This window comes from Butyrivibrio proteoclasticus, assembly GCF_900115735.1.
In the GTDB taxonomy this organism is placed as follows: Bacteria; Bacillota; Clostridia; order Lachnospirales; family Lachnospiraceae; genus Butyrivibrio; species Butyrivibrio proteoclasticus_B.
Genome location: NZ_FOXO01000018.1, coordinates 1 through 57,671, shown reverse-complemented (window position 1 = coordinate 57,671; position 57,671 = coordinate 1). Strand labels below are relative to the sequence as shown.

Here is a 57,671-nt window from a genome sequence, read left to right as displayed (position 1 = left end):
CTTTTTGCAAAAGCCCTCTCATGAATTGCCAGCATACAAAACAGGACATCTGCTGCAAGAAGCGATGCCTCAAGTCCAATCTGCTCTGGTGTATTTTTTTTGTTGGAAACACCACCAAGCATCCTTACGGCATTATCATATTCCGTCGAAGCTGCATGCAGGGTTTCTGAACGGCATGCAAAAATGCTGCCTATATAGAAAGCATTCAAATAAGAGTCCGGAGACCAATCGGGCTTGAAATATGGGTGAATATATTTGCCTCTGGTTCCAATTTCATCTTCGTCTCCGTAAACTACATTGTGCTCCGGATGAGCAATAAAGTACTGCTTAATGACCTCTGCAGCTCTTTTGGTAAGTTTGCCCCTGTTGCTTGCAAAGATGTAGATAGTATTCGCATCACCATTAATACCGGATACGTCCCACACCTTGGAATAGGTAATTATCTTTACCTTTGGATCAGGCTTTTTGTAAGGCACAACCTCTCCTGTTTCCAGAGTCTCCATAATGACAGGCGCATCTGCCTTAACAACAGGCTGTTTTTCAATGGCTTTCTGCCATTTATCATAAGCTGAAGACTTAGCATTAACAGTTCTGTTGTATTTAATTACATTCAATTTTATCAGAGCACTTTTTGCCAGGTCTTTAAGCATTCCCCTTTATTTACTCCTCGTCGTCTTTATAGTATAACTCATCACGCTTACTGATTATCTTTTTCCCGATTTTTTTAATGATGTTCTCTTTTGGCTCAAATCCTGTCATCTGAGGAATCGAGTTTGCGATAGCATCTGCAGCATTCCTTGGAATCAAAGTCGTCAAAAGAGTCACCTTAAGATGATTTCTCTCCTGAATACTGAGTCTGTTGCTTGTAAGTCTGAACTCAATATTAGGGTCGTCACTGTTAAATACAAAAGAATCATCAGAAATCCACTGTCCATTGACAGGATATATATCTATATCAGCTCCGCCCTCTGAAATGGTAGTACCATTCCATGAAGCATCAACAATAGTCACCACACATGATGTAAACGCGGGATCAATTCGTATTACCTTACAATCAGAATTAACTCTGATATCAAGATTCACAGTATTTTTCTCATCATACTGCTCTTCCGGAAAAATTGATTCATCCTCAGAGTATCCATAGCCTTCATCAATGTAGATCTGGATAACATCCGCAGGTCTTGCCGCATTCTGTGCCTCCAAAGTCACTTCCTTAGGCACAATTACCTTTCGGCCTATTTCTTTCCAAATTTCAACCATAGACTTTCTGTTTCCGGTCACATATTTTTGGAAAGCATTCTCCTCATCAAGAAGAACCTGTATCTCTTTTTCAGTGATTCCAATCCTGTTAAATATAGGCTTTGGATCAAATCTCTCTCTTTTCCTGTCCTCTAACCTATAGCAATAAAGCGCTCTCCACATCTGCTCTTTTGCAGGGATACATTTACCATAAGTCCATTCATAATCTATTATAGTCCAAATAGGACCATTAACCATAATATTTGAGAAAATAAGGTCATAATCTGAGACCGGATAATTCTCTTTATACCTTATCCTGCGGTAGTACTCATTAATAAGAGCATAGAATCCTTCAATGTCATCCTTATCTATGTACTCATCAAGAAGGGAAGAAAGCGGAACGCCGTTAACAAAAGAGAAAATGGCGCAGCCCTCTTTTTCATCAAGCTGACAGTCATTAATCTCAAGGTCTCCGCCCCTGAATTTTTCAACAAGCCCAAGATAAGCATCTCTGATGCCAAAGACATGCTCTTTTGCCGCTTCAGTCAGTGGATACTTTTTGATAATCTTTCTTCCGGCCCTGTCAATTGCAATATCAGTACGGATCTTGAATTCATCCACTCTGTCATTGCTGTACTTACTGTATATGGTATCAACTCCCGGTCCTAAAATAACCAGGAAAGAATTTGCAAAATCCTGATACATGCCATCTTTAATCAGATCCTCGTAGGCATGTTTTTCATTAAAGAGAACCATTCGGTCTCTGTCAAAGTTTCTTACATTATCCTGAAGCTCTCCGAATTTCGGAAGATATGAATCTGAGTGTAAAAGAGTCATAAGCTTATAATCAGGATAAGGATAGTAGAAATGGTAATCATTCATTCCACATTTTTTGAAAATGTTAATGAGACCATTTCTGGTAAAAGTCTTGGCTACGCTGTCAGGTGAATACCCTTCAATTCCGGTAAAATAAGTGCCAAGATGATCCTCAGCACATCCCGCAAAATACTTTAGTCCCAGCCTGTTCTCAATGGCAATGACAATTCTACCGCCTCTTTTAAGATGTCTTGAAAGCATTCTCAAAAACTTCTCATAAGGATTATCTGTACCTATATAGCCCTGACCATATTCAAATACGCCAATCAAAAAGATGTAATCAAAATCTACAGGAAGATCAGGCTCAATGTCTCTAAAGTTGCCCACATGAATTGTCACATTAGAGCAATCCTGATTCCTGATTGCATTTATCTCAGAACGCCTTCTTGAAAGGTCACAGGCCACAACCTGGCCCGCCTTTGAAGAAAGCATCCCTGTTATAGCGCCACACCCCGATCCAACTTCCAATACTTTGGCATTAGGATCCATAGGAATCCACTCAACAATATTGGCTCTCTGGTCAGACAAATGATAGAGAATAGGCCAGTTTGCCCTTTCCTCTATGATCTTCTGATACTCTTCTTTTCTATAATTTTTAACAATATCAAGGAGGTCGTTCTCAATAGCTCCGTCACTATAAAGATCAACCCCTGAATAATGCTTAAAGTTAAGGGTAACTTCCCCGATTCTTATTTCTTCCTGCATTTTGCTCGTTCCTCTAATACTTGGGCTATTACTTCTTGGCATCGCTGACTTTGCATACGCTGTTCATATCATAGTATCCAACTGTATTCTTGTCGGAAACTACTGAAACGCTAAGAGCATCGTAAAGTCTGTGATAAACCGTAAAATCATTCTGCTCAAAACCTGTAACTCCAAAGCTAAGAAGATAATCTCCTCCTTGAAGTGACATATTCTGAGTAAAAGTAATATCCTTAACATCTCCCGCTTTTACAGGCTCTAAAAAAGCTTTTTCAACCATTGAATTGGTGCCTGTAATCTCAATACCCATAACATTTTTAAAGGTCATGGCAAAAATAGGAGCCGAAACATTTCTGTTAAACTTAACTCTCATGTGGACAGTAAAATCTGTTCCCTTAATGATAGAGTTTGTGCGAACATCCTTGTTGTCAGTGATGTAATACTCAGTGATAACCGCTGCCCCATCACCATACTCAAGAGCTTCAACATCCGAAAGCTCTTCCTGAGCATTTGTTTTTTCAGAAGCTTCTTTTGACTTATCAGTTTCTTTTTTAATCTTGGCTTCTGCTCTTTTATCAGCCGAAGCTGCCGCTTCCCTGATTGACTCATCATCTAAAAGATTCTCCACATCACTGCTTGGCAGCGGATACTGTCCAACAAGAACCTGTTTATAGATGTCGATCATCTTCTTGGGAGTTCCCTCGCCAAGTAGTACTCCCTGATTTAAAAGAACTGCTCTGTCACAGTATTTACTGATGCTTGACAGATCATGAGACACAAAAAGAATAGTCTTCCCCTTCTTTTTGAACTCCTCAAACTTGTGATAACACTTAGCCTGGAAAAATACATCTCCTACTGACAAAGCCTCATCAACAATAAGAATTTCCGGATCTATGTTTATGGCAACTGCAAAAGCAAGACGTACAAACATACCACTGGAATAGGTTTTAACAGGCTGATAAACATAATCACCAATATCAGCAAATTCAAGGATTGCATCCATCCTCTTTTCAATTTCTTCTTCAGAAAAGCCAATCATCATACCATTAAGGTAAATGTTGTCAATTCCGTTGTACTCCATGTTAAAACCTGCTCCCAGTTCCAGAAGAGCTGAAATATGACCGTCTACATTGACTTCTCCCTCTGTCGGAGAAAGAACTCCTGTAATTATCTTAAGGATAGTAGACTTTCCGGAACCATTTGTTCCTATGATTCCAACAGTTTCGCCTTTTTTTACTGAAAGGCTAACATTGTTAAGTGCTCTGTGCTCCTTAAACTTACCCTTACCGGCAAGTCCAAGAGAATCCTTAAGCCTGTCAATCGGTTTATCGTAAAGCTTATATATTTTAGTCAGATTTTTGACTTCTATAGCGATATCTTTATCCATACAAATCTCCGTTGTAATTAGTTATGATACTACGGATTGCTCCACTTAATTTCCGCAATCCTACAAACATACGATTTCATAGTATCATAACACGTCTGCGAAATGAGGCTTTGAGCGTTTAAATATGAGGGATCCAATGCAGAATACTGCAACTACAAAGATCCAGAAATATGTAGATGAATAGAAATGCTCAAAGAACCAGGTATCACCATAAATTGCATTTCTGTAGCCTTCCACAATATAAGTCATAGGATTGAGCTTGAATATCCACTTGTACTTATCCGGTACAATATCCAGATTCCAAAGAATAGGTGTAGCCCACTGGAAAAGCTGAAGTCCTATGTTGATTATCTGTAAAAGATCTCTAAAGAACACCACAATTGCGCAGGTTGCATAGCTTATGGACAAAACAAGAATAAACTCGCATCCCACATAGTATATAAGCTGAAGCCAATAAACACTTGGATAATAGCCATATACACATGCTATAAACAAAAGCACACATATGAAAAATACGTGGATAAACATTGCTGCAATTATCTTGATTATTGGAAGGATGCTTATTTTAAACAGCACCTTTTTAACCAAATAATTATATTCAAGAAGTGATGTCGTTCCGTTGGTAAGTGCCTCTGAGAAAAAGAACCACGGCACAAGGCCGGCAGTCAGGAACAAAACATACGGAACTTCAACACCATCAGATACAGCCTGTGCTCTTGACTGGAAAACCCTGTCAAAAACAATGTAATACATAACAACTGTAACTACAGGCTGGGCCAGCGCCCACACAATTCCCATGTAAGAACCGGCGTATCTTTTCTTAAAATCATTGATTGACAGTCTCTTTATGAGCTTTCTCGAATTGTAAAGCTCAACTGGTAAAACAAGAAGCCTATCATACCAAAAGAAGACCAGAACACAGCTAACACCTATCAAGATACAACCACATATCTTTTTAAGCATCTCTGTGTGCGGGTCTGCAAGAGTGTTCGTATGAAGAATAACTAAAAACGCCAGTGAAAGCGCCAGTACGTAGAAAATCCCCAAGCCTGTACGCTTGGGAAGTTTCTTAAGTCCCCTGATCAATACTCTTTAATTCCTTTCCACTTTGTATCTTTGTCTGAAAGGTCAATTTCTACTCCCTCAAGAAGTGGCCATTCTACTCCGATATCAGGATCGTTCCAAATAAGTCCGCCTTCGTCATTTGGATGATAGAAATCAGAACACTTATAAGCAAATTCTGCATAATCTGATAAAACGTAGAAGCCATGAGCAAATCCCTTAGGAATAAAGAACTGCTTCTTATTTTCTGCTGATAATCTTACACCAAACCACTTTCCAAATGTCTTGGAATCTCTTCTGAGGTCAACTGCTACATCGAATACCTCTCCATTTATACATCTTACAAGCTTATCCTGTGGGAATTCCTTCTGGAAATGAAGCCCTCTTAACACTCCCTTATGGCTTGCTGACTGGTTGTCCTGAACGAACTCTACATCAATACCTGCTTCAACGAAATCATTTTTATTGTAAGTCTCAACAAAATAGCCTCTTGAATCTCCAAAAACTGTAGGTGTTATAACCTTAAGTCCTTCGATTTCACATGTTTCTACTGTTATCTTACCCATTTTTAACTATCTCCATTTTATCAAAAAATAATTATAAAAAATCAATTTAAATCAGCATCAACAATAAATCTTTATCAGTTTCACGGTGCAGTACCAACCGGTGTCCCCGGTGCCTGTCCTGCAGGAGGCGGAGTCTGTGGCATCTCACCATTATAATCAAAAAGACTACTGTCTAAAGTTGCCGGATCAACACCCTGACCGTTTGGATTAATGAGTTCTCCAACAACCGCCATTCCGGTTCCGTTCTCCTCATCCGTACTTGAATAGCTTGCTTCATCCGAGCTTTCTTCAGTCGATTCAATTTTCTTAATGACAACTGTAGAAGAAGTCTTCTCAGTCTCATCAAAAAAATCCGGATCTGCTAAAAAGCCATCAAGATCATTGCCAATCTGTAGACCGTATTCGGATAAATCCCCGCTGTAATAGGAGGCAGCCACTTCGGAAGTACTTTCCTCAACTGTGGCCTGTCCCCATCCCAAAAGTTCATTTATCTTTTCAGTATTGGCAACATAAACTATGACCAGTACCAGTAAAATAGCGCTGATGATAGTTAGAATTGCCATTCTAAATACTCTTTTGTCCATACTTCACCTCGGCAACTGATTAATGGAAGTTCTGCTCTCGCCTTGCTCGCCAGAACACGTTCGCACTAGCCTCGAAAGAACCTCGGCAAGTACATTAAGGAAGTTCTGCTCTCGCTTTGCTCGCCAGAACACGTTCGCACTAGCCTCGAAAGGACCTCGGCAAGTGCTCACAGCCCCTCAGCAACTTCCTTCAGGTATTTACCATAGTCGGTTTTCATTAAAGGCTCAGCAAGCTTAAGAAGCTGCTCCTTGTCGATAAAGCCTCTCTTATATGCAATTTCCTCAATGCAGGAAATGTAAAGTCCCTGTCTCTTCTGGAACGCGCATACGAAATCTGATGCATCAAGAAGAGAATCATGATTACCTGTATCAAGCCATGCAAAACCACGTCCCATTGTCTCAACGTGAAGCTCGCCCCTGCTTAAGTACTCATTATTGATACTTGTGATTTCAATCTCGCCTCTAGCTGAAGGCTTAACATTAGCTGCTATATCAACGACCTGATTGTCATAGAAATACAGACCAGGTACTGCATAGTTACTCTTTGGATTCTCAGGCTTTTCTTCGATACTTATGGCCTTACCGTTTTCATCAAACTCAACAACGCCATAAGCTCTAGGATCTCTTACATAATAACCAAAGATTGTTGCTCCCTTATCTCTTGCAGCAACTTCTCTGAGAAGCTTTGAAAAGCTCTGACCGTAAAAGATATTGTCGCCAAGAACAAGTGCTACTGAATCGCTTCCGATAAATTTTGCACCGATAATAAATGCATCAGCAAGTCCTCTTGGCTGATCCTGAACTGCATACTCAAAATGCATTCCAAGCTGTGATCCATCACCAAAAAGTTCCTCGAACATAGGAAGGTCTCTTGGAGTTGAAATAATGAGAACGTCTCTGATTCCCGCAAGCATAAGTGTTGAAAGCGGGTAATAAATCATAGGTTTGTCATAAACAGGCATCATCTGTTTAGACATTGCACGTGTAAGTGGATAAAGCCTTGTTCCTGATCCACCGGCTAAAATTATACCTTTCATTAAAACCTCCTAAAAAGGGACGGCAAAAGCTCAATGGCTTTTGCCTGTTCATTTATATTCTTGATTATTTGTTTTTATACATCTTCTCGTAGTACTTCTCGTAGTCTCCAGAAGTAACATTAGCCATCCAGTCCATGTGGTCGAAGTACCACTTAATTGTCTTGCGGATACCTTCTTTGAACATTGTCTCAGGCTCCCAGCCGATCTCTGACTTGATCTTGTCTGGAGCGATAGCGTAACGTCTGTCGTGGCCCTTACGATCTTCTACATATTTGATAAGATCATATGAAAGGTTAGCTTTTCTTGGATCTGAATCATCAAGTTCATCCTTAAGAACATCAATAATTGTCTTAACAATCTCGATATTCTGCTTCTCGTTGTGACCACCAACGTTGTATGTCTCAAAGAGACGGCCCTTTTCCTGAACCATGTCGATTGCTTTAGCGTGATCCTCAACATAGAGCCAGTCACGAACATTCTTGCCATCACCGTATACAGGAAGTGTCTTGCCTGCAAGAGCGTTGTTGATGATAAGTGGAATAAGCTTCTCAGGGAACTGGTAAGGTCCGTAGTTATTTGAACAGTTTGTGATGTTTGCAGGGAACTTATATGTATCCATATAAGCCTTTACAAGCATATCTGAACTTGCCTTACTAGCTGAGTATGGGCTATGTGGTGAATATGGTGTTGTCTCATAGAAGAAAGCTGTTGGGTCATCATCAAGTGATCCGTAAACTTCATCTGTTGAAACATGAAGGAATTTCTTGCCCTCTTTGAATGTTCCATCAGGAAGCTCCCATGCCTTTTTAGCAGCATTAAGCATTGTAGCTGTTCCTAAAACGTTAGTCTGAACAAAGATTTCAGGATTAACGATTGATCTGTCAACATGGCTCTCAGCAGCGAAATGAACAACTCTATCGATATCATTCTCTTCAAAAATCTTGTTGATAGCATCTCTGTCACAGATATTAGCCTTTACAAATGTATAGTTATCTCTGTCCTCGATATCCTTAAGGTTCTCAAGGTTACCTGCATATGTAAGTGCATCAACGTTGATAATTCTGATCTCATTATCATATTTTTTGAACATGTAATGAATGTAGTTAGAACCGATGAATCCGGCTCCACCAGTTACTAAATAAGTTCTCATTTATTTTTCCTCATTTCTTTTTTATCTTCTTTATGTATTACTGCTGTGATAATACGGTCTCAAGAATACATATATATCCCGAGACTCTCTTATCATAGCAGTATATCACAACTTATCAATAAGTAGAAGAGTCCCATGGAATAGCACATGTATCTGGGCTGCGGAAATATCATAGATCCCGTAACCATGCTGTTTATAAACACTCCTGTAATAACAATAAACGCCATCAAAAGAATATCTTCTTTTTTTCTGAGTACTCCTATCCTGAACATCAAAGTCAGATACAAAATGTAAATTATCAGGGAAGCTGTTATAAGTATTTTAGGTGAAATATTTGCCACCGATATAACAAATGCCTTTAACACATTTGCCTTAAATACATAAAAAAACGCTTTTGACTCTCCCTTAAATATTCCCAAAACATCCTTTTTTATAAGCTCTTTCAAAAGAACTTTCTCAACCGCATCCTCTTTTAACTGTGCAGAAACTTCATCCAGATTCGGGAAGTACTCAGCAACATATTCCTCACATATTGGAAGAACAACATCAAATCCTATTACATCATAGCAATCCGCATAGTGAGAAGCCATCGCAACCCAGTCAGAATTGGAAACAGTTGATTCTTCTCCAAGCTCATACCCGGACTTTGCAAAGTCAATTGTAAGCTCCTGTTTGATCAAAACATCATAAATCCTTGTATACAGCTCACTAAGATTCGGATAATCCTCTGAGTCATCATACTTTTCATACAAAGATGCATCTTCAGCCTTTGCTGTATAAAGAACTGTATCAAGCGCCCCTTTACTGTTTCCTGTGTGCTCAACAAAGTGCCCGCGGAGAACATAATTATAGCTTCTGTCTGCAACGCTGATGCAAATAACTGCAAGGATAACAAGTATGAAGGTTTCCACAAATTTCCTGAAATCTCTGGTTCTTTTCCACAAAAGATGCATGACAAATGACAAAAATCCCCAAATGAGAAGAGTTATGAGCATCTGCTTTCTGATGCTGGATATCAGAACACACAGTAGAAAAAGAACTGTCAGATTCCGTTTGCTATAATCCTTTAGCGCCATAAACAGCCTGATGTTAAAAAGTACAAACAACGGCATTGCCAGGCTCTCTGTCATGATGCACTCAGAATACATTGAACCTCTGGCAGCAATAAAACGGTTTAACACACACACTGCTATTTGGAAAAAAACTGCCAAAAAGCCTACAAGTCTTGCTCTTTCTTCGTAGGTGTTATCTCTTGCTACTTTATACGCAAAAAAGCCAAGTCTTGCCGTAGTATACACCCATAATAAACTCTGGATGATAACAGCGCAGAATAAATATGACGGCTGCCCGTACATCTGTCCTGCAAAATCAAAAAATTCAAAAACCTTCCTGATTCCTAAGAGAAACAATGGATAAACAGGTTCTCTGGTGAAATCCATACTCACATAACTCTGTGAATCCACGCACCACACCGTTCCGTCAAGCACTGCAAGGCCCATGAAAAATACCAATGGGAGAATCAGGTATAAAAATATCAATTTTTTATCATTTAATCTTTTTTTCATATATCTGCTTTCAAAATACAAAGTCAGTGGATATTCCTGTTTTGGTACATATCCACACCCGTTTATCAGTAGTAGATATTCATATCTACATTTCCGGAAATACCGGATACTTTTCCTTTTGAAGTGTATTGCCACATATTTACTTTGGAAGCAGAGTATTCCATATCTGACTTGTACTGAGCAAGCCAGATGTTGTAGCTTCCAAGCTGCGAAATATTCATTTTTTCTGTAAACCAGGTCTTGTTGGAGTAGACACCAACTGAATATCCTGCATTTGCAACTGTTCCACAGAATGCCTTGATATTGGCGGTTCTCTGGTCACTACTGATGCCATCACCTCTTCCGTTACTCTTTTCAACATCCAGATAAACAGGGTATGACAGGCTATATCCTTTGATAAGACTGATAACCATGGATGCTTCCTCAACAGCCTCAACTTCATTAACCGCCTGTGAAAAGAAATACACACCAACCTTAAGGCCTGCATCCTGAGCACCTTTTATGTTTGACTTAAACTTGGAGTCCTCAATAAGTGCTCCCTCTGACGAGCCTCTGTATCCACATCTGATAATAACAAAATTCACCCCGGAGTTCTTAACAGCAGCCCAGTCGATATTGCCATTCCACTTGCTGACGTCAATACCCATGATATTGGATGATCCTGCAATTGCTCCATCGCTTTCAAAGGTGTACTTTGCTCCCTGAATGACCTGCTCACCGGTTACAGCATTTCCGTTTTTGTCAAAATAATATGTTTTTCCATCAATAGTCTGCCATCCGGTATATTTATAAGAAGTTGCACCACTTCTCAGATAAAAAGCAGACTCGATATAATAGTCGCCATAATCAGCTTCTATATAATTACCTTCGCTGTCTTTAATGTAAACCTGCTTGCCGTCCTTGGTCTGTAGCTTTTCGGAATTGCTCTTTACAGTAACTGTCACTTTAGCTTCAGCATATCCATCTGCAGTTACAGTAACTGTTGTCTCACCGGTATCCTCACCTTTTATGGTTGTACCATCTACAGAAACCTTTCCGGTATCAGCCGAACTAACATTAAGCGCAATATCAGTACTCTTTGGCTCAATCTTAAAAGTTCTGCCCTTTACAAGAGTTACCCTGGTAATATTTATCGGTGTTGTCTTATTGTCGGACGATGCACTGCCTGCCCCATCGGAGCTTGAACTACTTGAGCTGGCGCTGCTTGAACCTGAACTACTTGAGCTGGCGCTTGAACTGCTTGAACTGCTTGAGCTTGAACTACTTGAGTTTGAACTACTTGAGTTTGAACTACTTGAGTTTGAACTACTTGAGTTTGAACTACCCGCGCTTGAACTGCTGGATGCGCTCTCTTCTTTTTTCACAATAACTTTAACAACTTCCTTCTGATATCCTTCGGCTGTAATAGTTATGTATTCTACGCCCTCGCCAACTGCTGAAATCGTTCCGTCTTCTGAAACCTTTACAAGGTCTGAATCTGATGAAGAATACTTTAGTTCCGAAGGTCCATCAATAATCTCTATCTTGGATGTCTCTCCGATTTTTAAGGTAACATCATACGCTTTTACCTTAAACTCCTTATCTTCCTCTTCAGCATTATCTGAATTTTCTTCAGGTGCTGCTGCAAAAGCCAGGAACATGAACCGGCCAACGCCATTCATGGCACTGCTGGAAGGATCCACAATGCTGCTCTTGTCCACTACCTCATAAATGTAACCACCTTCTCCGCTATCAGTTCCTTCGCTAACTTCACTCTTGGTACTTTCAACCCACTCAACAGTATCTGTAAGGGCTGACTCAACCTTGTCTGCAACAGCTGTATCCTCTTTTGCTACATTTACTTCAGATTCCTTTTTGACTTCACCTGTCACATCAACAGCCTTCATCTCAACTGTGTTTTTAACAGTAACTGATTTGGAGGCTGTATCAATCTTATATTTTTCATATTCACCCGAAAGGACATTGGGAGTGACTGTGTACTTTCCTGCTGTCAGGTCTTTTTTATAGATGATTCCGTCCTGATCATGATCATCATAGGTAACGCTGCCTCCATCCGGATTTACAACCGTTACTGTAAAAGGAGTGCTGGCAACAAGCTTTCCGGTCTTGGAATTCGTAAACTTTATCTTAATGTCACTTTTGATAGTGGTAACAGACATAGAAACGTTTACTGAAGCATTCTCATCCTCTTCCTCGCTGTTTTCTTCCTCTTCGTTTTCCTCATCTTCGGAAATAAGCTGCGCCGCTTCAAGCTTTGCTCTCTGGGCATCCGCCACAGCAATAAGTCCGCTCTCACCTACAATCTCGGTCTCTCCGTAATTTGCACCCACGCTGGCAAAAGAGCTGATTTCGTGATTTTTATCCATGGCTTTCTTGTAGAACACACCTGTAGCCACAGCTCCGGCAATAAGAACGACAAAGATAAGGGCTGCAATTCTCTCAACCGCAGAAGATTCAGTAATTATGCTAAAAAATCCTGATCCGGAATCATCACTTAGCCCTTCTCTTCTATCATGCCAGTCATCATAATCTTCATCATCCTCGTCATATTCATCATGTTCATAGTTTCTGCCGGCATCAATATCCTCTACATTTCTGTAGTCTTCATCACCCTCGTAGAGCTCATCATCCTCATCCTCGTAAGGGTCATCGATCTCAAAAGAATCATCTTCATCCTCATAAGAATTCTCGTTCTCATAGGAATCATCTTCTTCATAATAGTCGCGGTCGTCATCATAGTCTGTGTCATATTCGTCATCATCTATGCCGTCTGTCTCGCGCTCGTATTCCTGATCATCCTCGTAATAATAATCATCCTCTGCATCACCAAAGTCGTCATCATAATCATCCTCAGGATAATCATCATAGTCATCATACTGCTCTTTATAATCTATATCCTCGTCATGACGCTTTGTACGCGAACTTTTCCTGGCAAGCCCCAAACCTCTTTTTAAACTTTTTCTCATACTCTGATCCCTTTAATCGCCATCAGTAACATCCTTTGGCTTAAATCCTTCTTTAATAGTACTTCCGATCAATTCGGTCCTGTTCATCATATCGTGATAACAGGTATTTGGATAGTAGTTGTAGCTGTTTACCTGCTCATCTGTAGAATTATACACTGTAACACCATCCATCTCACAGATGTCAGTTTCTGCATCTTCAAATGGAACAGGCCAGAATATATATCCGTCCTTTGTGTAATTTTGTACAAACTCAATGTCATCCCCGATATAATTGATAATCCATGCTCCAAACAATACTGCCACAGCAATTATTATAGTCAAAAGTCTTATCTGCCATCTGTGGAACATCTCCCCAAAGTAATCCCCCAGAGCGCACATCGGCAACAACAGCAGATATGCCAGGCCGTATCTTATAAATGGTGCCGTCAAAAACCAGAGCGCAACACCGCCCAAAAGAGCTATGTAAAAAACTATCATATCATTTCTAAGTTTGTGATTTCTGTCAACTCTTCTAAGGAAGATTAACGTAACAAGACACATACCGATAGCCTGTGAAAATATAAGAAGCTTACCATAGACCTGCTGCCCTCCCCACCAGATTGGAAGCCACTCTGCAAACGGAAGATCAAGTTTATTTATATCATAAAGAGCCCTTCCCCAGGCAGTAATCTGCTGCGAGTCCGTTTTCACGTACTCAACAGGAATTTTCCAGACCACGTCAAATAAATCTATAGCTGTAACAGGATATATCAGATATCCCGATAAGATCACATTCCTTATCAAAAACGGCAGGAAGGATAAAAATCCCATCAGCACATATATTCCAATCAGATTAAATTTCTTTTGTCTGATCAAAAGAACAAGTGGAACAACAGCAAGTATCACTATTGCCGCTGCAGAAAGCTTCATGCTGACTGTAAAGATTGAAAGCACTGACAAAAAGCCATATACCGCCAGATCCTCCGATTTGTCTGTTTTCTCCTCTGCATGAACAATCCAGGCTGTTAAAATATACATCACCATGTAAAGAGTTCCATAATCCGTGGCCGGGGACTGTAGTCCGCTTAATACAGTCACAGAGTACATGATAATGGCGATTCTTGCCATATCAGAGCCTTTCCAGCCATGGCCTTTGGACCTTATAAGGCCGCTTACCGCGAAACCTGTAAAAATAATCATGAAAAATCCAGTCATGGTATGCAGAGCATACGGCAAAATAAAGCTCATTGTAAACAAAGCACATAAAGCCAGATATGAGCTGTTATAAGCAAAATGAAGCTGGAAATTACCAAGTCCCCTGACACAACCATACTCCTCTAAAAGACGTATAGCCTGAGCATGGTAAATTCCGGTATCGGTATGGAACTGACCTCGGGAAGAATAAAAAGATGCAGTAACAAAAATAATAGAAAATAAGACAAATTTTAATCTGTTGTCATGAACAAGCTGATTCTTAAATATAGGCACTATCTCTTTTCTATATATAAAAAAGCTTGCCAAAGAAGCTATAAACATTATTCCATGACATAGCCCCCCAACCTTATAAAAAATACTGAAATACTCAGCATATACAGTCATACTCATCAGTCCGGTCACTACAATACCGGTAATCCCAAGCGTCTTAAGAGACGGTATAGGAATCACCCTGGATAGCAATTTTAACACTGCGTATCCAAGACTAAAACTTAAACAGAAGATGTAGCACCAACTGATTATTGATATTATCATTATTATTGCTCCTTTTTTCACATACCTCCACACATAAACAAGTAATCCCCTCAAAAAATAATTCTAGCATTTATAAATTGCATCAGCAACCTGACCCAAATTTACCTCTCCCACAAGGTATAGTCATGATCCAAGACATATATAATAAACTTGCCTACTTCAGCAGTACCTAGGATTTCCGGTTCATAATTCTCAAGGAACACATTGAAATCTTCGCTCATAGCTTCAGATACGATATAACAGGTTGCACCCTCCTGCGACTTAACAGGTGGATACCAGGTAGTATCCGAAAGCCACTTGCAGCCGGCCATGTCAGCCATGTTATTAACAGCCCTTACCTTGACAGTATTATTTCCCATAACAGTAATATAATTGGCGTAATCAAATGTTGTATAGCCATATGAATAGCCATTCTCTGCCATCCAGTTATAAGCCTTATATGCATCAGTGTCAAATGAACTGTCATCTCTTATCAATTCACTGTAAAAAACGAAGGCTGAAAATACTCCATAAAAAGAAACAACTAAAAGTAAAGCGGTAAGAATGATTCCTCGTACCAAAGCAAAATCCCGGATCTTTTCTTTTAACTGATGGCTTAAAAGAGCAAAGCCTGTTCCTACCGTAAACAAAAGCATGAGAAAATACCTTCCTGCCACATCTGCAGTAGTGAAAGTCTCAAGAAGTGTGCAGAGAATAAATCCAAACGGAAATACCAGCAAACTCCAGAACCTATATGTATGGTCAGACGAATCAAGCTTATCATCTGAAAGGGCAGCTTTGTAATTTCTAAAGATATCCTCATCAAACGTATTGCCTGCATTCTTTATCAATTTATAAACGCAGATCACATACCCTGCTATTGAAGCTGTAACAATCAGAATCGCCAAAACCGGTAGTCTATTGAAACTAAGAGCATTTGCAATAGTAGGACAAACCTCGCCTATAAACTTTTCAAAAGCATGTCTTATATTTCTGCCGGCGCCGAAATTGTTTGAGCCAAAAAACTTTGTACTGCCATAAGAAGCTGCAAACAAAACAAATACCCAGATCATAATGAATATATTGTTCTGCTCCTCTTCTTTTGCCCAAAATACTATTCTCCTGATAACTTCAGTTACAATAAGCGGAATATAGCAGAACAGGCAGGCATGCATTCCCTGCATACCATTGGTCATGGCAATAACAAGTGATAGAATAACAGTCCACCATGACAATTTGTTTTCTTTTAACCATTTATTATAAAAAATAAGTATAAGAAAAAGAGTTATGGCATGACTTACATAATAAGATGCGTATAAAAACAGCATTCTCTGAAATTCATCTGCCGAATTGGTCAAAGACATAACGATTACCAAAACCGATAGTATCTGAACAGGAGCAAAACCTATCTGCCAAAAATATAAGACCATAACGGCAAGCAGCAAAATCATCATTATCACGCATGAAATACCTGCAGCAAGATTGGCATTATGTGCCACAAGAGGATAAATAAACGCCGCAACATTCGGAACAGATATAACTCTGACTGCAGTTGATGCGTACCAGGTTGATGGCTGAATAAATCCATTGTCGTATATCACCGCTCCCAAAAGAGTTTCCGAAGCAATGTCCGCTTCCATCCTGGCTGTATAATGAAAAATATTGGCATCGATAAACACAAACAAAAGCGCAAGAAATACCACTGCCAGGATGGCGGTGATAATCCTTGCGATTACTGTGTTTATCTCCATCTTACGTTTTGTTTTCAAAATCCCCTCCGATAAACTTTTATCCAAGTGCATAAAAAACTGCTATTCCGGCAATAATAAAAACCATACCTGTAAGCTTTCTGGCTGTCACTTTTTCTTTAAAGAAAAATCTGGACATGAACATAACTATAATATATCCCACAGGTTCCATTACGACCACGCCCATGTAGCCAAGTCCGTCATAGCAAAAAATCGAAATTATCATGGACAGCACTAAAAGTCCATATCCCCCAATAACAAGACCATTTAAGTACTCTCTGATAAATGATGAATACTTTCTTCCTGCGCTTTGTTTTAATAACATCTGAGATGTTGAAGCTATAAACTCAGCTATGATCATAAGGAAAAAGTAAATGTTAATCATCTTCGCCTTCTCCTTTCACAGCGCCTGAATTCATAATCATAACTCCAATCACTACTAATAATACTCCCACAACCTTAAATGGAGTTATACCCTGACTGAAGATTATGAAATTCCAAAGCATTGACCACATAAGTGTCAGAGCCTTGTTGGCATAAGCTACAGAGAGCTGAAATCTCTTTATCATCTGCTGCCAGATAAGAGCATAGGCAGCCAGGATTACAAACTCAAGTCCAAAAAACAAAATATATCCGGTTGATAAAAACTCATATTTTGAAGCCAGATTAGCTGCAACAGTAGATAATGAATAAACTACCACTGCGCTCTGCAAAAGCAGAATATCTGCTATACTAATTCTTTTTTTCATAATTCCTCTCAATTACCGTAGTCTGGATAGATGACTCTCACAAAGTGATCTGCCATATATGCATTACAGTCTGCATTCACATGAACGTTGTCCAGAAGCCATGTAGAACTGTTATCCTCATCAATCGTGCCATAATAGTTATCCACAAAAGAAACTCCTGTTGCTCCGGAAACATCAATCATAAACTGCAGGTAAGTCGTAAGCTTACCATTTCCAAAATCATATCTGTCTCCGCTCACAAGCTGACCTGATGAATCATAGGCATAACACATAGGGAAAGACATGCAAACAATCCTAATAAATGGATACTTTTCCTGAATAAGCTTAATACCTGCATTAAGAGCACCGCTAAAAGTAACCGTATCGCTGTCGTTGTCAGGATTCATACCAATTCTGAGATTAAGATAATCCTGTGCGTTGTAGAAAATAACCAGTGTATCAACAGTATTAAAATCAAGTCCATCTAAAACTTCAGCACTCTTATCATATCTTGAATCTTCAAAAAGAGTTGCCTTCTCAATAAGCTGATCAAAGTCACCATCATATATGCACTTTGCAACATTGTAAAAGCTAAAGGCATCAAGAGCATAATCATCTGCATATTCAGCATTTTTTAGCGCAACTGTCGAAGCCGGAAATCCTGCATTTATGCAGTTCGAACCAGCAAGCTTTGACTGAACCTGACTTGTTACTCCTGTTTCAGATGTATCATAGGTAAGCGAATCATTGCCAAGAAAAAGAATTGTCTCTGTCTCATCCGCTTCATGACCGGCCTTTTTATCCTCTGATAAAAGGAATATCTGATCAAGTACTTCTATCTCGTAGCTCTCGCCTGTTACACCTTCAGTCCTTGCTGTTCCCTGATTCCATCTCCAAAGCTTGAACCCTGAAAAGGCTAAAACACCCACAATTATTGCAATTAGCAGAATATGTACCCACATAGGTATCTTAATTGCTTTCTTATTTGTATCTGACATATTAAACCTCTATTATTCCGAACATTTTAATTTGTTAATGATATCAATGCTAAGAGCAAAGTATGCAGCCAAATATACGACCGACATAACTACAAATGGTACTCCATCAATTATATCAAAGTCAAACAGATAATAATTATACACAAGCATAGAGCACAAATTAATAGCTATAACCGCAGGTATCATTTTCCTGTTAAACATTATGGTTACCGCTGTCATAATAATCACTCCGGCATAATCATACCTTTCATGCATTGCAGGTAAGAACAGATAGCAGGTCAAAATCGACCATCCCGCCAGCATAAGAGCTTTTTTATTTGTGACATTATCTCTGTGCTCAAATACATACAAAAGCGCAAATGCAAAAATAGAAATTGCCAGAATAATTGCCGGAATCCCAAAAACATCATAGCTTGTAAAGCCTAATCTATAAAGTGAGTTTGAGAGCCAGGTCATTTCATTGTATCCGCTGTTTTGCCTTAAATAAACAGAATAAGTTTCCCTTATCCCTCTCTGTGCCATAACACAAGGTATACCGGCAACAACGTACATAACAGGTATCCACACAAACTGCACAACACTATAGTTCTTTTTCACAAAATACATAATGATGTAGAAAGGAATAATGAAGATAATCTGCAGTTTAAAAGTAAAACCTATAGCCAAAAGAATCAACGCACGCCTTGTTCTATCTGAAAAATAGTAATAAAGCCCCGCTAAAATAAACGCTGTGTAAATTGCGTCACACTGTTTCCACAATGCTCCATTCATGATTGCTACTGGTAAAAAGAGCATGCTTACTGAAACTATAACAGCCTGTTTTTGAGTCTTGCTATCATTACTTCCTGCCGCAAGCATAAGTAACTTATATAAATAATAAGCACCTATATACTCCGCTGCACATGAAGTAATGGCAATCCAGAGCCATGGCTCACCCGGAATTCTTGCAACTATGTCAAGAAATATATTGTAGGGAACATAATAATTACCAATGGTTCGCTCTAAACCGCCCCAAAAGCTGAGACTTTTGTACTCATTGATCCATGACAGAAGCGTCACATTATAGTCACCTGAAATAGTTTGCGGAGCAAGATAAATTCTCATCAGCACAGAAAACAGCAATAGCGCGCCAATACATATCTGAAACATATTTTTCTGAAAAAAATCCGTTATAAATTCGTCTATCTTATAGCGTTTCATTTCACTTCCCCAATCAGTCCTCTCTGATATTTGTTATAGAATTAAGACCATATGCCCAAGCAACAGCCTGATTGATCCTTCCATCTGTCTCCTCTAACAAAAAGAATGAATAGTAGTTCTCAATTCCATCAGGATTCAAGGCTACATCTACAACAACATCCTCTCCCTGATGATTGACAAAATCCTCTATCATTGCTCTTGTTTCATCGTAATGATCCTGAAATTCATGTCTATGTAATTGAGCTGCCTGCTGATATAACTTATAACTTCTTACATTAAATCCTGAAAGGACATTAGCAAGAACACATACCAAAACCAGTAACACTAAAACAGCTTTTTGGTTTTCTTTATTCACTGCCTTATTTATCGCTGTTCCAAGCATAATGCCAAGATTGGCCGATGAATAAATAAATGCAAACAGACCAACATAAACGCACCTTGGAGGCATCCATGGAACATTATATCCTGTAACAACAGGGAAAATCACAGCAAATGGTGAAAATATCGCAAATACGCCTGAAATGATCCATGCTTTTACATTAACCGTCAGCCTGTCAGCCATTAAAAATCCACATATTACAAACAATAAAAAAACAGCTAAATAGTTCGTTCTTTCGTCATGTCCAAAGAGCCATTTCACATTGGACCACCATACATTAAAGGTATCTCCAATTGATCTTAAAAGATTAAGTTCTCCTTCGCTTGACTGTCTGACAAAATTTCCCGGAGCAACTGCATTTATAAGCGCTCCGGCAAAAGAAACACCAAACATTATCATATTGCTTTTGGATACTTTCCCGTTCTTAACCGAATAATAGATCAAAAGGCAAAGCAGCAGATAGCACGCAGTACCTGTTATTGCAAGAGATGCTCCGACTGCACAGAATCCGAAAATGCAGGATAATATCACCCATTTATTCCCTTTAGCATTTTCTCTGTTTGCCAGCATGAAAGCTGTAGCTGATATAAGCATAAGTGAAAAAGGGAAAGTATAAACTGATGCACCGACCCACCACTCATAAATCTCTGCAAATGACTCATACTGAGTCATTGCAAACACGACTCCCGCCATTACTAAAGCTTTAATATAAAGCGGTATCTTTCCAATTCCATCCAGGAATGTATTAACAAACCACAACAGCGTTATGAATACAAGTGATGAGTTCAAAACCATCCAAAAGCGAAGCATTGGAAATCCGCCATGTGTCACCGGTGTAAAAAATACACCAAAAAACTCTGAAAAATATGTTCCCTGATGCGTCATATAAACCCATGCTGCATATTTACAGGATAAAATAAAGTTTTGAAGAAGTGATACGCCTTTTACTCCGGCATCCTGCGCATACCAATAATCATCAGAGACAAAAACCGAAAACCACGAAACTGCAATAACAGCTCCCGCCATAAGTACTATTCCTAAAATTGCCGCTATGGCAATCAACCTTTTAGCTGCTTTTTTCATAACACCTTAAATCCTTTTACCATTCTTTATTAATTAATTCATCAAAATCAAATGCTGCTATCATGTCCCTCATTTTGCCAAGTTCACTCTTCATTTCTTCTGATGAATGTATCTCATAACTCCCATCCTTAAAGCATTCTACCATAAATCTGTTAATGTCGGGCTTATAATGTGAATAGTCCGCATAGTTGTTAAGATCCAGTATTTCAGGCATGGTCTGGAAATAGAACAAATGCACATTGTCATACTCAAGGAGTCTGTCAGCAACATAACTGTACTGATTAAATGTAGCCTCAAATGTATTTTCCTGCATTACATTGTGCCAGTATAAAATGCTGTATGGCGGGAAAAAGAAATAAAACTGTGTATCAGGATTATTTTCCACAAAAGGAAGAATATTTACCTCAAGGTTTTCTTTCGTTTGAGGCAAAAAAGCATCTGCTGCCGTCTCTTTTTCCACATACTCCGGTTCATCATAGTTATGCATTACCCACTGAATATTATAATAATCAGGTGTCCACCAGCTTGCATATATTTCTGACAGATCAGATCCCTGCCCCTGAATCATTGGTCGCATAATGTACTGCAAAAGTACATCCTTATTTAGCAGATATTTCACATCGTTCAGGTAGTTCTTATCATACAGATATTCCGGAAGCGGATACTTTGTAGTCTTAATATCAGCAGTCATAGTTGGAATATCCATAGCAAAAAACACAGCTTTTACATCACCATTCTTTCTGGCATATGTATCCTTATCAAAAACAATCGATAAAATGTTGTAGTCATCCTTAGGATACGCTCCACTATAGCTGAGCTTAATTGTATTCACATTAAGTAACTCTTTAAAATCATCTGTATCAAAATTAACTGTCATAGATGAACCGATGATGCATCCCTCATATTCCATGTTTTTGGCCATACCGGGATTCTGACTAAGCTGATTGTCCACCACATACGGAAAGCCCTTAAGCGGCGCATGATAGTGAAAAAAAGGATCCACATAGATCACTACCGCACTGCAAATGGAGAACGCCGCTAATACCAATACTATTAACACTATAAATTGTTTTCTAAACCTGTTTTTTTTATCCATCAAATTAACTATCCCCAAACCAGATAATCTCAAAAATTTAAAATAACACTATAATTTCCACTCTCATCAGAAATTCATATAAAGAAACGTGCTTACTCCTCCGAAGCTAAGCACACACCATACCAGCAAAAGAGCTGTCAAAAGAGTGGTAAAAATACCTATTCTGCACTCTTTCGCATAATTTATGGCACTCTTTCCAAAGAACACAATAACAACAGATGCAGCAAGGAACAGCCACATGCACATATCCCACGCAAAATTAAAATTCACTATTGGAGTAAGCTTAAAAACATACCAAATCTCATCAAGTCTGAAATAGTTGGCAAAATCACTGTAGTATGGTCTGATTCCGCCACTAAACATACGCTTAAACAGAAGTAATGCGTCAGAAATTGTGTTCGCCCTAAAAAATACCCAGGCGGCTGTGACATAGATGAATGTGAAGAGACGTTTTCCACATTTTTTTAGAAAGACAAGTGTTTTGTCCACAGCGCTCTGCATTTCATTGTGGTTTTCTTTGTGGTTTTCTCTTTGATTTTCATCCAGTTTTGTGGATAATCCATCTGCTTTTTTTCCGACAGTCAGATTAGTAGTCGCTCTTGTTATTGCATTTAGAGCACCATGCATAGCTCCCCAGACTATAAATGTCCAGCCGCTTCCATGCCAGAGCCCACTTACAAGGAAAACTATCATGATATTTGCATAGGTCCTGACAAGGCCTTTCCTGCTGCCTCCAAGCGGAATGTAGATATATCCGGTAAAAAACTTTGTGAGAGTAATATGCCACCTGTTCCAAAAATCAATTATATTTACTGCTTTGTATGGAGAATCAAAGTTAAGACTAAGTTCAAACCCTAAAATCATGCAGATTCCACCGGCCACATCGCAATATCCGCTAAAATCAAAATAAAGCTGAAATGAATAAAATACTGCAACAAGAACTGCTTCCCACCAGCCCAGAGTTGCAAGACTGTTATAACCATAATCCACAGCCTGTCCGATAGTATCAGCAAGGATAACCTTTTTAAACAGTCCCAGAGAAATAAGAAGAAGTCCCCTCATTACCATTTCCCAATCGAGACTCTTTTTCGCTGACTCTTTTAACTGACAGGCAAAATCATCATACCTCATTAAAGGGCCCTGAAGAAGTTTTGGGAAAAACAGAATGTAAGAAAGATACTCTAATAGATCAAACTTTTCTATGTCTCCACGATAGAAATCCACAAGATAGGATATCTGATTAAAAGTATAAAAACTAATGGCAATCGGAAAGAATACGCCACTGAACTTAAAGAAAAGAAGACTAAGTATATTTAAGCAGATTCCAATTGCCAATATCTTTTTATTAAAACCACCGCCCTTGTCTTTTCCAATTGTTCCAAGCTTAAAACCACGGAAAAAACAAGCGTTAATCACAATGCTTGCTGCAAGGACCATGAGATTCTTTACTCCAAAAAGCGCATAAAAAACTAATGAGCCTGCAATTATCCACAAATTGCACAGTCTCATTAGTTTCTCATCATCTCTATAGAAATGTCTTATCAGAAAGTACCCAATAATAAACACCGGCATAAAAGCCAGCAAAAACTCATAAGAATTAAATAACATAACTCCCCTTACTTAAGCCACTCACTTCTCTTACTCATAAGAAGTGCCTTAAAAATATCGATGTCATCTACTGTTGTGAGCTTGATATTCTTTTCAGAACCTTGTGAAAAATACACCTTTTTTCCCATCTCGATCATAAGAGTACAGGAAGCAACTGAAGCAGTGATTCCCTTTTCAAGAGCCTTTCTGTGAAGATCACAGATTTCCCCTATTTTAAAGCCCTGCGGAGTCTGAGTTCTCTTTAATTTATCCCTTGAGTAAGACTGTTCAGATACTACTCCGTCGTCTGTTGTAAGCATAGCCTCTGCACAAGGAATAGCAGTTATAGCATTACCATACTGTTTTGTTTTCATGATACAGTCTGATATGATCTCTGCTGAAACCATAGGTCTGATGGCATCATGTATAAGAACAATGTCATCTTTATCAAAAAACTTCTCCAACTCATAAACTCCATTTCGAATTGAGCCCTGTCCGTTTTCTCCGCCTTTGACCACATGCTCAAGCTTTGTTATATTAAACTGCCTGGCATAAGCCAAAAGCATCTGCTCCCATCCATCTACACAGACAACTGCAATTGAATCTATCTCCGGATGGTTCTGAAATGCCTCCAAAGTATATACAATAACCGGCTTTTCATTTACCGTCAGAAACTGTTTTGGAATATCCTGATGCATTCTGGCTCCTGTGCCACCTGCAATGATCAGTGCTACAGTTTTCATAATCTAACCTCTTTTCGTAACCAAGAATTAAAATATCTAAAAAACAAGATCAGTCTTTAATTATATTAACATGCATAGGCACTTGCTTTTCCTTTGGAGGAAGCGCCATATAATTTCCATATGTCTTTTTTAGCCACTTATCATGGAGCTTGGGAATAGGGAATTCTTTTCCCCTGATAAGAGCTGTATCAGGGCCATACACTAAGTGCTCCACGTCAAAGTCAAGTCCCCAGTACCTTGGATCCGGCTGTTCATTAGATATAAACAGTACTTTTTTACCATCATAGAACTTATCGTCACTGCCTTTTGAAAGTCTGGCAATTCCGCCCTGAATCTGGAGCCCAACATACTTCCCTGCAATCTTTTTAAACGGAATCATTTTTCCAATACTTGCAAGCAAAAATGCCACCACCTTCATAACTCCATTGAACTTACTGTAGTCAACATAGGGCCTGTGTCCCATAGCAAGGGCATATAAAAGTTTCATCTTTGTAAGCTGCCACTTGTGATTGTCTGCCTCTATATCAAAAACAAACAAATCAAGAGTTGGATGAGAATACCTGTTATTATAAAAATCCTCAGCTCCGAATGTGGTACCTTCATATGTCAGATCCATATCTGCAATCTTGCTGATAAAATCGAAGAACTGTGGATATCTCTCAAATCTGAGCAGCTTAAATCTGGGATTAGCTTCTTTCTCAAATGCATCAAGAAATCTCTCATAATCCTCTCTCAAAAATAAAATATCCACATCATCATCCCATGGAATAAAATCCTGGTGCCTCACTGCTCCAAGGAATGTTCCTCCATGCAGAAAATACTGTATATCATACTTTTTACAAATCCTGTCAACTTCAGAGAGCATGGCAAAATCTGATTCATGCACTCTGTCTAAATAATCCTGTACTTCTTTTTCCATAAAACTTAAAACACTGCTTCCTTTATTTCCTTAATTGGTAATCCCCAAATCCTCATACATGTAGTTTATTATATACCCTGCTCTTTCCCTGAAAAAGGTATCTATAAGTCCGATATCCTGCCCATAGTCATCATCATCATAAGGAGCTTCATACTCCTCATTAAGCGGATATTCCTCCAGCCACACATCTCCCCTGAATCTGTTGTTGGACTTAACCGTGGCATTCCAGTAAACCGATGCCATTTTCCAGAGCTTTTCTGAAACAATGTCATAATTAAAATTCGTTTCCGCAATCTCGATAAAAGAACTAATAAACCTTTCCTTGAATTCATCATTTTTTATAAGCGATGAAAAAAGTTCATCTCCGTCAAGAGGATTAACGTCATAATAATTTCCCGTCATAAAAGAATCTATATCCGGCGTGTTGCAACCAATATTCATATTGCAGGTATCATCAAGGTCAAATAACAGCCATCTCCACTTGCAATCTTCATACTCGCCATCTCCATAATTACGGCTTCTCCATACTGCGTAATTATTTTCGATAGTGTCACCGTTTCCCAAATAAATCTCTATAGAATAGTAGTCTATAAGACTCTGAATGTCTATCATTTGCTCTACTTTCCTATAGTTTTCCTCTATAGACATGTCATTTCTTGAAACAAAAGAAACCATTTCATCATAAAGAGCTACATCTTCAAGATTATCCGTTCTTGTCTCACCATTTTTAATAATTATTGTATTATCAGTCTTTACTCCATAATACTCTTCTATATAGCTCGTACCTATGGTTTCCTGCAGATTATAAAGTCCCCAGTATTCACAATTTAGAAAAACTGCGCAGGGAATTGCTCTTTGAGTTCCCACATCTCTGTTTTCAACCAGGGACTGACAAAAAACATCCCGTATCTTTGTAACAAATGTGTCTGTAGAACCACCGGCCCTTAACATGAGCTTGTCATATTCATTTCCGTTTCCAAAAAAGTCATAGTCAAAAGAAGCAGCGCCATCGTACTCTTCTCTTGCATAAATCTGAAAATTCTTTTGATTCTGCTGCCTTGTCCATCCACCATGAATACGTATCCCCGCGGTCTTTTCATAAACCTTTTCATGGTCAGATGAAAAGAATTCCAAATTAACTTCTCTTTCCCAACCACGACCTTTTTTAGAATAATTGTAAAAGGCTGTAGAATCACCACTGTATGTACTTAAATCATACTTTTTTTCAAATAATTCTCTTACCCTTCCGAATACATATATACCATTATCGTAACCAAAAAAATCTTCAGGTGAAACCGAGAGGGATATCAAGGAAATGCCTTCATAATCCTCCTCGTCAAGCCCTACAAAATATGTCTCAGATGTAATCCTGCTTGATCCAGTTTCTGATATAGCAACTGCTTTTACAACAGTACATTTATCAACAGGATAATCAGGATGCCATTCGTTTTCCGAAGAAATCCCATCAATTGCAGAATAAATATTGGGTTCTTCAGACCGGTTGTTTATTTCGATGGCACCACAATACTTTGTTGAATTCTCATCGGGATCACTACCATCCAAAGTATAATATATTTCCCCTTCGTCCGAGAAAAGTTCAAGTTCAAAACCTTCAGTATACCATCCCCCAGAGACGGAAAATAACGGCTCGGAAATCGTTGCAATTTCAGCATTGTTCACTTCATCTTCTACATAATATGGCGATGGATCCGAAACCTTGTATTCCAGCATATTATTCTTGCTAATTGCCAAAGACATATTCTTAGCTAAATCTTCAGAAACAGCCACACTGCTCACAACTGCTCCCGACATATCAGTTAATATGCACATTTCCCCATTAGAAAGTTTAAACTCACTGCAGTGCAAATCTACAGGAACATAATCCTCTCTGTATGCCAAAGAATCATCACCATTTGCACTGCACCATACAATGATACACTGCCCGGCAGGAATCAATATATCAGGAAAAACAAATTTTGACAGCTTTTTAGAATTGTCCGATAGACCATACCCTGCAAGATTGATATCCACATCTGAACAATTGTACAGTTCGATATAATCCGCGCCATAATCACCGTTATCGTCATAAGCAGCAGTTGAATTACCGGCACATATTTCACTTATGATAATCTTAGGGTGATTTTCGTCTCTGTCTTTAGAAACAAATATAATCAACACAACTGCCAAAAGTATTCCTATTATAAAAATCAGCTGACTTTTCTTTTTACTCATAAACTATTTCTTCCAAGGACTTTCGATATACTCAGATTACAGCCTTCAATGTATCAATTACCACCAAGTTCCTCATACATGTACTTAAGAATATAGTCTGCTCTGTCTCTGAAAAATGCATCAATTATCCCAATATCATTGCCATAGTCATCATCATCGTAAGGTGGTTCATATCCCTGCAACGGATACTCGTCCAGCAAATAATTCCCCCTGAATCTTTCGTGGGATTTAATGGTCTGATTCCTGTAAACAGCAGCAAGAGACCACAGTTTCCCAGATACCTCATTATAACTAAAATTTGTCTCTGCCATTTCAGTAAAGGTTTGTATAAACCTTTCTTTAAACTCTGAATTCTGAATAAGATGTGAAAAAAGATTATCCTCTGAAAGCGGAGGCGTCTCATACCAGTTACCCTCAACAAAGGAGTTCACATCTGCAGTATTCTCCTCCATTATGAGATTATCTGTTATATCAAGGTCATAAGCCAGCCATCTTAATCTGCAATCCTCATACTCAGAATCTCCCTTCTCCCGCGAGAACCAGACTGCCCAATTATTTCCGTAAGCATCACTATTAGCTGTATATATTTCCATACAATAATAATCAATACAACTTTGAACATCTATCATATCACTGACTTTTTCATAATTCTCATGATCAGCCATGTCGTTGTTCATTATGAAACAAATTATATTATTATAAGCTTCTAAATCCACATTCTTTGTTGCCACATAGCCATTCTGTTTTGTTCTTATGAGGGCAACGTTGGATTCGTCAACACCATATTTTTGACTTATATAGCTCTCAGATACTTTTTCCTGAAGATTATATAACCCCCAATATTCACCGTTTAAAAAAACAGCACAGGGTATTGCTTTCTGGGTTCCAATATTCCTGTCAGACACAAGCGATTGATTAAATATATCTCTTATCTTGCTGATATACATATCCTCATTGCCGCCGCCATTTCTAAGAACAAGCTTGTCATATGAGCTTCCATCCTGATAAAAATCATAGTTAAAAACAGGGCTTTTGTCATATTCTTCTCTGGCATAGAGACTAAAACTTTTCTGATTAAATCTAACAGAGCCATAGCCATGAATTCTTAATCCTATATTTTGCTCAAGAACCTTGGTATGATCAGGCGTAAAATATTCTATCTGCGCCTCTCTCTCCCAGCCTTTTCCTTCCTTTGCAAAGTTCGCATAGTACTGATCATAATCTTGAATCAGAGCCTCTTCTTTAACTTTACTTAAATAATTGTCGTAAACGGCTCCTGCCACATATATCCCATGCTCATAGCCAAATAAATCTTCGGGTGAAGCCGTTATCGACATTATAGATACTCCCTCATATTCATTTTTATCAAGCCCCACAAAATAAGTTTGGGATGTGATATCACTTTTTTTACCATTAATGATGGCTACTGCTCTTAGGACAGTTCCTTTATCGACGTTAAAATCCGGAATATAAGCATTTTGTGTGGCAATACCTTCTATTCCAGAATAAATATTAGCTTCATCTGTCCTGTTTGTAATAGTTATAGGCCCGATATACTTAATGGAAGTCTCGTCCGGATCTGAACCATCAAGCGTATAATATATATCCCCCTCTTTTGCTGTAATTTCTACCAAAATATCACTTTCAAACCAACCTCCATCAACTGAAAATAAAGGTTTTTCAACATTTTCTATACTTTTTGAAACAGGCTGTATTTTTTCCGAAACATAATAAGGCGTTGACTCTGTAACTGTATATTCTGAATAATTATCCAATGTGCAAGCCAAAACCTCGTTATCCGGGACATTATCCGATATAACAACTCCATCCACATAACTACCTTCAGCATCGGTCAGTATGACTCGTTCACCACCGGAAAGTTTAAAGTTCACCCCATGTACATCTCTGGGAACATACTCGTCTCGATAATCTTTAGCTGGAACCGTATCTTCATTGCACCAAACAATTATGCATTGCCTGGGTTCAATAGCAATATCGGGGAAAAGAAACTTCCTCTTATTCTTGTTGCTGTCAGAAAGTCCCCAGTTCAATAAACTAACAGTTCTATCTGATTTATTGTACAATTCAACATAATCCGCACCGTAATTTCCATTCTCATCATAAGAGGCTGTTTCATTGTGAATGCACACTTCAGTAATGACTACAGGAGAGTTATTTTCTTCTTTTTCAATATTGTTATAAACAACGCAGATTCCTAAAAGAACCACGAAGACAAAACATATATAAAAAATCTGCCTGGTCTTTCTCATAATTATCCTTAAACACTGTCACCTGTTAATATTACCCGCTTACTTCTTCATCCTCATAAACCGTATAACCATCAATATTTGCTATGACGTTAAGCCCCAACTCTTCAAGGCTTTGGTCTATCTGCCTGCTGTCAGATAACACTATGTATCTGCATTTTGTCTGCCTGGTCGCCTCCAAAAGTGCTGTGGCATCTATTGTCTCCGGCTTTTCCATAACTTCATACACAGCATTGTAATAATCCCACTGTGTTACAACCATCTCGCGGCCATAGGGCATGAGTATATCTGTATTGTATTGTCTTACGAAATGCACAAGCTCTGAAGGGAATGCTGCTCTGACTCTGGGCTCACCATCCTCAGGCGCTATGACATCACAGATATCAATAACGTTTTGAGGAATGTGGTAGAGATTCTCAGCCTTTGACATATACTGATTGGCATAGACAAAAGAGCCTGTCACAGCAATTATCAATAATATAAGAGCCAACATCCCTCTTCTTACAGCGTCCTTTTTGAAGTTCATGACAGCCTTACAGGCACCATATCCTATAACCACGTACATAGGAATAAGCCACAGTATCCTGTAATATGTATCGCTACCATCATCAAACAGCGCCACATAAACAATCTTGGTAACAGGGAAAAGAAATCCTGCAAGGATCACAAGCGGCAATATGCCTAAAACGATTTTCTTTTTTATATCTTTTTCACTGGCTACAATGTAGATAGCAGCTGCCAAAAACATTAAAAGCAGCACTCCATTTCCGCCATACAATTTCAGTGCAACCCAGCACTCCATGAATATTCCGTACATATTTAGTACCTCACATGCCACTTGTCCAGATTGAGAAGTAAAGAACCAGATAGATAAGGTTTGGTATCATGCAAAAGAAAGCTCCTAATATAACCTTCCAGTTCCTGCTAAATATCAAAAGAAGAAGTGATAAAAGAGCTATTATTCCGCTCCCAAAGATGACTCCCATAGCACTGCACATGCCTGATAGCATATTTACAAGAGCAAGCATTATCCACAAGTAAGCTGAACTTGTGCCTGCCTTATCCACAGATATTTCTTTATTACTAGCATTCACATTCTCATACATTTCCAGGAAAATCCAGAAAATCATTGGAAATACCAAATTTCCAACCATAGCTTTCCCCTGCCATGTCCTCATCAGAAAAAATGTGGCAGGTGTATATTGAGATACATTTCCAAACATCATAAGAAAGCTCACGATTATCAGAAATACAGGAACCATCTCTTTTTTATCTTTAAAAAGAACTTTACCTGTCTCAGCATAGACCAGATAAACCAGCGGAATAAATAAAAGCGGAATAACAGAGTGGGACACGATTGTCGCATGAACACCGCTTACTTTTGCAATAAATCCGATCCACATGGTTATCACAGCAAGGGCGTGCCTTATATCAAGAGATGTCGAATTACCTGTATATGGCAAAATAGTATTCATGACATCAGCCTGCTGCGCAAGAAGTGACTCAACAACATAATACGCATCATCACCATCAAAGCTTGCCATAACTACTGCCATAACAAGCTGAAATGCTAAAAGCCCAATGAAAATAAGCCAGTAAACCTTATTTATACCACCAGCCTTGTCTTGAATAACCTCTTTGTTATCATTCATAGCTGCATGATTAAAAATAAGGCTTCTATCCTTCTTGATATAAAAAGCGTAGAAAACTTTGCCAATTCCAAGCGCTATCAGTATCCATGATGCTATCAGAAAGTACTTCACACAATATGCAAAAGCACTATACATGATCGTAGTCATGCAGTATATACCAATAACCTCAAACACAGCCAGGTAAAACAAAAAACCAAGCAGAAAAGTCACCCCAACGCTTCTCTTTGCCCTCGGCAATATAAAGTTAAACAGCATTCCGATAATCAGCGGCGCACAAAACAACCAGAATATAAGCTTCAAAACCTCACCAACAATCTGTAGCAAACCATAGTCCTCCCAATATATTATCCCCACCAGCCATATCATCCCTGCATCATGAGCTTTAAATGTTCCTGAAGAATACTGATACCTGTTAAGTTCTCTCCACCACGAGGGATGATGATATCAGCGTACTTTTTGCTTGGCTCAACAAACTGCTCGTGCATAGGCTTAACAGTCTCAGTGTACTGCTTAAGGATAGAGTCAATACTTCTTGCTCTCTCCACCATGTCACGGCGAATTCTTCTCATAAGCCTCTCATCTGCATCAGTCTCTACGAAAACCTTGATATCCATAAGATCTCTGAGCTCTTTATTCTCAAGAATAAGAATACCCTCAACAATAATGACCTTCTTGGGAATTACATGAACCGTCTCATCGGCCCTGTTATGAATTGTATAGTCATAAACAGGCACATCAATAGCAATGTTATTCTTAAGCTTTTTAACATCTTCAATGAGAAGATCTGTATCAAAAGACTCAGGATGATCATAGTTAAGTCTGGTCCTGTCCTCGTAAGACAAGTCATTGTGCGCCTTGTAATATGAATCATGATTAATTACTACAATATCATCCCCAAACTTTTCCTTTATCATACGGACAATAGTTGTTTTACCCGATGCTGTTCCTCCTGCAATTCCTACGATACAAACCTTATCATTCATAAAAACCTCCATTTTATTCCTAATACTACTAAATTAAATTTATCTTTCAGCGTACATAATTGCCGCCGTTTGACTTATAGTAATCATGTTCAAGGACATCACCATCTTCATCATATATGATAAGCTGAATGTCATTAAGATAATGCGCCTCATCATACAGATAATTGGTATCCGGATCCTCATCTGAGTATAACAGCCTGAAATACTGCTCAACAGGTTGATAATTAAGAGTTCCCATGGCAGTATTCATAGCTCTAAGTTCCTCACTGCCGCAGGCTTCATAAATATATCCTGTAGAGTTATCATTTACAATAATATACGGACCGCTTGTGCTAGCAATTTTGTTGGACATGGAAGACTTTCTTATCATCCTCTTTAAATAATCGTCCAAAAAGACAGGTGAATTTCCATTGACATACAGCACGAAATTGTAATCTTCCAAACCCAGAAGGTCAAGCTTGATATATAAATTGTCCTCACTAAACAAAGTATCATCAAGTTCTTCATTGAAATTATCCACGCATTCCTGCCAATAACTAAAACTTTCATCACCGCGATGATCAACCAGATCTCCTGTTTCGCTGAGCCACTGTCCCATGTAATCAGAAACCTTTTTGGCCCCGACCACATTCAGATGACCATGGTCATTAAGATCTGAGTAAATATCTATTATATCAAGGTCTAACATATTGATATATGGAACGTCAAAGCTATCTGCTATCTGTCCTGCTCTTATGGCTGCTGCCTGATCCTTGGTATCTGCAACAAAGGGATAATAAGTCAGAACAACAGGAATTCCTCTCTCCTGGCAAAGCTCAATTATCTTTTCAAGGTACTCTGTTCCAACTGTATCCTCAGTCAAAAGATCTGACTCTGAAACTTCAGGATACTTCTCAGGCTCAAGCTCTACCTCGTATCTCATCTCAGCACCAAAAAGCCTGTTTCTGTCAGCAGTTCCTGTTATGGTCTTAAAATCACTCTCATTTAGATATTTCCAACGATTATGGTAAATAATAAATTCATAAAGGAACTCTTTTTTTACACCATCATCCTGAATAAGATCATCGATTGCAGCTCTCTTTAGATTATTTAAAGGCCAGGCATCCATGTTAAGGTGGAGCTGTTCAACTGACGTATTTACTTCATCTTCATCATCAAACTCTTCCCTGTTATCAAGATATTTGATGTTTTTCTCAAGCATATAAGTATCTACCACAACCCACTTGGGAGTACAATACTCAAGCGCCTGCTGAAGTTCCCAGTAAGTTGCCTGAAGCATTGCCCCATGACCTCCCATGTTGTAGGAAGTAATTCCGTACTCTTCAAACAAAAACACCGGATTTATGGCATTTATCACATGGGATGAGCCCATAAACAAAACATCTATGTGGTCTTTTTTCGCTTCGTTAAAAAAATCTGTATATTTGTAATCGCTCTCTTTTCTCTTAACTATCACTACTGTTGCCGCAATTGCAAGACCAAACAGGCAAAGAAAGACAGCTGATTTTATTATGTTCATTAATGTCTTTTTCATTTTGTATCTCCAAAATCAGAAGACCTGATAAATAAATGCAGAACTGTCGTAACCCGGGCCCCAGATTCCAAAAACCAGAATAGAAATAATGGCTGCTATTACGATAATGTACCTTATCCAGATTCCCTGCTTTAAAATTCTCTCCCTTATTACAAATCCGTTGTAATTCACAAGATCTGTAACTACTACTATGATAAGCCCAACTATTGCCACAAAGAAATCTGCATTATCAAGCCCGTGTTTAAAAAGGCTGCCATCAGCAAGCATCCAGGGAGTGAACACGAAGCTGTTCTTAATGATCAAAAGTGCTTCGCTAATCGAAGTTGCTCTAAAGAATACCCAGGCAAAATTTACAAGTAAAAAGGTAACTGCTACTTTCAATACTCTGTGTGAAAATGCATTTCTTTCAACTTTAAATACATTCACACACCAGTCTCTGACAGGCTTTAGAACATATCCTATAACCTGAAACAGACCATGAAGAATTCCCCATACCACAAAGGTCCAGCCTGCACCATGCCAAAGTCCGCTCACAAAAAAAACAATCATAATGTTTAAATACTTGCGGGCAGTACCTTTTCTGTTTCCTCCAAGAGGAATATAAAGATAGTCCCTGAGCCAGGTAGACAAAGATATGTGCCATCTCCTCCAAAAGCCTGCAATACTGCTTGCAAGATAAGGGCACTTAAAGTTCTCCATAACATCTATTCCAAGGATTCTCGAAATACCAATTACAATATGCGAATATCCTGCAAAATCAGTGTATATCTCGAATGTGTAAAACACAGTTGCCACCAGTGTTGTAAAACCAACCGCCATTTCCGGGGTTGTATAAACATTATTGACATAGATTGCCAATCTGTCTGCCACAACCAGCTTTAAAAAATATCCCCAGATTATCTCAAGGATTCCATCCCTTAACATATCGTAATCCACAGTAAGCGGAAAATTGAACTGTGGAAGCATATTTTTAGCTCTTTCAATAGGTCCCTGAGTTATCTGCGGGAAGAATGAGACATAGAGTCCGACTTTTAAAGGATTCTTTTCAGCAATCAGGTCATCCCGGTATACATCGATCAGATATCCGATGATTTTCAGCATATAAAAAGAAACACCAAGAGTCGCAAGGAGATTCAGATTTACCGCCTCTTCTCCTCTGCCTGAAAGAGAAAGAATTGTCTTTTCAATAAAATTGAGATATTTGCAGGCGATAAGTATAGCAATGTGGATAACTATTGCAAAAGCCAGTATTCCTTTGCTTGCTTTGCCTGTTGCGCTATTTAGCTTGCTTTTTTCAAGCAATAGCCCAAAGCCATATGAAAATGCTATAGAAATAACCAGTACTGCAGCGCTCTTAACATCAATACTTGCGTAGAAAAACAAGCTGGTTACAAAAAGCCAGACATACTTAAATTTTCTTGGAACTAAAAAATTGATCACTACAACTATAGGTAAAAATATGAAAAACTCTGTTGAAACCAGCGGCATACCCTATACTCCATCGCTATTTTTTCATGATTAGAAATTAATTCTTTTTTCCTCAACAACAATAGGCCTGTTGATCACTCGGGTATTGATATTCAAAATATACTCACCCATCAGTCCTATGAAAAAGAGCTGAATCGCTCCAATAAGGAACATACCTATTATCATCGGTGCATAACCTGCATGAAAACTGTACCAGTGAGTCAGCTTCAAAACAAGATAAACAAAAGCCACGATCAAATCCACAATAGCACAGATAAATCCTGCAATTGTACACAAACGCAATCCCACCTTTGTGTATGAAGTGATGCTAAGCATTGCCGCATCATACAAAGTATAGAAATTGTTGTGTGTTTTGCCTGCTCTTCTCTGGGGCTGTTCATACTCAACAGTTGTCATGTTAAAGCCCTCTCCGTACTCAGCAACAATTCCTCTGATAAAAGGAATAGGATCTCCGAGCTGCCTAAGAAGCTGGATAAAAGTCTTGTCATAAAGACCAAAGCCTGTGAAATGTTCGATCATACGTACACTGGACATATTCTTTATCAGCTTGTAATAACAGCTTCTGAGGAAATAGATAAAGCCATTTTCTTTACTTGATGACTTAACACCACTTACAATCTTATGGCCTTCTTCCCATTTTCTCACAAAAACAGGTATAAGCTCAACAGGATCCTGGAAATCCGCACAGATTGGAATAACGCAGTCACCATCAAGTGAACACATCCCATGAAAAGGAGAATTAAACTGTCCAAAATTTGTTACATTGAAAATTGCCTTTATCTTTTTATTCTCAGCACATAGTCTCTCAATTATATCCCTTGTGCCGTCAGTTGAAGCATTATCGATAAAAGCAATCTCATAATCATACTGCGGAAGCTCCTTAACCAAAACCTCCTCCACTGCCTTGCTTATGGCCTCAACATTTTCTACTTCATTAAAACATGGAATCATAATACTAATCTTTTTCACAATTAAACCTCTTAAAATCTTTCATTTGCAAGCTTGACTAAGTTCGAGAGAGCCTCACTAAGTGCTCTGCTCAAAACAAAAGGATGTGACAAACCTGCCACACCCCATAATTCTTAATCTACCTCAACTTCTTCCTCAGATTCAGAATCAGCTTCGTGGTATTCCTTCTCGGTGTTGACATTCCATATGTTGCTGCGGTCCGTCTCCCCACTAAGAATATTCTTAACCGTCTCAAAAGAAGTACACATTGAATGATCAATGTTATTGTATCTGTGCTGTCCATTACGTCCAACACAGTACAGATTATCAATAGTGTTAAGGTAATCCACCAACTTATCCATCTCTTCATAGGTATCGAAGTAAGCAGGATAAGCTTTCTTAACCTTCTCCATATGATAATCAATTACCTCATCAGCGCTGCTGATAAGATTAAGTGTAACCATCTCTTTAATTGCCATCTTGGCAAATTCGTCCTCAGTCATGTTCCACATTGAATCGCCTTCAAAGCAGAAGTACTCAAGACCAACCCATACTGTATGCTCCAGATCTTTAACAAGATAAGGTGACCAGTTGTTATAAATCTGAAAACGTCCCATCTTAACTGTTCTATCCTGAACATATACCCAGTTATCAGGAACTATATTACCAATAGTCTTAATCTTGGTCTTATTCTCAAGATTGAGCTTAGGAACCAGAACTCCCAGAGTCATGTAGTCTCTATAAGGAAGCCCCTTGGCAATTCTAAGTGGCTCTGCCGGAACGTCATTCATTCCCTCAACCAGATCCTTAACAGGCATTGAGCTGATAACTATATCGCCATCCATCTCCATCTCTTTACCGCCAAAGAGATATGTAACCCCTTTAATGTGGTTACCCTTTTTTCGGATCTTGATAACCTTAGCATTGCAGAAAATTGTTCCGCCAAGGCTCTTTATCTCAGCCGCTGTAACATCCCAAAGCTGCCCCGGTCCAAGTTTAGGATAGCTGAATTCTTCAATGAGAGAGGTTTCTACCTTACCGTCAGTCTTTCCTGATTTTTTACGGAAGGCGTTCTTAAGAACCGCCATAATAGATACGCCCTTAACTCGCTGAGCTCCCCAGGACGGATCGATCTCTGACGGATGTCTTCCCCAAAGATTTTCTGTGTAATACTCAAAAAACATTGAGTAAAGCTTTTTACCGAATCTGTTAACATAGAAGTCCTCAAGAGACTTCTCTTTTCTCTTAAAGATCATAGCCAAAAGATATGAGAATCCGCAGGCAATAGTCTTTAAAACTCCCATGTTCTTAAAGGTTTCAAACTTAAGTGAGATAGGATAATCATAAAACTTCTTGTCAAAGAAAATTCTGGACACCCTGTTTCTGCGGAGCATAACCCTGTCAGTTTTCTCAGGATCAGGGCCGCCCTCAGCCATAGCCATGGGCCTTTCTAAAACAATATCATCATATGTAGGTGCTCCCTGAAGAGGCAGCATTTTCTGCCACCACTCATTGACCTCAGGAACCTTGGAAAAGAACCTGTGTCCACCCATATCCATACGATTTCCTTTATAATTAACAGTTCTGGAAATACCACCGAACTGACCTGACTCCTCAAAAACTACAACCTGATAGTCCTTTGACTTTGACAAAAGTTCATAAGCCGCTGTAAGACCAGCAGGACCCGCCCCAATAATAAGTACTTTTTTCATCTAACTTTCCTCTTTAGTTAGTCTTTTAACAATAAGAGTAGTATACAACAATGCGCGCATTTCTTCAATTAAAAAGCAAATCTTCAATTAAAAAGCAAAAAAAGACCTTCCGGGCTTCTAACCGGAAGGCCTTAAACTTTATTCATATATCAAATTACTCTGCGTCAGGTTTTGCAAGCTTATACTCACCATTTATGAGTTTCTGGTAATATTCAGGATAATACTCTTTAAGCATATCATCACGATACTTGTAATATTCATCAGGGTTAAACTCAGAAATCTTGATGTAGTCAGTATCGAAATAAACAGATGGTTCATTTTTCTCCATGTAATTCGGGAGATGTGCCAGGAGTCTGGCAAAAATCTGTCTGCCTGTAAGAGTAAGATGAACACCATCAATCAGATACTGGGTAGCTGTATCAATATACAGATCGCAATGTGTTCCAAACATTGCATCAAAGCTCTCAATACCCTCATCCTCTGCTACATTTTTGGATTTCCTTGCATAATTGGCAAGAGTATCAAAATAGTTACTTACTATATAGGTGTCGCCGATCATATTGTTCTCGCTGTCATAATAAACACCATAAAATGGAGTCAAAAGAATAATTGTGGCATCAGGGCTTATTTCTTTTAACTTATCAATTCCTGTGCACATTGCATCATAGAAACAGTGCATTTCATTTCCATCGTACTGTGTATGGTCAAGCGGCAGACCTAAAAAGAAATCATTGGTTCCATAGGAAAGGAAATAGTAATCAACCTCCTTAGGATCAACCTTATTCATGGTATCTAAAATCTCAGGATATCCAGCTAAAACACTATTTCTGTCTGCCTGTCCCGCCAAAGCATAGGTCATCCCAAGAAAACTTGTTGATACAAGGCTCTCCGGATTAACATCGGATGTTGTCATCTCGATAGCACCTGTTGTACCACCAATTCCCATGTTATAAACCACAGAATCAGGAACTCTCTCTCCGATCAGATGTGGAATATCAGTTCCTTCACTTCTTCCGTTAGCAAACTGGCTGTCTCCCAAAAACACCATAACTGTTTTATCGGGCTCTTGTGGCTCCTCTATAGCAGAAGTAGAAGCAGTTGCGGCAGCTGCCGGAGTCTCAACTATAGATGTAGAAACCGATGCGCTTGCCTCTTCCAGAACCGGCTCCATCAAACCTTCAACCACGATTGTTGAACTGTTCTCCGAAGCGAAATCAACTGTGCTGGCTTCCATTGAGGCTTCAGAACTCTCTATCTCATCGTTTATATACTCTGTAGCCTTTTGAGTATCATTATTCTGAAGGCCACAACCTGAAACAATAGTAATAAAAGTCATAACTGATGCTATGACTGTCAAACTTCTTTTTTTCATATCATCATCCTTCCTGTACTTCTCATAAACATCTTTCTATATGATTGTATCACTTTGATCAAGCTAGTGAATAAAAAAACTGCAATCTTAAGAATATCTGCCGTAAATCTTAAGAAAGTCTTAAGAACTTATCGTTATTTCGATAGCTTTTTAATACCAATAAATGCAGTTAAAAGAAATCTCAGAAAACTTATCACTACTAGCCCATATGCAATTCCATTTATACCAAAGACTATAGTCATCGGTATAACTATAACGCAAAAGCTTGCCCCATAAACACTATTGATGATTAGCTGCATTTTTTCTTTTGAAAAGCTCATGATCACTACCATGAGAGACCCTGAAATAAAATATAGAATCTGACCCAGGTTTGCCAGGAAAAAGAATCTTGTTGCTTCCTCAAATATGTCAGGATACATGATCTTTACAAAAATATAAGAAAAGGCAGTGCATGCAAGAGCTCCAACCCCTGTGAGAATCAGAAGAAATGCACTTATTCCGGCAAATTTCTTTTTATCAAGTTCAATCTTATAATTGGTCAGATAACTGATGATCACGCCATTCAAAGGAGTTGTGAGCATCGCAACAATCTTGCCTATAAGACTGGCCGCATAAAACACAGTAACTTCTCTTCCACCAACTACCAGTCTTAAAAGAATTCGGTCCGAATGAAGGATCAGCGCCGCAAGTAAATTGCTGGCAGAGATGTACCACAAAGACTTCATGTTTTCCTTAAAACTGTCAGAAAGCTTAGTATAAGGGCTTCTAAAAATATGCCCTCTGACAAAGGTATAGATAATGCCGAAGGCTTCGCCCAAAAAAAGCGTAGCTGCCCAGCTCTTAGTAACAGGATATACAAGAAGACCTATAACATATCCGGCAGACACCATTCCAAAGAAAATAAAATAGTCCTTGAAACGGATAGTCATTCGCCACTCAACATCAGCATAGTATCTGATCACAGTTACTATCATAAGCAGCAGCAACTGAATATACAGAAGTACCTCAAGGTTACCCAGAACAAAAAGTGCCGCAAACGACACTACAACAGATATCCCTGCAACTATCAAAAGAAACAGATTGTAATCTCCGTTACTTTCTGTCCTGTCTTTTTTGGCCACCATTCTGGAATAGCTGGCTGCAGTACCAAAGCCAGCGCCCATTATGGATACCGCAGAAATCAAATAAAGAACGGTGCCAAAAGCATCCGCTCCTACCCTGGACTCAAGTCCCGGATAGATAAGCAGCTGAAGGACACCGTTATATATTACCAGTGCAAGAACACTGAATATAAAATCTTTAGAAGCACTAAACAAAAGCTTCTTACTGTTATTTTTCATTACTAATATCTCACTTACTTCATCAGATCTGTCTCTTTATGCCTCTGGAGCATGTTAAGCTGCATCTCAAACTCATGCCTGTTATTTATAGACATAGTCGACAATATAACTCCTGCAAAAAAGCTCTGAACAGCAGCCATAAGAACGAAGCAGCATACGATAAGCGTAGGAATCCTCGGAACAAGATGTGTTGCCCAATATTCCTGAAGAATCGGCACAAAAAAGATTAGCGAAATAATTGTAAGTGCCACTGCTACTATAGAGAAAAATCCAAATGGCTTGTAGCTTCTGTAAAGCCTTGCTATGGTCCTTAGTACCTTAAATCCGTCTGCGTAAGTATTCAGTTTGCTCTCTGAACCTTCAGGACGATCTCTGTAATCAATGATGACATTATCAATCTGCATGTTGTTGTAAACAGCATGAATAGTCATCTCCGTCTCAATTTCAAATCCCTTTGACAAAACAGGGAATGTCTTAACAAACTCATAGCTAAATGCCCTAAAGCCGGTCATAATATCTCTGATATTACAGTTAAAGAGCTTGTTAATGCTGCCTCTGACAAGATTGTTTCCGAAATTGTGGAAAGGCCTTTTATTCTCCTCATAGTACGTGCTTGATAATCTGTCACCTACTACCATGTCAGAGTTATGATTAAGTACCAGGTCAACCATTTCAGGAGCTGACTCCATCGGATAGGTGTCATCACCATCCACCATAACATACACAAGGGCATCAATCTCGCGGAACATCCTTCTTATAACATTGCCCTTTCCCTGCATATATTCATTTCTGACAACTGCTCCCTCTGCCTTTGCTATTTCTGCTGTTCTATCCTTGGAGTTATTGTTATAAACATAAATCGTAGCCTCCGGAAGTGCTGCCTTAGCATCACGAATGACTTTTCCTATTGTCTTTTCCTCGTTGTAACAAGGAATTAAAACTGCTATTTTATCCATTTTTCCCTCTTCCCCATGAACTTCAAGACTCCCATCAAAAATTACCACAGGCCATCTTGCCTCATCCATTGTAAACTGATAATCAAATAATATCAAACTATTGTATATACATATATGGTGTATGGTGATGAAACATTGCTATAGCTACCAATAAGCCTTATACCAACGTCTGCGGTATTCGATATATCTATGCGCGAAATAATATATTTACATCCCAGTTTTTTCAGTGCAGCCGCATTGATATAAATATCATTATCTGTAACTTCTGCCATGCTCTTAGTTGCCATAACAATCGACAGGTCCGTGCCGGAATAGAGATAGCATCTTGCTCCCCATTCATCATAGTAGAGCCTTGTAGGCTCCATGCGTTCAAGAGCCGGCGCTATTACTTCTCTGAATGCCTCTTTATAGCTCTGCGGATAAAACCCAAGATAGCCATCAAGAGTATAAATACCATTATACTCAAGAATTGCCGGATGCATGCCATAAGCTACACAATACTCACCTTTTTCATACTTAAGATCGCTTTTTATCTCGTCAAAAAGCTCCGTTGAATAAAACTCCCTGTAATTCAGGGCATCATTATCATGTCCGTATACTTTATCACGTACAGTAAGCTTAGCAGTATGATACAGATCATTGTACTTAGTTGGCGCAAAGAGGACAACCAACGCAGCAACTATTATGAGCATATACGGCAATATGATCAGAGCTTTTACCTTATTTTGCCTGATACTTAACCATTTATATAAGCGATAAACCAGAATAAAGAGCATTGCGCACCACAAAAACGGGTTAAAAAAGATTGTCCTGTTATACTGAAATCCTGTCAGTGGCGGAAGCAGTGTCTCAATCACATGTTCAACTGCTTTGGAATAATAAAGGCCATAAACCAGGCAATTAAATACAATTATCAAAAAGCAAAGATTATAGTAGTCTGTAAAAATATCTTTAACATTTTTCTTTACTACGTATCTGACATTTAATAAAACCAGGTAAACAAGGCATAACGGCATTACAAAAAGCCTATGAAGGTCATCTACATGCATCATGCCGTTAACAAAAATATCAAAGCTCTCTCCAATGATCTCATTAAATGGCAAGTAAGTCTGAACCATAGTCTCTCTTATTGTTTCTGCATCAGAAAAAAGCATCATTGAAAAAAGTCTGTACTCAAAAGCCACATATCCCAAGCCTAACGCCATCAGTGCTATAACAAGGCTTATGCTAAGCTTTCTGTCTTTTATCCACAGCCAGATGATCGCAACAAACAGATATCCGAGGATAAAAAAGCCAAGGTATGAAAAATAGGAAATAAACGGATAACAGAAAATAAGCAGAATAAGTCCGAACAAACGTCTATTAAGCCCATTTTTATATGCTTTTCTCAAAAGAAATACAATCAGCGGCACCGATGCAAACGGGATTGCAAAAGCAGGAAACAGATTAAGTATTCCATACAGCAGACCAACCAAAGTCGCAAGGTTTTGAACATGTGCATTGTCTTTATCATTCACGGTCATATCCAAAAACAGTAATCTGCAGGATACAACAGCAATTATCACCTTTAGAATATAGCCAACAACATATGCTGCAAATGGCGGAAAAATCATGAATATAACCGTATAAAGTGAAAACTCACTTGGAAGAACATCCCTTGAAACTCCGCCTAAAAATGGTGCCGATACTCCATGAGAAAAGAAAATGCCCTCATTTTTCAGCATGGCAAACTGGGCCAGAAACAGATCCAGATTATCCTGTACCGCTATATAACTGTTCTCTCCAATCAATACATAGAACACCGAAACTGCAAACAGGAAAATTCCGACTACGCCAAAGCCAAATAATCCTTTTTTACCTTTGGTCTTTATTTCCATAACACAACCTCTATTTTTCAAATTTCTCCCCAATATAATCCAATAGTTTTTTTAAACCGAATGCCGCAAACGGAATCCAATAAACATAATACCTCATAGCATACCGCGATGATCCTTCCCAAAACTCATGGAATACTATTCCCCCAAATATCAGGATCAAAACAAGCATCTCAGGCTCAGAAACACTTTTTTTCTTTAAAACACTGATCAGATAAATAACTACCCCCAAATAACATATGGTCATATAAACATTCATGACCCACTGCATAATAGTAGAACCAAAACCTGAAACCAAAAATCCTGCCAGCCATGTGGGATTGTCATGATGCCTGTTTACAAGATCAAGATTATGAGTAGAAATACATACTGAATCCGCCCACTGAGTAAGGAACTTTCTCACAAAAAACCTTCCGGCATGTAAAGGCCTATCAGCAAAAACAGAAAGCGTCTCTTTGATATTCTCTATTGCTGCCGCCTTTGTAGCTTCCGTATCATACCCATTTTCTGCGAAAACATGATAGTTATAACCATTGTACCAGCCATCCTCCAGCTCACTTTCCTGCATCCCCATGGCAATGTGTGAAACAGCAGGGCTCCCTGTTGGAATCGCATCCAAGCCTGTAACGCTGCAATAATAAGAATTAACTACATTTTTGATGCCAAAAGTAAGACCAAACATTATGAGAAGGATAAGAACCGCCTTCAAAAGGCTATTCTTTCCGCCACTTGATGAAATCAGGTTCATCACAAGTATCACTACAAGCGCGATCAATGCTATCTCACAATTAGTTTTCAGCATTATAGCAAATGCGATGGCTACTCCTGCCCCTATTCCATAACCAATATCCTTTTTCTTCATATACAGGATTTCAAGGAAAAGAGCTATGGTCTGCGGTGCCATGCTCAGGATATCCCCATAGATATAGGTCACATAATTGTAAAAGAAAAGCATTCCTGCTGAAAGAACTGCCATAATACTGCAAATTTCCCTGTCACCAAAAAACTCCCAGGTCATCTGATATAAGAGATAAACAGTAATAAGAATTGACAGAAGCTGAATCAGATCCCAGGCTATATAATTACCGATTCCAAAAACAGTACACATCAACTGACCAAAAGCCACATAACCAAGCTGAAATGGCCATATATAAAGATACCCTTCTTTACTTGTCAGCGATGAATAATCACCTGACATAAAAGAATTTATAATGTCATCCAAAGTCTTAGAGTCGTTGACAGGAAGAGGTCGTATCGCCAGAATAAGCATAAGACAATACGCTGTGCAAAATGCAAGTTCAAACATAAGCGGCCCTTTTTCACGCTTAAAAACACCATTTGTTTTTAAAACCATTAACACAAAAACTACTCCTGCGCACAAAAGCAGAAGTAGTAAAATATTTTCTCTGCCGTAATGAGGCCAGTCATTGTCACAACCATAGTCATAGTAAATCGTTGTCAAAATGCTTGTCCCAAACACCAAAAAAGCCGCCACTAAAAGACAGAAAACTATTATTAAATTAAATGCTCTTTTCATCCTAAACAATCATTTATTCCTCAGCTCACCTGATGGTTCTCATCATTTAAAAGCTTTACCACATCAATCAAAGTATAAAGATATGCACCAACATAAAACAGTGAAACCACAGTCATATTGACTATATCCTTCGCACCAAAAAGGGCATAGGCATACGTTGCAAGTGAGCAGGCATTTGCTATAAACATAGGCCACACGATTTTTTTCCTGAGAAGGACCGCAAAAGGAGTCAGCAAAAGAAGCATCGCATAATCATACCTCTCATGCATCCCCGGAAGCAGTACCACACAGGTCCAAGCCGTAAATATAGTGAGATATACTACAAGCTTTCTGTCAATGTTATCCTTTCGTCTGTAACAGAAAAATGCAATGATAACCAAAACTACAAATAAAAGCATTATAGCAGCACCGGATAAAAGCTTATCAAAATTATCGAACCCAAGATTGTACAGGTTAGGGAAATATGAAACCATTCCATACCCTTCAGTGTCAAGTTCCCTGGTCTGATACAGATATGAAAGATAAGTTCTCTTAAGCCCATTCTGACAAAGCACTTCCGGAAGACCGGCTATAAAGTAAACAGCCGGAATCCACAAAAACTCCAAAATGCTAAAGGTATTTCTTTTACCGGAGTCCTTAAGAACTCTGTCATAACTATGAAATCCTTCCGTAATGTAAAGAATCAGATATATGGGTAAAAAGATAATGGACTGCAGCTTTACAGCGAAGGCAACGCCATACCATATAAAGGACGCACGATATTCCTGCTTTAACAGCTTGTATAAAGAAATCATCAAAAAGCAAGTATAAAGAGCATCTACCTGCTTCCAAAGTGATCCGTTAAAAGCAACAAACGGAAGAAACAACGTTGCTATGCCTGCAAACATTGAATGATGCTTTCTTCCTGTTAAAAGATAAAAAATCTTAAAGATAAATACCGCTGAAACAAGTTCGCAGATAAAAGCTACTATACTAAGGGGAAGCCAGGGCTCCACAGGAAGAAGCGAACACAGTGCATACATCACATTAAGAGGCACATAGTAATCACCAATAGCATTGCCAAGCCCCTTAATAATACCATTCTCCCTGTAGTAATCGACCCACACCTTGTAATAGTCATTATAATCAGGAGATAGCGTGGTTTCAGGAGCAAACTTGATCCTTATTACAACAGCCGCCAATAAAAGAAGGCATAAACAGATTTCATACATATATTTATTTATTATGTTTTTAAGGAATCTATCAATTGCCAGCTCTTTCTTCATGCCTAAACCTCTCTTACGCCTTAGCCCTTCCAGGCATTAATGCAATCAATAACTCTCTGCTGTTCTTCCACTGTCATGCCTGTGTAGATAGGAAGTGATACTACCTCATTCGCATACTTTTCAGTGATAGGAAGACTTCCCTCCGGAAGTCCTAAATACTCGTATGCCTGTGATCTGTGAGGCGGAATCGGATAATGGATAAGCGTCATGATTCCATTATCCTCAAGATACTGTCTAAACTCATCACGGGCCTTAGACTGTCCCTCGCCGTCTTTTGCAGGAACTCTAAGTACATACTGATGCCATACACAAGTAGAACCCTCAGCTACAGTTGGCTTGATCACCAGCGGATTACTAATACCTTCTGCATAGCGTCGGCCAAGCTCATATCTCTCGTTAGTGATATCTTCCATGTGTGTTAACTTAACACGTAAAAGACCTGCCTGAAGCTCATCAAGACGGGAGTTGGCGCCAACAACCATGTTGTGGTATCTCTTCTCACTGCCATAGTTTCTATATATCTTCATAAGACGTGCAAGTTCAGGATCGTTAGTTGTGATAGCACCTGCATCACCATAAGCTCCCATGTTCTTGGAAGGATAAAAAGAAAAGCATCCAAAATCGCCAAAGCTTCCTGTCATCTGACCATTATGACATGCACCATGGGACTGAGCACAGTCCTCAACAAGCTTAAGATCATGTCTCTTACAGATATCAACAATCTTAGTCATATTGGCCGCCTGACCATAAAGATGAACTACAAGGATTGCCTTGGTCTTATCTGTTATCTTTTCTTCAATCTTATCAGCATCAATCTCATAATGCTCATCAGGCTCAACAAAAACAGGAGTGGCATCGTTGATAGTAATTCCCATAACACTTGCTATGTAAGTATTACCCTGAACAATTACCTCATCACCCTTGCCAATTCCCAGAACTTTAAAAGCAAGCCAGAGCGCATCCAGACCACTTGCCAGTCCTACGGAGTACTTAGTACCGACATACTCTGCAAACTCTGTTTCAAAATTCTCAACTTCTTTTCCAAGGATGTACCAACCGGAGCGAAGTACCTCGAGTGCCTTATCCTCATATTCTTTCTGATATCTCTCAAAACCTCTGTCCATTCGGCCCTGCATTATCTTTTCCATAATTGTTTCCTCATAAATACAATAACAGTTTTATTTTTCTTCGTGTTTCTTAACTTCATCAATTATAAACGGCGGTCTCTTTCTAGCCTCTTCCAGCGCTCTCCAGATGTACTCACCAAGAATTGACAGCATAATAAATATGGCACCAAAACCAAAAAGAACTACAGCCATAATGGATGCATAGCCTAAAATCGGAGTTCCTACCGTTAACTTCTCATGAAGCACCATGATAATTCCAATCAAAGAGCACAGCGCAAACAAAAATCCCAAAGTTGCCATACATCTGATAGGAAAGTACGAAAAACTCATCATTGAATCCACAACAAGCTTAATCTTTTTGCCCAGTGTCCACCTGGACTCTCCCACTTCTCTGTCTTTTCTGTGGAAATAGATCTTTTCAGTCTTAAATCCTACCCACATAACCTGAAGTGTAAGAGAAGAGTTTTTCTCATCCATAAGTTTTAAAACTTCAATAGCTTTCCTGTCTACAAGGTAGCAATCACAGCCCCCCTGCGGCATATCCTTATTGATAGTCTTACGAACAAGATAGTAATAACAGCCTGCAAAAAACTTTTTGACAGCACTTTCATCTCTTGACTCACGAATAGCCAATACAACCTTATTCCCGCGTTTCCAGCTCTCATACATATCAAGAATAAGTGTTGAATCCTCCTGAAGATCTGCCTGTTTGGTCACAGCACAGTCGCCTGTACAAACAGAAAGACCTGCCAAAATTGCTGCATGCTCGCCAAAATTTCTGGAAAGCTTCGTACAAACCACATTCTTATCCATAGCAGCAATCTTCTGAATTACTTCCCAGGAATTATCACCGGAACCATCATCTACGAAAACAATCTCGTAGTCCCCAAGCTTTCCAAGGATCTTCTCCTTCATATCTGCATATAAAAGCTCCAGTGTATCCGCGTTATAGTACACAGGAACCACAATTGAAATCTTAGACATTTTTTCCTCTTTATACTTTATATTTCAATAACTGACTAATTAATCAACCCAGCTATCAATTTTCTCTATTAACTTCCTCCAGAAAAGCATCATAATCCCTGATATATTCACTATCAATATAATGCTCACTTGCCAGCACCAAAAGAACTGAATCAGGCGAGAAATCATACATTTCCTTCCAAACCATAGGCGCAAGGTAAAGTCCCATTCTTGGCTTATCAAGGACAACTACCTCTTTCTTTTTACCATCATCAACAAGAACCTTACTGCTGCCACTTACATTAATAAGCACGAACTGTGTATAACGGTTAGCATGATTACCTCTCTTTATATCCGGATCAGAACCGGACATATAGAACACTCTTCTGATATCGAAAGGAATATCAAAGCCTGAGCCTTCCGCAACCACGAGATTTCCTCTCTCATCGCCATATTCCTTGAATTCCAGCAATTTGTAATTCTCTTTTATTTCTTTCATTTTTAACTTCTCCAGTTTTAGTTATTCTTTGGCAAAAGAACTGTAGTCTCTTTATCAAAGTATTTAGCAGTTGCCTGATTGATCCACTCGTTGCTATCCGGGGTAACATCCATATAAAAAAGCATTTCAGGATGAACAGAATACTCAGTAAGTTCAGCGTTCTTTATGGAATCATCACGAAGGATACGCAACCTATCAGCATTCTCCTGTTTATATGTTTCGGCGCTGCCACCGGCAATATCATAAAACGCAGATGTACAAGAATAATAATCCGGTTCAGGCTTAATTGAAAGAGCTGAACCAAGCGCCAAAATAACTATGCAGCTTGCAATAATCATTGAAAATACTGGTGAAAAAGTATCGCTGCCATCTGATCCAACCTGCATTATATCTTTCACATATTTTTCATCAAAATACTGCCTTGCAGCAGCGGTCAAATAGAACTCCGTCAGAACCAGCATAAATACAAATTCCATAAATGCCAGAGCTTTAAGTCTGCCCGCATCTATATTGGCAGTGGCAAAAATAGGCGGAGTCATATTGGATGACACTAATAAAAATGCAAACAAAGAAAACAAAACCGGATGCTCAAGCCTGATCTTAAGACCTTCTGCCATTTTCCAAAAAACAGGAACCAGCATAAAAAGTATTACTATTACTTCCCATCTGGTCATATCATTAAAAAGCATATCAAAAGTATTATACAAAGATACAAAAACAGCCTTTACAGGACTCATCTGTGTTGTCTCTGCAAATCTGTTGGAATTGCCGGGACCGAAGCAGGAAAAAGAAAACCCAATAAGATTTATAACAAGCGGAATCCAGATTCTTCCAAATGCCTTCCTCTGTGCAGCATCAACACCCTGAATATTGAACTTTTCAAGCTTAACCATCACAAAAACAAACAGTAATAATACAGAGCAAATGGCAAGTTCCAGGGCTGACAGGTAATTGGCTCCTCCCATGAAAAATGCCCATATTGAAGCCCATACCAGCTTTCTAAATCTTTTCTTTTCATCAGCTTCGTATACTGACCTTAAAAGAAGTCCCAGCCAAAAAAAAGCCATTCCAAACGTGAAAGTATAGTTGATAGCTCCGCTGTACCAGTAAAATGCCTCAACTCTTGTTCCTGCGCCATTAAGACACTGAACCATCATGAACAGAGTCAACATCCTGACAGCATTTGTAAGGTCCTTGTCAAGCTGCCATGCCCTGACAAAAAGAGCATCAAAAAAATAGCAAACTCCAAATGTCAACATTCCAAGAACAAGGAAAGGTGTCAGAAAATAAAAGCTCTCACCAAAAACACTCGGACAAATACATGTCAGAATAATAGAGAAAAAATAACCTTCATATTGACTGTACACCACCCAGGATTTCTGAAGTGAAGCCAAAACTGTTCCGAAAAAATCACCATTCTGCACAAAATACTGCCTTGTTTCAAGCGCCATTGAAAAATCATCTGCTGAAGGAAAATCATAAAATCCCAAAACAAGCATCGGTATCAGACTCAGCACATAAACAGCAGTAAAAAAAATGCTTAGTTTTCTGGTATTTAGTTTTATATTGAACTTAGGTATCTTGTAACTAAACATCAATATCCTTTATTTGCAAGTTTTTATCTTAACAATTATCTTGTAGTCAAATCTTCGACTATTAACAATAATACTCCTTATACCACTTGGCAAAAGACCTAAGTCCCTCGCGAAGAGGTGTTGAAGGCTTAAATCCAAAATCTTCCCAAAGCGCTGATACATCCGCGTAAGTAATCTCTACATCGCCAGGCTGCATCGGAACAAGCTCCTTGTGAGAATCAAAATCATAATCCTGCGGAAGCACTCCCGCACTAATAAGCTCCTGCTGAAGAATATCCACAAAATCAAGAAGATTTACAGGATCATTATTTCCAATATTGTAAACCTTGTATTTTACTCCATTCTCATTCTCAAAAGGAGCTACCTGCATAACACTTACAACACCCTTAACTATATCGTCAACATAGGTAAAATCACGTTTACAGTTACCATAGTTGAATATCTTGATCTTTTCACCATTTACAAGCTTATTGGTGAAACCAAAATATGCCATATCCGGACGCCCTGCAGGACCATACACAGTAAAGAAGCGAAGTCCTGTTGAAGGTATGCCATATAGCTTAGAATAAGAATGAGCCAAGAGCTCATTGGATTTCTTAGTTGCAGCATATAAAGATACAGGATTATCAACCTTATCCTCTACGCTATAAGGAATCTTTTTGTTAGAACCATATACGCTTGAGCTTGACGCATATACTAAATGCTGAACCCCCGCATAATTATCATCCGTATTTTCAGCATCATATGAATGCCTGCATGCCTCGAGAATATTATAGAATCCAATAATATTGGACTCTATATATGCATCAGGATTCTCGATTGAATAACGAACTCCGGCTTGAGCTGCGAGATTCACAACAACCTCCGGCTTAAACTCCTCAAATACCGAGTTCACAAGCTCTTTATCCGCAATGCTTCCGCGGACAATGTCAAAAGTAGCATCATCACCTACAAGTTCATAGATTTCTCTCAATCTATCATTCTTAATCCTTGGATCATAATAGTCATTCATATTATCAATTCCGTAAATATGAACTTCCTCATAAGACCTAAACAGTTCTTTACACAGGTTTGAACCGATGAATCCAGCTGCACCTGTTATCAGTATTCTTTTTCCATTTAAATCTATATTTTTATCCAGCATTTTATTTCGCTCCCTTACCAAAAAGCACTACATAAACAGTCTTGAGCAAAATTCTGATGTCCTCTGTAAGACTCCAGTTATCAATATACTGAAGATCAAGTCTAACAACCTCATCAAAGTCCTGAATATCACTCCTGCCACTGATCTGCCATAATCCGGTAAGTCCCGGAGTCATAGACAAACGTCTCCTGTAGTGTTCATTGTACTGTTCAAACTCAGACTCTGTCGGTGGTCTTGTGCCAACCAAAGACATATCTCCCTTTAGAACATTCAAAAACTGAGGGAACTCATCAAGACTGGTCTTTCTGATAAACTCTCCAACTTTAGTAATGCGAGGATCATTCTCCATCTTGAACATGAGACCATTCATCTCATTCTGATCCTGAAGGTCTTTAAGCCTCTCCTCAGCATCAATATACATGGATCTGAACTTATAAATCTTAAATCTTCGTCCATTCTTACCAATACGAGTCTGGGAAAAGAAAACAGGTCCGGGCGAATCAAGCTTAATGGCCGGTGCCAGGAAAAGAGTGATAACACCAGTCAAAACAAGCCCCACGAAACCACCTATAACATCAATAAATCTCTTTATGAATAACCTCTTATAACTAGTGCGATTCATGCAGTAAGTGATAACAGAATATCCCATATAATCATCAAACTGCGTATGGGCTTTGCTTATCCCCGGAAGCTCCAAGTTGTAGTGAGTTGAAATACCCATTTCCTCAAATCCAAGAATTATTTCTTTCATATTGCTCTGAGGAATATTAGGAGTATTGATGAACACCTCATCAAAAGAATCTGTCAAAAGTCTCTCTGTAAGATTGTGAATCCCTTTATGTACATGCACGTCACCGACATACCATGGCTCGTTTTTAGAATCAGCGTTTTCACCGGAACCATTAACATCAACAGAATAAGCACGAACAACCTTATACCCAACAGAATCTCTTCTGTTCATAAGATTATTAATTGTTTCTTCAATCAAAGGTTTTTCTGCAACAACCACAACATTTGTGACGTTTTTTTCTGATGTCAGATGTTTTTTAAAAAACTCTTTAAAGGTTATCCTGACAGCAAGAGTAAGTAAGGTCTCAATCCATACAAAATTGAAGATCACAAGTCTTGAAAGGATTTCATACCACTGAAGGAAAAAAACTGCCACCAAAGACACAAGTGATATGACTGCCACAAACCTCACCACATTCAATAGTTCCTGAAACCATCCTCTTACAATAAAATCCCTGTTCCAGTCAGCCATAAATGTGTAGACTGTTGCCACCAGCAAAAATATTACAGAAACCAGATAATGAAGTGTCTTGTCACCATAGTCAGCTTTCGAATTGTATCTAATAAAGCTGGCTAGCATATAACTAACTATAATGCAGGCCATATCAAGAGCCCACAGAATATATACTTGCAATGTCCTATATTTTGCGTTCATACGTTCTCCCCATCAGCACATAAACTCCCCAAATAAGCTCCTCTGCAATTTAGATGCTGCCAATTTTATGTTTGTTTTTCTCTATCCAATCCTGAAGCTGTGGAATAGTCATCCACTCCTTATTATTGTCTGAAGTATAGCTGAAGCCTTCAGGAACCTTAACTCCGCCTTTAATCATATCCTCGAAGTTACCCCACTCACAAATCTGAGGTAAAATCTTATAGTGCTCAGGATACTCATATGTAAAATGTGAATCCTCTACACCGATCATCTGCTCATGGAGCTTCTCACCCGGCCTTATTCCAATCTCGACCTGCTCGGCATTTGCATCAACTGCAGTTGCTATGTCACAGATATTCATAGACGGAATCTTTTTAACGTATATCTCTCCGCCTTCCATATCATCAAATGCATGCCAAACGAGCTCAACGCCCTGCTCAAGAGAAATCATGAATCTTGTCATGCGCTTATCTGTAATAGTAAGCTTTCCGGTCCTGGCTGTTTCGATAAAGAACGGAATAACAGAGCCACGTGAGCCCATAACATTACCATAACGAACTACTGCGAATTTAGTCTTGCCACCCGTATAGGAATTGCCCGCGATAAAGAGCTTATCTGAGCAAAGCTTGGTTGCACCATAAAGATTAACAGGTGAACTTGCCTTGTCTGTTGAAAGAGCAACAAGCCTTTTAACACCTGTATCTATGCAGGCATCAATAAGGTTCATGGCACCGTTGACATTAGTCTTTATACATTCAAAAGGGTTGTACTCAGCCGTTGGAACAATCTTGGTTGCTGCAGCATGTACAACATAGTCTACTCCATTAAGAGCTCTGTAAAGTCTATCCTTATCCCTTACATCACCAATGAAAAATCTTACCCTGCTATCGCCCTGGAACTTCTTGGCCATGTTCCACTGCTTCATCTCATCACGAGAATAGATAATAATCTTCTTAGGGTTATATTTTGCAAGAGTCATAGGCACAAATGTGTTGCCAAAAGACCCTGTTCCTCCTGTGACCAAAATGGTCTTATTTGTAAGCATTCAAAAAGCCTCCTAAAACAAATATACTTATACTATTGCATTATAATTCAAATTAACATTATACATCATACCGCATGGTTTCAGCAACGATTCAGATGAGAAATGTCCAAATACTTAGGAAGTCCGTCTTCGTAATACTGTTCAACTTCCCCTTGAATAAGTGGCCTTAAATACTCTATGAGTTCTTTTTTTACATCATTGCCTGATTCGTTTATCCACTCGGCAGGTACCGATTTGGCTTCATTAGCTATGTCCTTTATCTGTGCATAGCTGTATTCAACCTGATACGGATCATTGCTAAGCCTGTTAAGAACAACCATACATCCTGTCTGGCCCTCTCCGGCTAGTTCAACTGCCTTTTTGCCCTGTGCAAAAGACTCATCAAGGTCAGTCCTGCTTGCCAGATGCGCAGCACATCTCTGAAGAACATTAATCTCAACGGAACGAACCTTAACACCTATATTCTCTTTTACTATGAACTCAAGCGCCTTACCGGCACCTGAAAGCTGCTGATGACCAAAGGTATCAGCCATAGCTTTGCTGGAGGTGATATAATTACCATCCTTATCTCTTATTCCTTCAGACACGGCAACAATTACATTATCACGCTTTGCCAGTTCATTTCGTACATCCGTCAAAAAGCGTTCCTTGTCAAAGGCTACTTCCGGAAGATAAATAAGGTGCGGCGCTGAGGAATAGCTATTCCTTGCAAGAGCCGCTGCCGCCGTAAGCCATCCCGCATCGCGCCCCATAATCTCCACGATAGTCACAGACTTAACAGCGTAGATAAAAGTATCGTGGGCAATCTCAAGTATTGAGCCTGCTATATACTTGGCTGCAGAGCCAAATCCAGGCGTGTGGTCTGTATGGCACAGATCATTGTCTATGGTTTTGGGCACACCTATTATCTTTATATCTGATCCAATTTCCCTGGCATAATTCGAAAGTTTAAGCACAGTATCCATACTGTCATTTCCACCAATGTAGAAAAATGCTCCAATATTAAGTTTTTTAAACTGTGAAAAAATAAAAGAATATGAAGAATCATCATCCTTATATTCAGGAAGTTTAAACCTGCAGCTTCCCAAATACATAGCAGGAGTATGAGTTAAGAGTTTTATAAAATCAGGATCTTTTGCTGCCTTATCTGTCAAATCAAGATAGTTCTCCGACATGACACCTAAAATGCCATTAATTGCCCCATAACATCGGTCAAACTCAACAGAATCAATAGTAGCTTTCAAAACTCCTGCAAGGCTGGCATTTATCGCAGAAGTTGGTCCCCCCGACTGTGCAACAAGTACATTTTTGATGTTCATTAATAAGACTCTCCTTATAAATTTAATTTTTGGCAGTCCTATTGTAACAGAAGATGACTGTATTGACAAAAAAAACGGTAAACAATAAGCGGCCAGATTAAAAATCCGACCGCCATAATACTCCATCAAAAATCAAGTTCATACTTCACTTTATCATGAACATCGATGTCTTTACCAAACTGCACCTCAATAACCTGAAGCTCTGTATCAGCAATGATCGTATGCTTAGAACCGGCATGCAACATTACAGTATCTCCCTTGGTAACTGATGTTTCCTTACCATCAACTATTACTCGTCCGTTACCTGAGATTATATTCCATGACTCATTTCTTCTTTCATGGCTATGGTAGTTCATCTTATGTCCTGCATGAAGAGTAACCTTAACTGTAAGGCTTTCTTTTTCTACATCAATAACCTTATAGCTGCCCCAACTCTTGTCAGCAAACATGATCTGCTGATCAAATTTATCTACAAATGGTTTAATATAACTTGACTGTGCTTTATCAGATACCAATATACCTTCAGGAGAAGCTGCTATAACTGCATCTTTCATTCCCATACATAATACAGGAACATCAAGGCCATTAAGTATATGAACATTTTCACATTTATCGTTCATAACACCCTTACCAATAATATTCTCCGTCATTGCTTCTGTAAGAGTATTCCATGTGCCTAAATCTTTCCATATTCCTGAAAATCTGGCAACGCCAATGCTGTCTTCTTTCTCAACGACAGCGTAGTCAAAGCTTATCTTTTCAAAAGAATCATATCTATTAAGGAAATCCTCATAATCAACGTAATCAATCAGCTCATGCGCTCTGTTCAAAACATAACCAAGCTTATATGCAAAAACGCCGCCGTTCCACAGCGCACCTTCCTTGATATATTTCTCGGCTGTTTCCAAATCAGGCTTCTCTTTAAACTCTTTAACTTTACTAAATTTCTCAGAACTTTCCGGAATAATATATCCATATTTTTCGCTGGGATATGTTGGCTCCATTCCTAAAAGATTCAGATTATAGTCACCTTTTTCAGCCATTTTTGAAAGCAAACCAAGGGCTTCAAAATAATCAGCTTCCACATATGGATCAACCGGACATACAACAACCGGCTCATCAAGTCCTACTCCATTTACGTCATGTAAATAATTAGTAGCAAGCGCTATCGCAGGAAAAGTATCACGTCTGCATGGTTCAACCGATAAATCAACATTTTCCAATATCTGGCTGTGGATAGAAGATACCTGGCTCTTTGAAGTAGCTATTGTAACATTGGCATTTGGATCAACACTTTTTATTCCCTTATACATTCTTTGAAGCATTGATTCATAAGAGCCATCGTCATTTTTAAATATTTTAATAAACTGCTTACTTCTAACATCATTGGAAAGTGGCCAAAGACGCTTTCCTGAGCCACCGGACAATAAAATAATATTTAGAGACATTTTTTTAACAATCCTTTCTATAAAAAAGAATGTCGCTTGCGACATTCTCGCGCCGAGCGCGGTTGCATTTATGCAACATCTTCCAATCGCGCGATGTGCGCATCCTTAGCGGAGCGATTTTTTATAACATAGGAAGCAATTTCCTATGTTATAAAAAAGCCCCATTTCTCATGAAACGGGGCTCAAAATCATTTATTTATACCCTTTTCAAGGAACTCTGCAAGATTAAACTTAACATGCTCATTGGCTCTCTCAACAGCAACCTTGGCCATATCGTGCTCAACCATGATCCTTACAAGGTCTTCAAAAGATGTTGTCTGTGGATTCCAGTGAAGCTGCTCTTTTGCCTTTGTAGGATCGCCCCAAAGGTTTACAACGTCTGTAGGTCTGTAGAAATCAGGTGAAACCTCTACAAGAACCTTACCCGTTGCCTTGTCATAACCCTTCTCATCTGCACCTTCGCCCTTGAACTCAAGCTCGATACCTGCATAGTGGAATGCAAGCTGTGCAAACTCTCTGACTGAATGCTGAACACCTGTTGCAATAACGAAATCTTCAGGCTTGTCATTCTGAAGGATAAGCCACATACACTCTACATAATCCTT

At 38.9% G+C, this 57,671-nt stretch carries 46 protein-coding genes (1 of these 46 running past the window's edge); all 46 read right to left on the bottom strand.

Annotated elements, in window-relative coordinates; all coding sequences use genetic code 11:
* A protein-coding gene (locus BM146_RS11765; protein ID WP_177201647.1) for a glycosyltransferase family 2 protein crosses the window boundary here: on the bottom strand, positions 1-614 show its start. Its footprint begins 1,462 nt before the window's first position; the window shows 614 of its 2,076 coding nt (coding positions 1-614); it begins with the start codon at positions 612-614; its stop codon lies beyond the left edge, outside the window.
* 46 nt (positions 615-660) lie between these two features.
* Positions 661-2,820: a class I SAM-dependent methyltransferase gene (locus BM146_RS11760; protein ID WP_074889094.1), complete on the bottom strand. Its 2,160-nt coding sequence runs from the start codon at positions 2,818-2,820 to the stop codon at positions 661-663.
* A gap of 28 nt (positions 2,821-2,848) precedes the next feature.
* A complete protein-coding gene (locus tag BM146_RS11755; RefSeq protein ID WP_074889091.1) occupies positions 2,849-4,204 on the bottom strand; it encodes an ABC transporter ATP-binding protein in 1,356 nt (451 codons plus the stop codon).
* Positions 4,205-4,288: 84 nt separating this feature from the next.
* A complete protein-coding gene (locus tag BM146_RS11750) occupies positions 4,289-5,290 on the bottom strand; it encodes an ABC transporter permease (protein ID WP_074889088.1) in 1,002 nt (333 codons plus the stop codon).
* Positions 5,287-5,832 (bottom strand): dTDP-4-dehydrorhamnose 3,5-epimerase, encoded by a 546-nt coding sequence (gene rfbC, locus BM146_RS11745; protein WP_022774378.1) that lies wholly within the window; start codon positions 5,830-5,832, stop codon positions 5,287-5,289. Before rfbC ends, BM146_RS11750 begins: the two co-directional genes overlap by 4 nt.
* A gap of 80 nt (positions 5,833-5,912) precedes the next feature.
* A complete protein-coding gene (locus tag BM146_RS11740; protein ID WP_074889084.1) occupies positions 5,913-6,416 on the bottom strand; it encodes a hypothetical protein in 504 nt (167 codons plus the stop codon).
* Positions 6,417-6,583: 167 nt separating this feature from the next.
* On the bottom strand, positions 6,584-7,453 hold the full coding sequence (rfbA, locus tag BM146_RS11735) for a glucose-1-phosphate thymidylyltransferase RfbA (RefSeq protein WP_074889080.1): 870 nt from the start codon (positions 7,451-7,453) through the stop codon (positions 6,584-6,586).
* Positions 7,454-7,517: 64 nt separating this feature from the next.
* Entirely contained in the window at positions 7,518-8,603 is a 1,086-nt protein-coding gene (gene rfbB / locus BM146_RS11730; RefSeq protein ID WP_074889077.1) for a dTDP-glucose 4,6-dehydratase, read from the bottom strand.
* Positions 8,604-8,695: 92 nt separating this feature from the next.
* Entirely contained in the window at positions 8,696-10,168 is a 1,473-nt protein-coding gene (locus tag BM146_RS11725) for a hypothetical protein (RefSeq protein WP_074889074.1), read from the bottom strand.
* Between the two features lie 65 nt (positions 10,169-10,233).
* The gene (locus tag BM146_RS11720; RefSeq protein ID WP_074889071.1) at positions 10,234-13,134 is read right to left on the bottom strand and encodes a GH25 family lysozyme; all 2,901 of its coding nucleotides are present in this window, start codon (positions 13,132-13,134) and stop codon (positions 10,234-10,236) included.
* A 12-nt stretch (positions 13,135-13,146) separates the two neighbouring features.
* On the bottom strand, positions 13,147-14,862 hold the full coding sequence (locus BM146_RS11715) for an LIC_10190 family membrane protein (protein WP_074889068.1): 1,716 nt from the start codon (positions 14,860-14,862) through the stop codon (positions 13,147-13,149).
* Between the two features lie 101 nt (positions 14,863-14,963).
* On the bottom strand, positions 14,964-16,610 hold the full coding sequence (locus BM146_RS11710; protein ID WP_074889064.1) for a hypothetical protein: 1,647 nt from the start codon (positions 16,608-16,610) through the stop codon (positions 14,964-14,966).
* 19 nt (positions 16,611-16,629) lie between these two features.
* Positions 16,630-16,974, bottom strand: a complete 345-nt coding sequence (locus BM146_RS11705) for a multidrug ABC transporter (protein ID WP_074889061.1) — start codon at positions 16,972-16,974, stop codon at positions 16,630-16,632.
* Positions 16,967-17,338 (bottom strand): transporter, encoded by a 372-nt coding sequence (locus BM146_RS11700; RefSeq protein ID WP_074889058.1) that lies wholly within the window; start codon positions 17,336-17,338, stop codon positions 16,967-16,969. The genes BM146_RS11705 and BM146_RS11700 overlap by 8 nt, the downstream gene beginning before the upstream one ends.
* A gap of 8 nt (positions 17,339-17,346) precedes the next feature.
* On the bottom strand, positions 17,347-18,315 hold the full coding sequence (locus BM146_RS11695; protein WP_074889055.1) for a hypothetical protein: 969 nt from the start codon (positions 18,313-18,315) through the stop codon (positions 17,347-17,349).
* A gap of 12 nt (positions 18,316-18,327) precedes the next feature.
* Positions 18,328-19,515, bottom strand: a complete 1,188-nt coding sequence (locus BM146_RS11690; protein WP_074889052.1) for a hypothetical protein — start codon at positions 19,513-19,515, stop codon at positions 18,328-18,330.
* A gap of 13 nt (positions 19,516-19,528) precedes the next feature.
* On the bottom strand, positions 19,529-20,977 hold the full coding sequence (locus BM146_RS11685; protein ID WP_074889049.1) for a DUF6056 family protein: 1,449 nt from the start codon (positions 20,975-20,977) through the stop codon (positions 19,529-19,531).
* Positions 20,978-20,993: 16 nt separating this feature from the next.
* Positions 20,994-22,073: a hypothetical protein gene (locus BM146_RS11680; protein WP_074889045.1), complete on the bottom strand. Its 1,080-nt coding sequence runs from the start codon at positions 22,071-22,073 to the stop codon at positions 20,994-20,996.
* A 66-nt stretch (positions 22,074-22,139) separates the two neighbouring features.
* A complete protein-coding gene (locus BM146_RS11675) occupies positions 22,140-23,681 on the bottom strand; it encodes an MBOAT family O-acyltransferase (protein ID WP_074889042.1) in 1,542 nt (513 codons plus the stop codon).
* A gap of 8 nt (positions 23,682-23,689) precedes the next feature.
* The gene (locus tag BM146_RS11670; RefSeq protein ID WP_074889039.1) at positions 23,690-24,403 is read right to left on the bottom strand and encodes an IspD/TarI family cytidylyltransferase; all 714 of its coding nucleotides are present in this window, start codon (positions 24,401-24,403) and stop codon (positions 23,690-23,692) included.
* Between the two features lie 49 nt (positions 24,404-24,452).
* A complete protein-coding gene (locus BM146_RS11665) occupies positions 24,453-25,322 on the bottom strand; it encodes a LicD family protein (RefSeq protein ID WP_074889034.1) in 870 nt (289 codons plus the stop codon).
* A gap of 30 nt (positions 25,323-25,352) precedes the next feature.
* Positions 25,353-27,554, bottom strand: a complete 2,202-nt coding sequence (locus tag BM146_RS11660) for a CotH kinase family protein (RefSeq protein WP_074889031.1) — start codon at positions 27,552-27,554, stop codon at positions 25,353-25,355.
* 53 nt (positions 27,555-27,607) lie between these two features.
* Positions 27,608-29,824 (bottom strand): CotH kinase family protein, encoded by a 2,217-nt coding sequence (locus BM146_RS11655; RefSeq protein ID WP_074889027.1) that lies wholly within the window; start codon positions 29,822-29,824, stop codon positions 27,608-27,610.
* A 31-nt stretch (positions 29,825-29,855) separates the two neighbouring features.
* Entirely contained in the window at positions 29,856-30,638 is a 783-nt protein-coding gene (locus tag BM146_RS11650) for a hypothetical protein (RefSeq protein ID WP_074889024.1), read from the bottom strand.
* A 10-nt stretch (positions 30,639-30,648) separates the two neighbouring features.
* On the bottom strand, positions 30,649-31,797 hold the full coding sequence (locus BM146_RS11645) for a DUF6077 domain-containing protein (protein ID WP_074889020.1): 1,149 nt from the start codon (positions 31,795-31,797) through the stop codon (positions 30,649-30,651).
* Between the two features lie 38 nt (positions 31,798-31,835).
* On the bottom strand, positions 31,836-32,456 hold the full coding sequence (gene udk, locus BM146_RS11640) for a uridine kinase (protein WP_074889018.1): 621 nt from the start codon (positions 32,454-32,456) through the stop codon (positions 31,836-31,838).
* A 46-nt stretch (positions 32,457-32,502) separates the two neighbouring features.
* Positions 32,503-33,990 (bottom strand): SGNH/GDSL hydrolase family protein, encoded by a 1,488-nt coding sequence (locus BM146_RS11635; protein WP_074889015.1) that lies wholly within the window; start codon positions 33,988-33,990, stop codon positions 32,503-32,505.
* 15 nt (positions 33,991-34,005) lie between these two features.
* Positions 34,006-35,478 (bottom strand): MBOAT family O-acyltransferase, encoded by a 1,473-nt coding sequence (locus tag BM146_RS11630; protein WP_074889012.1) that lies wholly within the window; start codon positions 35,476-35,478, stop codon positions 34,006-34,008.
* 30 nt (positions 35,479-35,508) lie between these two features.
* Positions 35,509-36,447 carry a glycosyltransferase family 2 protein gene (locus tag BM146_RS11625; protein WP_074889009.1) on the bottom strand — a complete coding sequence of 313 codons (939 nt, stop codon included), beginning with the start codon at positions 36,445-36,447 and terminating at the stop codon, positions 35,509-35,511.
* Positions 36,448-36,560: 113 nt separating this feature from the next.
* On the bottom strand, positions 36,561-38,138 hold the full coding sequence (locus tag BM146_RS11620) for an NAD(P)/FAD-dependent oxidoreductase (protein WP_074889005.1): 1,578 nt from the start codon (positions 38,136-38,138) through the stop codon (positions 36,561-36,563).
* A gap of 154 nt (positions 38,139-38,292) precedes the next feature.
* Positions 38,293-39,510, bottom strand: coding sequence for an SGNH/GDSL hydrolase family protein (locus BM146_RS11615; protein WP_074889001.1), 1,218 nt, complete (start codon positions 39,508-39,510; stop codon positions 38,293-38,295).
* Positions 39,511-39,644: 134 nt separating this feature from the next.
* Positions 39,645-40,850, bottom strand: a complete 1,206-nt coding sequence (locus BM146_RS11610) for a lipopolysaccharide biosynthesis protein (RefSeq protein WP_074888996.1) — start codon at positions 40,848-40,850, stop codon at positions 39,645-39,647.
* 14 nt (positions 40,851-40,864) lie between these two features.
* Positions 40,865-41,806: a glycosyltransferase family 2 protein gene (locus BM146_RS11605; protein ID WP_074889169.1), complete on the bottom strand. Its 942-nt coding sequence runs from the start codon at positions 41,804-41,806 to the stop codon at positions 40,865-40,867.
* Positions 41,807-41,898: 92 nt separating this feature from the next.
* Positions 41,899-43,683, bottom strand: coding sequence for a DUF6044 family protein (locus BM146_RS11600; RefSeq protein WP_074888993.1), 1,785 nt, complete (start codon positions 43,681-43,683; stop codon positions 41,899-41,901).
* A gap of 10 nt (positions 43,684-43,693) precedes the next feature.
* Positions 43,694-45,217 (bottom strand): glycosyltransferase family 39 protein, encoded by a 1,524-nt coding sequence (locus tag BM146_RS11595; protein WP_074888990.1) that lies wholly within the window; start codon positions 45,215-45,217, stop codon positions 43,694-43,696.
* A 20-nt stretch (positions 45,218-45,237) separates the two neighbouring features.
* A complete protein-coding gene (locus BM146_RS11590; RefSeq protein ID WP_074888987.1) occupies positions 45,238-46,482 on the bottom strand; it encodes a glycosyltransferase 87 family protein in 1,245 nt (414 codons plus the stop codon).
* Positions 46,483-46,502: 20 nt separating this feature from the next.
* Entirely contained in the window at positions 46,503-47,630 is a 1,128-nt protein-coding gene (locus BM146_RS11585; RefSeq protein ID WP_074888984.1) for a DegT/DnrJ/EryC1/StrS family aminotransferase, read from the bottom strand.
* Between the two features lie 30 nt (positions 47,631-47,660).
* Positions 47,661-48,593, bottom strand: coding sequence for a glycosyltransferase family 2 protein (locus BM146_RS11580; RefSeq protein ID WP_074888981.1), 933 nt, complete (start codon positions 48,591-48,593; stop codon positions 47,661-47,663).
* 55 nt (positions 48,594-48,648) lie between these two features.
* Positions 48,649-49,071 (bottom strand): sugar 3,4-ketoisomerase, encoded by a 423-nt coding sequence (locus tag BM146_RS11575; RefSeq protein ID WP_074888978.1) that lies wholly within the window; start codon positions 49,069-49,071, stop codon positions 48,649-48,651.
* Between the two features lie 17 nt (positions 49,072-49,088).
* On the bottom strand, positions 49,089-50,666 hold the full coding sequence (locus BM146_RS11570; RefSeq protein ID WP_074888974.1) for a hypothetical protein: 1,578 nt from the start codon (positions 50,664-50,666) through the stop codon (positions 49,089-49,091).
* Positions 50,667-50,727: 61 nt separating this feature from the next.
* Positions 50,728-51,810 carry an NAD-dependent epimerase/dehydratase family protein gene (locus BM146_RS11565; protein ID WP_074888972.1) on the bottom strand — a complete coding sequence of 361 codons (1,083 nt, stop codon included), beginning with the start codon at positions 51,808-51,810 and terminating at the stop codon, positions 50,728-50,730.
* 1 nt (position 51,811) lies between these two features.
* The gene (locus BM146_RS11560; protein WP_074888969.1) at positions 51,812-53,254 is read right to left on the bottom strand and encodes a sugar transferase; all 1,443 of its coding nucleotides are present in this window, start codon (positions 53,252-53,254) and stop codon (positions 51,812-51,814) included.
* Positions 53,255-53,303: 49 nt separating this feature from the next.
* On the bottom strand, positions 53,304-54,299 hold the full coding sequence (gene pseB, locus BM146_RS11555) for a UDP-N-acetylglucosamine 4,6-dehydratase (inverting) (protein ID WP_074888966.1): 996 nt from the start codon (positions 54,297-54,299) through the stop codon (positions 53,304-53,306).
* Between the two features lie 80 nt (positions 54,300-54,379).
* Positions 54,380-55,618, bottom strand: a complete 1,239-nt coding sequence (locus BM146_RS11550; RefSeq protein ID WP_074888963.1) for a 6-phosphofructokinase — start codon at positions 55,616-55,618, stop codon at positions 54,380-54,382.
* Positions 55,619-55,743: 125 nt separating this feature from the next.
* Positions 55,744-57,066: a sugar phosphate nucleotidyltransferase gene (locus BM146_RS11545; RefSeq protein WP_074889165.1), complete on the bottom strand. Its 1,323-nt coding sequence runs from the start codon at positions 57,064-57,066 to the stop codon at positions 55,744-55,746.
* 188 nt (positions 57,067-57,254) lie between these two features.
* A partial coding sequence (locus tag BM146_RS11540; RefSeq protein WP_177201646.1) for a GDP-mannose 4,6-dehydratase occupies positions 57,255-57,671 on the bottom strand: 417 nt, incomplete at its 5' end.

Bases quoted from the DNA above. Each gene is read 5' to 3' on its own strand.
- BM146_RS11760 (WP_074889094.1), bottom strand. From the start codon at position 2,820: ATGCAGGAAGAAATAAGAATCGGGGAAGTTACCCTTAACTTTAAGCAT.
- BM146_RS11755 (WP_074889091.1), bottom strand. From the start codon at position 4,204: ATGGATAAAGATATCGCTATAGAAGTCAAAAATCTGACTAAAATATAT.
- rfbC (WP_022774378.1), bottom strand. From the start codon at position 5,832: ATGGGTAAGATAACAGTAGAAACATGTGAAATCGAAGGACTTAAGGTT.
- BM146_RS11740 (WP_074889084.1), bottom strand. From the start codon at position 6,416: ATGGACAAAAGAGTATTTAGAATGGCAATTCTAACTATCATCAGCGCT.
- rfbA (WP_074889080.1), bottom strand. From the start codon at position 7,453: ATGAAAGGTATAATTTTAGCCGGTGGATCAGGAACAAGGCTTTATCCA.
- rfbB (WP_074889077.1), bottom strand. From the start codon at position 8,603: ATGAGAACTTATTTAGTAACTGGTGGAGCCGGATTCATCGGTTCTAAC.
- BM146_RS11725 (WP_074889074.1), bottom strand. From the start codon at position 10,168: ATGAAAAAAAGATTAAATGATAAAAAATTGATATTTTTATACCTGATT.
- BM146_RS11720 (WP_074889071.1), bottom strand. From the start codon at position 13,134: ATGAGAAAAAGTTTAAAAAGAGGTTTGGGGCTTGCCAGGAAAAGTTCG.
- BM146_RS11715 (WP_074889068.1), bottom strand. From the start codon at position 14,862: ATGATAATATCAATAATCAGTTGGTGCTACATCTTCTGTTTAAGTTTT.
- BM146_RS11705 (WP_074889061.1), bottom strand. From the start codon at position 16,974: ATGATTAACATTTACTTTTTCCTTATGATCATAGCTGAGTTTATAGCT.
- BM146_RS11700 (WP_074889058.1), bottom strand. From the start codon at position 17,338: ATGAAAAAAAGAATTAGTATAGCAGATATTCTGCTTTTGCAGAGCGCA.
- BM146_RS11695 (WP_074889055.1), bottom strand. From the start codon at position 18,315: ATGTCAGATACAAATAAGAAAGCAATTAAGATACCTATGTGGGTACAT.
- BM146_RS11690 (WP_074889052.1), bottom strand. From the start codon at position 19,515: ATGAAACGCTATAAGATAGACGAATTTATAACGGATTTTTTTCAGAAA.
- BM146_RS11685 (WP_074889049.1), bottom strand. From the start codon at position 20,977: ATGAAAAAAGCAGCTAAAAGGTTGATTGCCATAGCGGCAATTTTAGGA.
- BM146_RS11680 (WP_074889045.1), bottom strand. From the start codon at position 22,073: ATGGATAAAAAAAACAGGTTTAGAAAACAATTTATAGTGTTAATAGTA.
- BM146_RS11675 (WP_074889042.1), bottom strand. From the start codon at position 23,681: ATGTTATTTAATTCTTATGAGTTTTTGCTGGCTTTTATGCCGGTGTTT.
- BM146_RS11670 (WP_074889039.1), bottom strand. From the start codon at position 24,403: ATGAAAACTGTAGCACTGATCATTGCAGGTGGCACAGGAGCCAGAATG.
- BM146_RS11665 (WP_074889034.1), bottom strand. From the start codon at position 25,322: ATGGAAAAAGAAGTACAGGATTATTTAGACAGAGTGCATGAATCAGAT.
- BM146_RS11660 (WP_074889031.1), bottom strand. From the start codon at position 27,554: ATGAGTAAAAAGAAAAGTCAGCTGATTTTTATAATAGGAATACTTTTG.
- BM146_RS11655 (WP_074889027.1), bottom strand. From the start codon at position 29,824: ATGAGAAAGACCAGGCAGATTTTTTATATATGTTTTGTCTTCGTGGTT.
- BM146_RS11650 (WP_074889024.1), bottom strand. From the start codon at position 30,638: ATGTACGGAATATTCATGGAGTGCTGGGTTGCACTGAAATTGTATGGC.
- udk (WP_074889018.1), bottom strand. From the start codon at position 32,456: ATGAATGATAAGGTTTGTATCGTAGGAATTGCAGGAGGAACAGCATCG.
- BM146_RS11635 (WP_074889015.1), bottom strand. From the start codon at position 33,990: ATGAAAAAGACATTAATGAACATAATAAAATCAGCTGTCTTTCTTTGC.
- BM146_RS11630 (WP_074889012.1), bottom strand. From the start codon at position 35,478: ATGCCGCTGGTTTCAACAGAGTTTTTCATATTTTTACCTATAGTTGTA.
- BM146_RS11620 (WP_074889005.1), bottom strand. From the start codon at position 38,138: ATGAAAAAAGTACTTATTATTGGGGCGGGTCCTGCTGGTCTTACAGCG.
- BM146_RS11615 (WP_074889001.1), bottom strand. From the start codon at position 39,510: ATGAAAAAAAGAAGTTTGACAGTCATAGCATCAGTTATGACTTTTATT.
- BM146_RS11610 (WP_074888996.1), bottom strand. From the start codon at position 40,850: ATGAAAAATAACAGTAAGAAGCTTTTGTTTAGTGCTTCTAAAGATTTT.
- BM146_RS11605 (WP_074889169.1), bottom strand. From the start codon at position 41,806: ATGGATAAAATAGCAGTTTTAATTCCTTGTTACAACGAGGAAAAGACA.
- BM146_RS11600 (WP_074888993.1), bottom strand. From the start codon at position 43,683: ATGGAAATAAAGACCAAAGGTAAAAAAGGATTATTTGGCTTTGGCGTA.
- BM146_RS11595 (WP_074888990.1), bottom strand. From the start codon at position 45,217: ATGAAAAGAGCATTTAATTTAATAATAGTTTTCTGTCTTTTAGTGGCG.
- BM146_RS11590 (WP_074888987.1), bottom strand. From the start codon at position 46,482: ATGAAGAAAGAGCTGGCAATTGATAGATTCCTTAAAAACATAATAAAT.
- BM146_RS11585 (WP_074888984.1), bottom strand. From the start codon at position 47,630: ATGGAAAAGATAATGCAGGGCCGAATGGACAGAGGTTTTGAGAGATAT.
- BM146_RS11580 (WP_074888981.1), bottom strand. From the start codon at position 48,593: ATGTCTAAGATTTCAATTGTGGTTCCTGTGTACTATAACGCGGATACA.
- BM146_RS11575 (WP_074888978.1), bottom strand. From the start codon at position 49,071: ATGAAAGAAATAAAAGAGAATTACAAATTGCTGGAATTCAAGGAATAT.
- BM146_RS11570 (WP_074888974.1), bottom strand. From the start codon at position 50,666: ATGTTTAGTTACAAGATACCTAAGTTCAATATAAAACTAAATACCAGA.
- BM146_RS11565 (WP_074888972.1), bottom strand. From the start codon at position 51,810: ATGCTGGATAAAAATATAGATTTAAATGGAAAAAGAATACTGATAACA.
- BM146_RS11560 (WP_074888969.1), bottom strand. From the start codon at position 53,254: ATGAACGCAAAATATAGGACATTGCAAGTATATATTCTGTGGGCTCTT.
- pseB (WP_074888966.1), bottom strand. From the start codon at position 54,299: ATGCTTACAAATAAGACCATTTTGGTCACAGGAGGAACAGGGTCTTTT.
- BM146_RS11550 (WP_074888963.1), bottom strand. From the start codon at position 55,618: ATGAACATCAAAAATGTACTTGTTGCACAGTCGGGGGGACCAACTTCT.
- BM146_RS11545 (WP_074889165.1), bottom strand. From the start codon at position 57,066: ATGTCTCTAAATATTATTTTATTGTCCGGTGGCTCAGGAAAGCGTCTT.